We start from the raw sequence: 57671 nt of genomic DNA, 5'->3' as shown, positions 1-57671 counted from the left end.
CGCCGGGTCCCGTGACGGGCCCGGGCCCGCGACCGACCGGAGCGGCCGCCGGGCAGGACAGTCACCACGACCGCGCCGGGCCCCGGTGGTCCGCCAGACCTCGACCCGGGCCCCGCGGCCGACCGGAGTGGCCGCCGGCAGGCGCCGGACGGGAGGGACTCGGACGGGAGGGGTCCGACCGGGTGGGGCCAGCATGCTCAGGGCGTCATGGCCGCGTCGCGGGCCTCGCCGCCGATGATGCCCAGGCGGTGGGCCAGGGCGGCGGCCTCACCGCGGCCCGAGACCGCCAGCTTGGCCAGGATGTTCGACACGTGCACGCTCGCCGTCTTCGGCGAGATGAACAGCTCCTCCGCGATCTGCCGGTTCGACCGCCCCGCCGCCACCAACGCCAACACGTCCCGCTCCCGCGGCGTCAACCCGAACGTGTCCCGCGGACCGCCGCCCGCGCCGGCGTCCGGTTCGTGCTCGGCGCCCAGCGCCAGCCGGGCCCGCTGCGCCAGCCGCTCGATCTCCGCGAGCAGCGGTCCCGCGCCCAGCGCCTCGGCCGCCGCGTGCGCCTGGCCGAGCAGCTCGGCCGCCCGGCGGCGGTCCCCCTCGGCTATCAGGGTCTCCGCCCAGCGCGCCCGGATCCGGGCCAGCTCGAAGGGCCGCACCTCGGCCTCGAAGGCGGTGGCCGCCGCGGCCCAGTCCGCCGCGGTCGCCGTGCCCTCGGCGCGCCGCAACTCGGCCTCGACCAGCGCCGCGTACCCGGCCCACACGCCGTACCAGCGGGGCAGCGACGCGGCGTGCTCACGGATCCGGGCGATCGCCTCGGCGCTGCCCGGCTCCGCCGCGGGCACGCCGCGGGCCCCCGACTCGGCGAGCGCGGCCGCGTCCAGCATCGGCCAGGTGTACCGGCCGGCGCCGGGCGGGAAGCCCTGCGCGATGACCTCGGCCAGCAGCGCGCGGGCGTCCAGGATGCGGCCCTGGAGCGTGGCCAGGCCGATCCGCCACTGCGCGGCGGGATGCGCGTGCTGCGCCGACTCGTCGTACCTGTCGTAGTGCTCGCGCATCCGCCCGATCTCGGTCTCGGCGCGCGCCACGTCTCCCCTGGCCAGCGCCAGCCTGGCCAGGGAGGCGGCGGCCAGCGCCCGGCTCACCGGCGTCTGCGCGGCCCGCCGGGCCTCCCGCGAGGACTCCTCGGCCTCCGCCCAACGGCCCAGCGAGAAAAGCGCGTCGGCGCGGTTCACCTGGATCCAGGCGATGCAGTCGCGCAGCCCGAACCGCTCGGCGAGATCCAGTCCCTCCTCGCTCGCCTCGACCGCCTCCGCGGAGCGGCCGAGCGTCTCGAGCACCGAGGGCAGATTCACGTGGCTGCGGGTGAAGACGCCGACCAGCTGGCAGCGCAGCACCGGCTCCCGCACGGCGCGCAGGTCGCGCAGCGCGGACTCGGCGTCGCCCGTCTCGGCGAACAGGCCGCCCCGGCTGATCAGCGCGTGCAGCTCCGCGTCCTCGTCCCCCACCTGCCGGGCCAGCTCCACCGCCCGCTCGGCGATGGCCAGGCTGTCGGGGCCCGGATCGAAGATCGAGCCCCAGCCGGCCGCCTCGGTGAGCACCCGGGCGTGCACCGGGGACGGGGGGAAGGTGCTCAGCAGCTCCTGGGCCGTGCCCAGCTCCGGCCAGCCGTTCCCCCGGGCCAACTGGCGTACGAGCCGGGCCTTCTGCGCCCAGAACCACGCGGCCCTGACCGGGTGCCCCAGCCCGTCCAGCGCCCGCAGGGCGCGGTTCACCACGGACAGACCGCGCTCCGGCTCGCCCGCGTACCGGGCGGCGAGCACCATCTCGGCCAGCAGGTCGAGATAGGTCAGCTCCTCGTCGCCGCAGTCGCACAGCGGATACGACTCGGCGTCCTGGGCCGGCCGCAGCCCGATCCTGACGTCCACCGGGGCGTCGTCCCACAGCTCGAGCGCCCGCTCCAGCAGCTGAAACTGCTCGGCGTACGCGTACCGGCCGCGGGCCTCGCCGGAGGCCGCGAGCACCGCGGGCAGCGCCTTGGCGGCGTCCCTGGCGTGGTACCAGTAACTGGCCAGCCGGGCGGGGCGCTCCTCGGCCCGGCGCACCAACGCGGGCTCGGCCTCCAGCGCCTCCGCGAACCTGCGGCTGATCCGGGCCCGCTCGCCGGGCAGCAGGTCGTCGTCCACGGCCTCGCGCACCAGCGCGTGCCGGAAGCGGTAGGCGTCGTCCTCCTCGGCCTGCAGGATGTTGGCGCCCACCCCGGCGCGCAGTGCCTCGATCAACGCGTCCTCGTCCAGCCCGGCGACGGCGCGCAGCAACTCGTGCTCCACTCGGGTGCCGCCCTCGGCGAGGATCCGCACCACCCGCTGGGCGGCCTCGGGCAGCGCCTCGACGCGCACCAGCAGCAGGTCCCGCACGGACTCGCTGATCATCGCGGGAGGGCTGCCGTCGCTCATCCGGCAGGCCAGCTCCTCGACGAAGAACGCGTTCCCGTCGGAGCGTTGGAAGACCTCGTCGACCAGCGGCTCGGCCGGCTCGGCGCCGAGGATCCCGGCCACCTGGTCGCGCACCTCGTCCCGGGTGAACCGGGGCAGCTCCAGGCGGCGCACGGCGCGCAGCCGGTCCAGCTCGGCGAGGAAGGGGCGCAGCGGGTGGCGGCGGTGGATGTCGTCCGAGCGGAAGGTGCTGACCAGCAGCACCCGGCCGCGCTGGAGCGACCGGAAGAGGTACCCCAGCAGCTCCCGGGTGGAGCGGTCCGACCAGTGCAGGTCCTCGATCGCGATGACCAGCCGGCGCTCCGCGGTCAGCGACTCCAGGAGGCGCGCGGTCAGCTCGAACAGCCGGCCGCGGTCCTGCTCGTGCGCCGAGGGCGCCGCGACCGCGTCGGCCGTCCCGAGCTCCGGCAGCAGCCGGGTCAGCTCGCCGGCGAAGCCGGCGGCGGCCCGGGTCAGCTCGTCCCCGAGCTGGCGGTGCAGCGCCCGCAGCACGGTGGAGATCGGCGCGAACGGCAGTCCGTCGGCGCCGATCTCGACGCAGGCGCCGACGGCCGTCAGCGCGCCGGCCGCCCGGGCCTGGCTCAGGAACTCCGCCACCAGCCGGCTCTTGCCCACCCCCGCCTCGCCGCCGACCAGCAGCGCCTGCGGATGGCCGTCCGCCGCCCGGGACAACGCCTCGGCGAGCGCGGCACGCTCGGGCGCGCGGCCGACGAAGACGGGGCTGACGGTCCTGGACTGCATGGTGCGCAGCATGACATATCCCTCTGACACCGGGACGCCCGATCTCACCGGAGCGGCCCGGTGGTCAGGCCGCGGTTCCCCAGTGCGGCGACCGGCGACCGGACGCCGTGCCCGACGCCGGGGCGCCGCCGCGGGCCGCCCGCCTCGCCTCGCGGGCGTTCGCCCTGCGGGCCCGGCGCAGCTGCCGGACGAGCCGCTCCTCCTCGGCCTCGCGGCGCAGCGCGTCGATACGGTCCTGGACGAGGGCGTCGTGGAACGTGTTCATCTCCTGCTCCCTTCCTCTCCTGGCTCCCTGTTCGCTTCCCGTCGGCGCGGTTCCCGCCGACTGCCCCAACGCTCGTCCCCCAGGTGGCCGCGGCGCATCGGGCGGCCTCCCGAACCTGCCGCGCCGCGGGGTCCTTAGCAGCCGCGCGGGCCCTCCTTAGCGCGGGGCGTCCCGGCACGGGGTCTCCCTCAACGCGGAACCTGGCGGGGTGGCCGGACGTTCACCCAGTCGACCGGCGCTCCGGCGCGGAGCCGGCGACCGGCGGGTTCACGGGCGGGCGACGGAAGGGAGCGGCCGTGCTCAATCCGTTCAGCCTCATCGAGGCCCTCTTCCATCCCTCGGCGGAGCACCGGGAGGAGGAGCGGCGGCGCCTGGAGCACGGCCGGGTGGACGACGACTCGCAGGATCCCGGCTCGGGTCCCGTGGACCTGGACTCCGGCCGGGTGGTGATCCTGGTCAGCTCTCCTTCGCCACCGGAACGAGCCTGAGCCGGTGGGCCAGGGCGGCGGCCTCGCCGCGGCCCGAGACCGCCAGCTTGGCCAGGATGTTCGACACGTGCACGCTCGCCGTCTTCGGCGAGATGAACAGCTCCTCCGCGATCTGCCGGTTCGACCGCCCCGCCGCCACCAACGCCAGCACGTCCCGCTCCCGCGGCGTCAATCCGAAGCGGTCGGTGGGCTCCGGCTTCGGCTCGGGCGGGGCCGGCGCGAGGTCCACTCCGGCCCGGGTGACGAGCCGGTCGATCCGCTCGCGCAGCGGTCCGGCGCCCAGCTCCTCGGCGGTGGCGCGGGCCGGCCTGAGCAGCCCGGCGGCCCGCTCCCGTTGGCCGGCGCCGCCGCGGGCCAGCAGCGACTCGGCCCAGCGGTGCCGGGACCAGGCCAGGTGGTGGCGCAGGCCCAGGGGTTCGAGCGCGGCCGTCGCGGCCGCCCAGTCGTCCGGGGCGTCCCGCTCCTCGGCGTGCGCCAGCTCGGCGCGCACCAGGCGCTCCATCGCGGCCCAGACCGGCAGCACGGCGGGCACCGAGCCCATCGCCTCCCGGATGCCCGCCACCGCCTCCGCCCGGCCCCGGTCCGACTCCGGCAGGCCCCGGGACTCCGACTCGGCCACCGCTGCGGAGAGGAGCAACTCCCAGGCGTTCGAGGTGACGAAGGAGGGCAGCGCGCCGAGGCCGACCGCCCGGAACGCCCGCCTGGCATCGGCGATTCGGCCCTCGGCGTGGGCCAGCTGGACCTCGATGCGGGCCAGGGCGATGGCGTGGGCCGTGGCGCGCGCGTCCCAGTGCGCCACCGCCTCCCGGCCGGCGAGCAGCTCGGCACGCACCGCGTCGAGGTCCCCGCGGAGCGCCGCCAGATGACCCGCGGCCAGTCCCGCGGCCACCCGCGGCTGGACGGACCTGGCCTGCCGCAGGGCCGTCGCCAGGGCGGCGTCCGCCTCGTCCCAGCGGCCCAGCGCCGTGAGGGTGACGGCGTCGTTCCCCGCCAGCCAGGCCTTGGTGTCCTCCAGGCCGAAGCGGTGCGCGAGCTCCATGCTCCTGGCCGTGGTGCTGACCGCCAGCTCCAGCTCCCCCACCTCGGCCAGCGTGGCGGCGGAGTTCACCAGGCAGCGGCCCAGCAGGCTGATCTCCCCGCGGGCCAGCACCCGGTCGGTCAGGGCCATCATCTCGGGCACCCCGGCGGCGACGTCGCCCGCGCCGACCCGCAGGCAGGCCAGGGTGAACCGGGCGTACAGCTCGGTGCTCTCGGCGCCCACCGCCCGGGCCAGACTGACCGCCCGTTCGGCGATCTCGAAGGCGACGGGCCCCGGCTCCATGGTCCGCAACGCCGCGACCTGGGCGAGCACCTGGGCGTGCACGACGGAGGGCGGCAGGCCGCGCACCAGCTCCTGGGCCCTGGCCAGCTCCGCCTCGCCGGCCGCCGGGCCGCGGTTCAGCCGGTCCACCGCCCGGCCGAGCTGCATCCAGAACCAGGCCGCGCGCAGCGGCTCGCGCACCTCGTCGAGCACCCGCAGGGCCCGCCGGCTGATCGCCGCCGCCCGGTCCGGCTGCTCGGACAGCGCGCCGGCCAGCGTCGCCTCGGCGAGCAGGTCCACCTCGTCGAGCTGGCCGTCCTCCCGTGCCGGATAGGCCCATATCTCGTCCACCCGCCGCAGCCGCGTCCGGGCCTCCTCCGGCACCAGCTCCCACACCTCCAGCGCGCGTTCCAGCAGCCTCAGCTGCTCGGCGTACGCGTACCGGCGGCGGGCGTGCACGGCGGCGTCCAGCAGTGCGGGCAGGGCCCGGGCCGCGTCGGCCGCCCGGGACCAGTAGCTGGCCAGGCGGGCGGCGCGCTGGTCGTCGGGCACCAGGGTCGGCCGGCGCTCCAGCGCCTCGGCGTACCGGCGGTTGAGCCGCACCCGCTCGCCGGGCAGCACGTCGTCGGCGACGGCCTCACAGACCAGGGCGTGCCGGAACCGGTATCCGTCGCCCTCCTCGGTCGGGACCACCAGCTTGGCGCCGACGGCCGTGCGCAGCGCCGCGAGCAGCTCGGCCTCGGTGCCGCCGACCACCTCGGCCAGGAGTCCGTGCTCCACCACGGAACCGCCCTCCGCGAGGATCCGCAACACCTCCTGGGCGTGCTCCGGCAGCGTCTCCACCCGGACCAGCAGGAGATCGCGGAGCGACGCGGTGAGGCCCCGGTCGGGACAGCCGTCGGCGGTCAGCTCCTCGACGAAGAACGGGTTCCCCTCGGAGCGTTCGAACACCGAGCGCGCCTGCTCCGGGTCGGGCGCGGCGCCGAGGATGCCGGCGATCTGGGCGGTCACCTCGGCCCGGTCGAGCCGCTCGAGCTCCAGGCGGCGCACCGCGCGCAGCCGGTCCAGCTCGGCGAGGAAGGGGCGCACCGGGTGGCGCCGGTGGATGTCGTCCGAGCGGTAGCTGGTGAGCAGGAGCAGCCGGGCGCTCTGGAGCGAGCGGAAGAGGTACCCCAGCAGCTCCCGGGTGGAACGGTCCGACCAGTGCAGGTCCTCGACCACGATGACCAGCGGCCGCTCGGCCGCCAGCCGCTCCAGCAGCCGGGTCGTCAGCTCGAACAGCCGGACCCGGTCCAACTCGCCGTCCGCGGGGACGGTGCGGCTGGTCTCACCCAGCTCAGGGAGCAGCCGGGCCAGCTCGCCCTCCTGGCCGGCCACCGCCTCGGCCATCTCGGGCCCGAGCTGCCGGTGCAGCGAGCGCAACACCGCGGCGAGGGGCGCGAAGGGAAGGCCGTCCGCCCCCAGCTCGACGCAGCCGCCGACGGCGGTGACGGCGCCGGCGGCCCGCGCGGTCGTGAGGAACTCGTCCAGCAGCCGGCTCTTGCCGATGCCCGCCTCGCCGCCGACGACCACCGCCTGGGGCTGTCCCCCGCGGGCCCGGTCCAACGCGGCGACCAGCGCGCCGAGCTCCCGGTCGCGGCCGACGAAGACGGGGCTGAGGCAGTGGTTCTCCACGTCGTCGAGCATCGCATGGGACGCCGACAGCGCGACGAGCTCGGCCGCGACCGGCCTCCGGCGACGAACCGGCAGGCCCGACCTCATGCCGCGGTGGTCCAGCGGCGCCGCCGGTCGTCCGGACCCGCGGGGTCGTCGGCGTCGGCCCGGGCGGCGCGGGCCGCGCGGCCGGAACGGGCCCGTCGGGCCCGCCGGTAGTCGGCGGCCTGACGCTGGAGTTCGGCGGCGCGGTCCCGGTGCAGCGTGTACTCGAACATGGCGGTCTCCTCCTGGTGACGGTCCGGTGGTCGGTCCAGCCGGTCTGGATCCACCGTCCGCCGCCAGGCGGGGTCGCGGCATCGGGCGACTGCCCAGTCTTTCCCGGTGCCGACGCTTATTCGCTTCCCGCGGCCCGAGCCACGGGGCGCCGCGGTGCGCCGCGGGAGCGCCCGTGACCCGCGCGGCCGGGCTTGCCGCCCGCCCCCGGCACCGGGCCGGGGCCTTAGCCTCGCGTCGGGAGGGCCTTAGCCGGCCCGGGGGCCTTAGGCCCTGTCCGGCGGCGAACCGTGCGTACGCGGCCGGCCCTCCGCCCGGTGACGGGCCTCCCCCGGGCCCGCGCGCGACGCGTCGTCCTCGGCGGGCGCCGCGCCCGGGAACGCGAGGGGCGCGCCGGCAACCCGCCGGCGCGCCCCTCGCGTTCCGCCCGTCGATCAGGAGGCGTCGGCGGCGCCCAGGCGTTCCAGGATCAGCTCGCGGGCCCGGGCCGCGTCGGCCTGGCCGCGGGTCGCCTTCATCACCGCGCCGACCAGGGCGCCGGCCGCGGCCACCTTGCCTGCCCGCACCTTGTCGGCGACGGCGGGGTTGCCGGCGATGGCCTCGTCCACGGCTGTGCCCAGCGCGCCCTCGTCGGACACGATGCGCAGCCCGCGCTTCTCGACGACCTCGTCGGGGGAGCCCTCGCCGGCCAGCACGCCGTCGATGACCTGCCGGGCCAGCTTGTCGTTGAGCGCGCCCTCCGCGACCAGCGCGGCGATCCGGGCGACCTGCTCGGGGGCGACGGGCAGCGCGCCGAGGTCGACACCCTGCTCGTTGGCCCGCCGGGCCAGCTCACCCATCCACCACTTGCGCGCGGCCCCGGCGTCCGCGCCCGCCTCGACCGTGGCCACGATGAGGTCGACCGCCCCGGCGTTGAGCACGGACTGCATCTCGTGGGCGCTGATGTCCCACTCCCCGCGCAGCCGGTTGCGGCGGGCCAGCGGCATCTCCGGCAGCTCGGCGCGCAGCCGCTCCACCCACTCCAGGGCCGGGGCCACGGGGACCAGGTCGGGCTCGGGGAAGTAGCGGTAGTCCTCCGCCTCCTCCTTGATCCGGCCCGAGGTGGTGGTGCCGTTCTCCTCGTGGAAGTGCCGGGTCTCCTGGACGATCTTCTCGCCGGCGTCCAGCACGGCCGCGTGCCGCTGGATCTCGAAACGGACCGCGCGCTCGACGCTGCGCAGCGAGTTGACGTTCTTCGTCTCGCTGCGGGTGCCGAACGTCTCCCGGCCGTGCGGGCGCAGGCTGAGGTTGACGTCGCAGCGCAGCTGGCCCATCTCCATCCGCGCCTCGGAGACGCCGAGCGAACGGATCACCTCGCGCAGCTCGGCGACGTAGGCGCGGGCCACCTCGGGGGCGCGCGCGCCGGCACCGGTGATCGGCTTGGTGACGATCTCGATCAGCGGGATGCCGGCCCGGTTGTAGTCGAGCAGCGAGTGCGAGGCGCCGTGGATGCGGCCGGTCGCACCCCCGACGTGGGTGGACTTGCCGGTGTCCTCCTCCATGTGAGCGCGCTCGATGCCGATCCGGAAGACCTCGCCGTCGGCCAGCTGGACGTCCAGGTGGCCGTCGTGGGCGATGGGCTCGTCGTACTGCGAGGTCTGGAAGTTCTTCGGCATGTCCGGATAGAAGTAGTTCTTCCGGGCGAACCGGCACCACTCGGCGATGTCGCAGTTCAGGGCGAGGCCGATGCGGAGCGCGGAGGCCACGCCGTCGGCGTTGACCACCGGCAGCGCCCCGGGCAGGCCGAGGCAGGTGGGGCAGGTCTGCGAGTTCGGCTCGGCGCCCAGCGTGGTGGCGCAGCCGCAGAACATCTTCGTCCTGGTGCCGAGTTCGACGTGGACCTCAAGGCCCATCACGGGGTCGTAGGACGCCAGCGCGTCGTCGTACGACACCAGCTCGGTGACGGTCACGGTGGGAACCTCTCAGTGCGTCAGCGTCGGGGCGCGTCAGATGGCGTCGGAGATCTTGTCGCCCAGCGATTCCTCCTCGGACATCCGCCGCAGCTCACGGGTGAGCAGCGCGACGCCGGTGACGATCGCGGCGGCGGACACGAGGGCGTCGACGAACCGCAGCGTGTCGTCGTCGTGCCGGGCCTCCTTGAGCTGCCGGGCGACCTTGACGGCGCCGAACAGCGTGGTGCCGATGGACAGGTAGGTACCGGCCTTGGACTTCGGCTTCTTGCTCATAGCGCGGGTGCCTCCTCCAGCAGTGGGTGTCCCCAGCGTGCCTGGAACGCCGCCTCCACGGTCGCACCGACGCGGTAGAGCCGGTCGTCGGCCAGGGCGGGGGCGATGATCTGCAGCCCCACCGGCAGCCCGTCCTCCGGGGCCAGTCCGCAGGGCACGGACATCGCCGCGTTGCCCGCCAGGGGAGACGGGATCGTACACAGGTCGGCCACGTACATCGCCATCGGGTCGTCCACCCGCTCGCCGATCGGGAAGGCGGTGGTCGGGGTGGTCGGGGAGACCAGCACGTCCACCTGCCCGAAGGCCCGCTCGAAGTCGCGGGTGATGAGGGTGCGCACCTTCTGGGCGCTGCCGTAGTACGCGTCGTAGTACCCGGCGGACAGGGCGTAGGTGCCCAGCATGATGCGGCGCTTGACCTCGGCGCCGAAGCCGGCCTCGCGGGTGAGGGCGGTGACCTCCTCGGCGGACCTGGTGCCGTCGTCGCCGACCCGCAGGCCGTACCGCATGGCGTCGAAACGGGCGAGGTTGGAGGAGCATTCGGCGGGGGCGATGAGGTAGTACGCCGCCAGCGCCTTGTCGAAGGACGGGCAGGAGACCTCCACGACCTCGGCGCCGAGGTCGGTGAGCAGCCGCACGGCCTCGTCGAAGCGGCGCATCACGCCGTCCTGGAAGCCCTCGCCGCCGAACTCGCCGACCACGCCGACCCGCACGCCGGCGAGCGAGCCCTCGCGGGCGCCGATCCTGGCCGCCTCGACCAGCGCGGGGACCGGGGCGTCGACGGAGGTGGAGTCCAACGGGTCGTGCCCGGCGATCGCCTCGTGCAGCAGCGCCGCGTCCAGCACCGTGCGGGCGCACGGGCCGCCCTGGTCCAGCGAGGACGAGAACGCGATCATGCCGTACCGGGAGACGCCGCCGTACGTCGGCTTGACGCCGACGGTGCCGGTGACGGCGGCGGGCTGCCGGATGGAGCCGCCGGTGTCGGTGCCGACCGCGAGCGGCACCTGGTAGGAGGCCACGGAGGCGGCGGAGCCGCCGCCGGAGCCGCCGGGGATGCGGGTCAGGTCCCAGGGGTTCCCGGTGGGGCCGTAGGCGCTGTTCTCGGTGGAGGAGCCCATCGCGAACTCGTCCATGTTGGTCTTCCCGACGAGGACCATGTCGGCGGCCCTCAGGCGCCGCGTCACGGTGGCGTCGTAGGGCGGGATCCAGCCCTCCAGGATCTTCGAACCGCAGGTGGTGGGGACGCCGCGGGTGGTGAAGAGGTCCTTCAGCGCCACGGGCACCCCGGCCAGCGGGCCGAGCCGCTCCCCCGCGGCGCGCTTCTCGTCCACCCGCCGCGCCTGGGCCAGCGCGCCCTCGCGGTCCACGTGCAGGAAGGCGTGCACCTTCTCGTCGACGGCCTCGACCCGGCCCAGATGGGCCTGGGTGGCCTCGACGGCGCTGACCGTGCCGTCGGCGATGCGGGCCGCCAGCTCGGCGGCCGTGAGACGGGTGAGATCTGCCATGCCGGTCACTCCTGTCACGCCTCCTCTCCCAGAATCCGCGGCACCTTGAACCGCTGCTGCTCCGCCGCTGGCGCCCCGCCGAGCGCGTCCTCGGGGGTGAGGCTGGGCCGCACCTCGTCGGGGCGCATGACGTTGGTGAGCGGCAGCGGGTGGGAGGTCGGCGGCACGTCCTCGCCGGCGACATCGGAGACGCGGGCGACCGCGCCGATGATGTCGTCGAGCTGCCCGGCGAAGTGGTCGAGCTCCTCCGCCGTCAGCTCCAGACGCGCCAGCCGGGCGAGGTGGGCGACCTCCTCGCGGGTGATGCCTGGCATCGACGATCCTCTTGGTTCGTTGAAGGTGGGTGAAGGCTGTCAGTGCGCCGCCGCGTCGCGACACCTTCGGTCGCCTCGCGCGCGTTCCGTACGCAAGCTTTCACCGTGTACTCAGCCCCATCCTATGAGGCCCGCTCCTGTGCCCGCGCACGGTTTCCGGCTTGGCCCCGCCGGTCCGGGGCGTCCGTTCCGGGACGTCCGGGTCTCGTTGAGCGGGGTCAGCGGACGGGGGCGCGGTCGGCGGACTGCTCCTCCGGGTCGGCCACGGCCGCGGGCAGCTCCGCGGGGGGCTCGCCCGACGCGCCGTCCGCGGGGGCGCTCTCCCTGGCCCGCAGCCAGGCCGTGGTCTCGGCGGCGGGCATCGCCGCGGCGACCAGCCAGCCCTGGACGGCGTCGCAGCCCAGATCGCGCAGCCGCTCCCAGGTCTCGTCGTCCTCCACGCCCTCGGCCACCACCACCAGGCCGAGCGAATGCGCCAGCTCCACGGTGCAGCGGACGATCTCCGCGTCCTCGCTGTCCACCGAGAGCCGGGCGACGAAGGAGCGGTCGATCTTCAGCTCGCTGACCGGCAGCCGCCGCAGGTGCACCAGCGAGGAGTACCCGGTGCCGAAGTCGTCCAGCGACATCCGCACCCCGTGGCCGGTGAGTCCGGCCAGGGTGTCGGCGGCCTGCTGCGGGTCCTCCAGCATCACGTGCTCGGTGATCTCCAGCTGGAGCGAGCCGGCCGGCACCCCGTGGCGGGCCAGCCGGGCGGCGACCGCGCCGGCGAAGCCCGGCGTGAAGACGTCGCGCGGCGAGACGTTGACCGCGACCGGGACGGTGAGACCCGCCGCGCGCCAGCGGGCGACCTGCCCCAACGCCGCCTCCATCACGTACTCGGTCAGCCGCGGCATCAGGCCCGAGGTCTCGGCGATGGTGATGAAGTCGTCCGGGGGGATCCGGCCGCGGTCCGGGTGCTCCCAGCGGACCAGGGCCTCCAGGCCGGCCACCGCGCCGTCGAACCTGACCTTGGGTTGGTAGTGCAGCTCCACCTGCCCGGTGTCCAGGGCGCGGCGGAGGTCGCCGAGCAGCGCCAGCCGGTCCGGGGTGTTCACGTCGCGGCTGGCCTCGTAGACCTCGACGCCGCTGCGGTCGCGCTTGGCCGCGTACATCGCCACGTCGGCCCGGCGCAGCAGGCCCTCGCCCTCCGGGGCGTGGTCGGGGTAGACCGCCACGCCGGCGCTGGCCTCGACCACGAGGGACAGCCCGTCCAGGTCCAGCGGGGCGCCCAGCGATCCGAGCAGCGCCCGGGCCGCCTGCTGGGCGCTGGTCGCCGAGTCCACCCGGGGCAGCAGCACGGCGAACTCGTCACCGCCCAGCCGGGCGGCGGCCGCGTCCCGCGGCAGCACCCCCCGGAGGGCGGGCGGTATCTCCTCCGGGTCCGGGGCCTGGACGGCCCGCTGGATCCGGTCGGACACCTGGAGCAGCAGCCGGTCCCCGGTGAGGTGGCCGAGGGTGTCGTTGACCGCGCGGAAGCTGTCCAGGTCGATGAGGATGAGCGCGCAGCGGCCCTCGGCCCGCTCCGCGTCCAGGATCGCGGCCCGGGTGCGCTCCAGCAGCCACTCCCGGTTCGGCAGGCCGGTGAGCGGGTCGAGCAGCTGGTCCTCCGCCCGGGCCCTGGCCATCCAGAGGGTGGAGTCCAGCGCCATCAGCGGCACCGCGAAGAGCGGCAGGACCAGCGGGGTGGCGACCGCCACCACGACGATCAACGGGGCGATGCACAGCAGGGCCACGGCGACCAGGCCCTGGCGCAGCAGCGCCGTGCCGGCGCGGGACGGCAGGCCGCCGGGCGGGGGCACGCACAGCCACAGCAGCGTCCGGGAGATCAGCAGGTAGGCGAGGGCGCCGAGGAGCAGCTGCGGCAGGGTGGCGAGCTGCCAGTCGCCGGGCTCCCACGGGTGCTCGACGCTCGGCCGCTTGCCCCAGGCGGCCAGGGCCAGGGCGGCGGCGCCGACGCCCAGCACGTCGACCGCGCCCTGGAGCACGGCCAGCGACCAGCGGGCCCGGCGGGCGGTGCCCACCACGGTGACGACGGAGAGGCTGACCAGCACGGCGGGCACCCAGCCGTACAGCAGCAGGGTGGCCAGGGCCAGGGCGGCGCCCGAGCCGCTCGTGCCCCACCAGCGGTCCCGGCCGAGCGCCACGGCGTGGGTGACCACCAGGCCCGTGAGCACGGCGAGCCCCCACCCGGCCCGTCCGCCGGGGAAGAGCGCGTGTCCGCCCGCGAGCACCCGGACCACGCCGATCAGCAGCGCGATGCCGGCGCCGACGAGCACCGCTCCCCTGACGAACCGGAACTGCCAGGCGTGACCGCGCTGGGGGGTGGTGCTCCCCCGGGGGGATGAGTGCATGCGGGTCCCTCTCACGGCCGACGTCGCCCGCACCTGACGCAGGCACACAGTCCCACACTAGGCCGCGAGTTGCCGCCAAGGCAGGGAACGTGGGCGCTTCCGGGAAAGCACCCCGACTGGTCCTATTCCCCTGGTATATACCGCACGACACAACCGGATTCGCACGCCTGCTCAGTCGGTGCCCTCCTGCGGGGCCTCGGACGCGATCGGCTCGGCGGCCTCCCGGGCCGCGTCGGGGCCCTGCTCCAGCAGCACCCGGAAGGCCGGCTCCCGGAGCACGGGCACCTTCAGCTGGACGGCTTTGTCGTACTTCGACCCGGGGCTGTCGCCCACCACGACGAAGTCGGTCTTCTTGGAGACGGAGCCCGTCACCTTGGCCCCGCGGCGCTGCAGGTCCTCCTTGGCCCCGTCCCTGGTGAACTCCTCCAGGGTGCCGGTGACCACGACGGTGATCCCCTGGAGCGGGCGGGGTCCGGTCTCCGCGCCGGCCTCCTCCGCCAGCCGGACCCCGGCCGCGCGCCACTTCTCCACGATGTCCCGGTGCCAGTCGACCGCGAACCACTCCTTCACGGAGGCGGCGATCGTCGGCCCGACGCCCTCGGTCGCGGCGAGCTCCTCCTCGTCGGCCTCGGCGATGCGGTCCAGCGAGCGGAACTCCCGGGCCAGCGCCTCCGCCGCGACCGGCCCCACGTGCCGGATGGACAGCCCCGTCAGGATCCGCGCCAGCGGGCGCTGCCGGGCGGCCTGGATGCCCTCCAGCATGGCCAGGGCGTTCTTCTTGGGCTCGCCCTGCTGGTTGGCGAAGAAGGAGACGACCTTCGGCTCGCCGGTCTCCGGATCCCGTTTGGGCAGGCCGGTGTCCTGGTCGAGCACGTACGACCTGATGGGCAGCAGCTCCTCGATGCTCAGACCGAACAGGTCGCCCTCGTCCTTCAGCGGTGGCTCCGCGGGCTCCAGCGGCTGGGTCAGCGCGGCGGCCGCGACGTACCCGAAGTGGTCGATGTCCAGGCACTTCCGGCCGACCAGGTAGAAGATCCGCTCGCGCAACTGCGCCGGGCAGGAGCGCGCGTTGGGGCAGCGGAGGTCGATGTCACCCTCCTTCATCGGCCGCAGCTCGGTGTCGCACTCCGGGCACCGCTCCGGCATGACGAACTCCCGCTCGCTGCCGTCCCGCAGGTCCACGACGGGGCCGAGGATCTCCGGGATCACGTCCCCCGCCTTGCGCAGCGCCACCGTGTCGCCGAGGAGCACACCCTTGGCCTTGACCACCTGCTGGTTGTGCAGGGTGGCGAACTCGACCTCGGAGCCGGCGACAGTGACCGGCTCGACCACCGCGTACGGCGTGACCCGGCCGGTGCGGCCCACGCCGACCCGGATGTCGACGAGCCTGGTGTTCACCTCCTCGGGCGGGAACTTCCAGGCGATGGCCCAGCGCGGCGCCCGCGAGGTGCTGCCGAGCCGCCCCTGCAACGGGATCTCGTCCAGCTTCACCACCACGCCGTCGATCTCGTGCTCGACGGCGTGCCGGTGCTCCGCGTAGTACTCGACGAACCCGCGGACGCCGTCCAGGTCGGAGACGACCTTGCTGGCCCGCGCGGTGGGCAGGCCCCACTCCTCGAACAGCTCGTACGCCTGGGAGAGCCGGTCGAGGCGCAGGCCCTCGCGGGCGCCGATGCCGTGCACCACCATCTGCAGCGGCCGGCTGGCGGTGATCTTGGGATCCTTCTGCCGGAGCGATCCCGCCGCCGCGTTCCGCGGGTTGGCGAAGGGCCGGTCGCCCGCCTCCACCAGCCGGGCGTTCAGCTCCTCGAAGCGCTCCATCGGGAAGAACACCTCGCCGCGGATCTCCACCAGGTCGGGGACCTTGGGGCCGCGCAGCCGCTGCGGGACCTCGCCGATGGTCCGCACGTTGGGCGTGATGTCCTCGCCGGTGCGGCCGTCCCCGCGGGTCGCGGCGCGGGTCAGCCGGCCGTGCTCGTACGTCAGGTTGACCGCGAGGCCGTCGACCTTGAGCTCGCACAGGAAGTGGTACGGGATGCCGCGCAGCTCCTCGGCGATCCGGTCCGCCCAGCTGTCCAGCTCCGCGTCGTCGAAGGCGTTGTCCAGGGAGAGCATGCGCTCCCGGTGGCTGACGGAGGTGAACTCCGTCTCGTACGCCCCGGCGACCTTCTGGGTCGGCGAGTCCGGGGTGCGCAGCGAGGGGTGCTCCTCCTCCAGCCGCTCCAGCCCCCGCAACAGCGCGTCGAACTCGCCGTCGCTGATGACCGGGCTGGTGACGTAGTACCGGAAACGGTGCTCCTCCACCTGCTCGGCGAGCCGCATGTGTCGCTCCCGCGCCTCGGCGGGCACCGACCGATCCGACGACTGGTCCGACATCGTCCCGTCTCCCGTCCTGTGGTCACTCAGGGTTGTCCGCAAGGGATCTGGCCGCCCGGACGCAGTGGGCGAGGGCGGCCCGCGCGTACGCCGGGGAGGCGCCCGCGAGTCCGCAGGCCGGGGTGACCGTCACCGACTCGGCGAGGAGTCCCGGAGACAGCCCCAGCCTGCGCCAAAGCGTCCTGACACCACTGACAGTACCGGCCGGGTCTGACAACGCGCCCTCGGTCGCGCCGACCGTGGGGAGCACACCGGCGAAGAGCCCGGTGCCGCCCTCGACCGCCTCGCCGATCGCCTCGTCGTCACGTTCGGTGATCCGCGCGGCGTCGAAGGAGATCGCCGTCGCGCCCGCCCGGCGCAGCAGCCCGAACGGCACACCTGAGGCGCAACAGTGCACCACCACGGGGTCGCCGTCGGCCACGGCGACCAGGCCGCGCAGCGTCTCCTCGACGACCACCCGGTCGACGGCGCGATACGTGCGGTACCCGCTGGCGGTGGCGACCCGGCCGAGCAACACGGCGGGCAGCGAGGGCTCGTCCAGCTGCAGCACCAGCCGCGCCGCGGGCACCCGGCGGCGCACGTCGGCCAGCTGCCCGCGCAGCCCCTCGGCCAGCGACCCGGCCAGGTCCCGGCAGGCGCCGGGATCGCCCAGCATCGCCTCGCCGTTGCGCCGCTCCAGCGCCGCCGCCAGGGTCCACGGACCGACCGCCGAGACCTTCACCGCGCCCGCGAAGCCCTGGGTGAACTCCTCGAACGCGTCCAGGTCCTCGCGCAACCAGCCCCGCGCCCGCCGGGTGTCGCGGCCCGGCCGGTCGCTGATCCGCCAGCCGCTGGGCTCGACGTGCGCGTACAGCTCGGCCAGCATCCCCGCGGTGCGGCCGATCATGTCGGCGCCCGGGCCGCGGGCCGGCAACTCGGGCAGGAACGGCAGCGCGTCCAGCGTTCCGGTGACGATCCGGGCGGCCTCCCGGGCGTCCTCGCCCGGCATCGAGCCGATCCCGGTCGCGGCGGCCGGGCCCCACGGGAAGGCCCCCGCGTCCCGCGCGGCGCCGCCCACCTCCGCGGCGTCGCCGTGCCGCCCGCCGCCCGCACGGCCGTTGGCCCCGTCGCGCCCCCGGTCACTCACCGTCTCACTCACCCTGTCGGTCACCCTCGCAGGGTACGGGGCGCGGCGCCGCCGGCCGGCCGGCGGCCGGGTCCGGATCAGCCGGTGGGCCGCACCGAGAGGTCGGTGATCTCCGCGGAGCGCGGCAGGTCGAGCGCGGTGAGCACCGTGGTGGCCACCGACTCGGCGGTCATCCAGCGCTCCGGGTCGTACTCCCGGCCCTCCTGCCGGTGCACCTTCTCCTGCATCGGGGTGTCGGTGCGCCCGGGGAAGACCGTCGTGACCCGGAGGCCGTTGCGCGTCTCCTCGCCGCGCAGCGCGTCGGCCAGCGCCCGCAGCCCGTGCTTGCTGGCGGCGTACGCGCCCCACCGCGGGCTGGCGTGCAGGCCCGCGCCGGAGTTGACGAAGACGACGTGGCCGCGGGCCGCGCGCAGTTGCGGCAGCAGCAGCCGGGTCAGTTCGGCCGGGGCCACCAGGTTGGCGGCGAGGGTGGCCTGCCAGACCTTCGGCGTCAGCTCGCCCACCCCGCCGAGTTCGACCACGCCGGCGATGTGCAGCAGGGAGTCGACGCGGTCCGGCGGCGACTGGTGGCCCAGCGCCCAGGACAGCCGCTCGGGCTCGTCGAGGTCGCCGACCAGGGTGCGGGCGCCGGGGAAACGCTCGCGGAGCTGCCCCGCCCGTCCGGCGTCGCGGGCCCACAGCCACAGCTCGTCGCCGCGCTCGGCCAGCCGCTCGGCCACCGCCGTGCCGATACCGGAGCCGGCTCCGGTGATCACGTGTACCGCCATGGGGACATCCTCTCCCGGCCCGCCGGCCCGCGGACACCTGGCCCCCGGCCGGGCGGGTGTGAGCTGCGATACTCCCCCGTGCCCGGGTCGCGCGGGTACCGGGCGGGCGCCCGGGGCATGGGGAGGACGCGGGCCGATCGGCCGGCCACCGTAGACGAGTAGGAGCGAACATGCGGATCGCGGTCAGTCAGCTGGTCTCCGGCACCGTGCCGGAGGAGAACCTGGCGACGATCGTCGCGCAGACCGAACGGGCGGCGGCGGACGGTGCCGACGTCGTCGTGTTCCCCGAGGCCGCGATGGCGCGCTTCGGGATCCCGCTCGGGCCGGTCGCCGAGCCGCTGGACGGGCCCTGGGCGAGCGGGGTGCGGGAGGCTGCGGCGCGCGCCGGGGTGCTGGTGGTGGCCGGCATGTTCACCCCGGCGGACGACGGCCGGGTCCGCAACACCCTGCTGATCACCGGGCGCGGCGTGGACACGCACTACGACAAGCTGCACCTGTTCGACGCGTTCGGCTTCGCGGAGTCGGACACGGTGGCGCCGGGCGGCGACACGGTCACGGTGGACCTGGACGGCGTCGGGCTGGGCTTCGCCACCTGCTACGACGTGCGGTTCCCCGAGCTCTTCACGCGGCTCGCGGAGGGCGGCGCGCGGGTGATCCTGCTGCCGGCGTCCTGGGGCTCCGGCCCCGGTAAGCCGGAGCAGTGGGAACTGCTGGTCCGCGCCCGGGCGTTGGACTCGACCTGCTGGGTGGTGGCGTGCGGTCAGGCGGACCCGGCGTCGGTCGGCGACCCACCGCGGACCACCGCGCCGACCGGCATCGGCCACAGCATGGTGGTCTCCCCGCTCGGCGAGGTCAGGGCCCGCCTGGGCACGGGTCCTGGTCTGCTGGTCGCGGAGGTGGACGCGGCCGAGACGAAGCGCGCCCGCGAGCTGGTCCCGGTCCTCGCCAACCGCCGGCCCGACGTCCTGTAACGAGCCGCGCCGTGACGAGGCGTGACGAGCCGGATCAGGCCGTGGTGGGCTGGCGGCTGGTGGCGGAGATGGTCGCCGAGCCAACGACGCGGGTGCCGTCGTAGAGCACGATCGCCTGGCCCGGGGCGACGCCGCGCACCGGCTGGTCGAAGCGGACCCGGAGCTCGCCGTCGTCGGCCTCGGCCGTCACCGGGGTCTCCCCGCCGTGCGCCCGCAACTGCGCGGTGTACCGCCCGGGCCCGGTGGGCGCGGCGCCGCACCAGCGCGGCCGGATGGCGGTCAGCGCCGTGACGTCCAGCGCCTCGGCGGGGCCGACCGTGACCGTGTTGTTCACCGGCGAGATGTCCAGCACGTACCGCGGCCTGCCGTCCGGCGCGGGGTGGCCGATGCGCAGGCCGCGGCGCTGGCCGATGGTGAAGCCGTGCGTGCCCTCGTGGGTGCCGACCTTCCGCCCGTCCTCGTCCAGGATGTCGCCCTCGGCGGTGCCCAGCTGCCCGGCCAGGAAGCCGCGGGTGTCGCCGTCGGCGATGAAGCAGATGTCGTGGCTGTCGGGCTTGCGGGCGACCGCCAGCCCGCGCCGCTCCGCCTCGGCGCGGATCTCCGCCTTGGTGTTGCGGCTGTCGCCCAGCGGGAACATCGCGTGGGCCAACTGCCGGTCGTCCAGCACCCCGAGCACGTAGCTCTGGTCCTTGGCCTGGTCCGCGGCCCGGTGCAGCTCGCGGCGGCCGTCGGGGCCGCTGGTCACGGTGGCGTAGTGGCCGGTGCAGACCGCGTCGAAGCCGAGCGCGAGCGCCCTGTCGAGCAGCGCCGCGAACTTGATCTTCTCGTTGCAGCGCAGGCACGGGTTCGGGGTGCGGCCGGCCTGGTACTCGGCGACGAAGTCGGCGACCACGTCCTCGCGGAACCGCTCGGCGAGGTCCCACACGTAGAACGGGATGCCGATGACGTCGGCCGCCCGGCGCGCGTCCCTGGAGTCCTCCAACGTGCAACAGCCGCGGGCTCCGGTGCGGAACGACTGCGGGTTGGCGGACAGGGCCAGGTGGACGCCGGTCACGTCGTGCCCCGCCTCCGCGGCGCGGGCGGCGGCGACGGCGGAGTCCACGCCGCCGGACATCGCCGCCAGCACGCGCAGCCGGCCGGGGCGACGGGTGTAGTCAGTCATAGCCACACCAGCGTACGGGCTCCGCCGGGCGGGCCGTCAGCTGAGACCGGCGGCCCTGGCCCGGGCGACGGCGGGGCCGATCGCGCCGGCCAGGACCTCGACGTCCTCGCGGGTCGAGGTGGAGCCCAGCGAGAAGCGCAACGTGCCGCGGGCCAGCTCGGGCTCGGCGCCGGTGGCCAGCAGCACGTGGCTGGGCTGGGCCACCCCCGCGGTGCAGGCGGAGCCGGTGGAGCACTCGATGCCCTGCGCGTCGAGCAGCAGCAGCAGCGAGTCGCCCTCGCAGCCCGGGAACGCGAAGTGGGCGTTGGCCGGCAGCCGCCCCGCCGGATCGGGGTCGCCGCCCAGCACGGCGTCCGGCACGGCCGCGGTCACCGCCCGGATCAGCTCGTCGCGCAGCGCGCCGATGCGCCGGGCGAAGTCCGGACGCCGCTCCACGGCCCGGGTGGCGGCCGCGGCGAAGCCGGCGATGGCGGGCACGTCCAGGGTGCCGGACCGCACCGAGCGCTCCTGGCCGCCGCCGTGCAGCACCGGCGTCGGGGCCCACTCCCGGCCGAGCAGCAGCGCGCCGACGCCGTAGGGACCGCCGATCTTGTGTCCCGACACGGTCAGCGCGGCCGCCCCCGAGGCGGCGAAGTCCACCGGCAGCTGGCCCACCGCCTGCACCGCGTCGGTGTGCAACGGCACCCCGTGCTCGGCGGCGACCGCGGCCAGCTCGGCGATCGGCAGCACGGTGCCGATCTCGTTGTTCGCCCACATCACGGTGGCCAGCGCCACGTCGTCGGGGTCCCGCTCGATGGCGGCGCGCAGCGCGTCCGGCGCGACCCGGCCGTGGCGGTCCACCGGGAGCCACTCGACGGCGGCGCCCTCGTGGTCGCCGAGCCAGTGCACCACGTCCAGCACGGCGTGATGCTCGACGGGGCTCGCGAGCACCCGGACCCGGCGCGGGTCGGCGGCCCGGCGGGCCCAGTACAGGCCCTTGACGGCGAGGTTGTCGGCCTCGGTACCGCCCGAGGTGAAGACCACCTCGCTGGGCCGGGCGCCGAGCGCCGCGGCGAGCGCCTCGCGGCCCTCCTCGACGGCGCGGCGGGCGCGCCGCCCGGCGGCGTGCAGGGCCGACGCGTTGCCGGTGACGGCCAGCTGCGCCGTCATCGCCTCCCTGGCCTCCGGCAGCATGGGCGTGGTGGCGGCGTGATCGAAGTACGGCATGGCAGGGCCGATTGTACGAGTCGGAACGGAACACCCCGCGGGCCGTGGGCGTTGTTTCAGCCGTAGCGAGAAACGGGGCGTCGGGGAGGGATCACGATGGGTGAGCACTCGGGGGGCCGCGGCCGGCCGGGCGGTCCGGGCCGGCGCGCGGTGGTCCTGGGCGGCGCGGCCGCGGCGTTGGGCGTCGGCGGCCTGCTGTCCCGGGAGACCCTGGAGCGCTGGTGGTGGCAGCACTCCGGCGCCGAGGTGGAGCGGGTCGAGGGTGAGGTGGATCACCCGGGCGCCGAGTGGGTGCCGGCCTCGACGGCCAACTACCGGCGGGCCAACCGCCCCCGGGACTACGCGATCGACCGGGTCGTGGTGCACATGCCGGAGGCGACGTACGCGATCACCCTGCAGGTCTTCCAGGACCCGTCCCACGGGGCGTCCACGCACTACGTGGTGCGCTCGGCCGACGGCCATGTCGCGCAGCTGGCCCGCGAGCTGGACGTCGCGTACCACGCGGGGAACTTCGCGTTCAACGAGCGCAGCATCGGCATCGAGCACGAGGGCTGGGCCGACGACCCGGCCTACCTGACCGACGCGATGTACGAGTCCTCGGCCCGGCTGGTGGCCGGGATCTGCGCGCGGTACGAGATACCGATCGACCGGGAGCACATACTCGGCCACAACGAGGTCCCCGACGTGGTCCGGATCTGTCCGGGACCGCACTGGGACTGGGACCGGTACCTCGACCTGGTCCGCCGGGAGGCGGACCGAGGCCGCTGACCGGCCACCAGAACGTCGCGCGCCCCGCCCGGCGCTACTCCCCGCCGTCGTCGGCGCCCATCCGCCCGTCGTCGATGGGCACAAGCTCACAGGGCCTCGCCTCGCCCTCGACGAACTGGTACTGGACGTACTCGTCCACCCGCCGGTAGCTGGTGTTCTCGATGACGAGGGTGTCTCCGGGCAGCATGGTGAACGAGGGCAGTGAGTCCGGGTGCCCGCTGGCCTCGACCACGGAGCGGATGGCGGTCATCTCCTCCACCAGGTCCCCGTTCCCGTCCTCCACCCTCAGGGGCTGCATCGCGGCGGTGCTGACGTGTTCCCCGAGGGGCGCGCAGACGAGCCCGCTCGGGTGGTTCTCGATGCCCACGGTGATGCCCGCGTCCCGCAGTTCGTCCGCCAGGCTCTGCTGCTCGTCCTGGTCCATCGTCAGGTCGCGCAGGGTCACGACGACCTTCCCGTCCGGACGGTACTCCACCGCGTACGCGGAGCTGGTGCCGGCGCCGGGCAACGCCACCATGGTGGCGGCGGTCGCCGCACAGGCGACGCCGGCGGCAAGGCCGACGCGCGGGACGGTGAGCAGGCGACTGCGCGCGGGCACGGGAGCGTCCGGCGCCACGCGCCCGACCTCCTCGCGCAGCTCGGTCAGCAGTCGGTCCTCGAACGTCGTGGTCATGCTTCTCCCCTTGAGTGCGTGAGCCGCGGCGCCCCGTGGCTCGGCTGGCTGGTGGTGGTCGTGGCGCGGGCGGGCGCGGTGGCGGGCACGTCCGGCGGGGCCGGCGCCCCGCGGTCCGGAGCGGCCGCCCCGCGCAGCGCCTTGCGGGCGCGGTGCAGCCGGACCCGGGCCGTGACCTGGCGGATGCCGAGCGCCTTCGCGGCCTCGGAGACGGACAGCTGGTCCACGACGACCAGCTCCAGCACCGCGCGCTCTCCCTCGGGCAGCCGCGCCAGGGCCGCGAGGGCACGCCGGCCCGGGCTCTCCGCGTCGAGCTTGTCCTCCAGCCGCGCGATGTCGTCCGGCTCCAGCAGGCGCCGGCCGGCGACCCGGCCCGTGAGCTCCGCCTCGCGGGCGGCGCGCCGGCGCTCGCCCGAGACGACGTTCCGCGCGACGCCGTAGAGCCAGGCCGTCTCGCTGCCCCGGCCGGGACGGTAGGTGTGCGCCGAGTGGATGACCGCGAGGAAGACCTCGGCGGTGAGGTCGGCGGCGGTGTGCGGGTCGTCGACGCGGCGGGCCACGAAACGGGTCACCGCGTCGACGTGCCGCCGGTAGAACTCCTCGAAGGCGTCCGGATCTCGCGCCGCGTCGGGCAGCCCGCCGCGGCCTCCGGTCTTTTTCGTCACAGGGCGTCTCCTGTCGTCGTCTGCCCCTTCACCCCTACTTGGGCAGACGACGGGAGAGCGTTACACGCGTCGGTCGGGGATCAGCTGGGCCAGTAGAGGGACTCCGCGCGGGCCCACTCCACGATCACCGGCTCCTCGCCGCTGTGCCAGACCTCGGGGCGGACCCGGCCCTCGCCGCCGGAGGAGATGAAGCCGGTCCAGGTGTAGACGAAGTGGCCGTCCCCGCCGTCGTGCACCGGGGAGTGGGTGGGCATGGCGGTGGAGCGCTCGAAGCCGTCGCCCTCGTCCCGGTAGTTGGCCAGCCGGATCTGGAACTCCTGTCCCCTGCTCAGGCCCGTCACCCGCACGCCGACCGAGGCCGAGTAGTAGCAGGAGCCGTACAGGATGCTCGAGGTGGCGTTCTCCAGGTTGACCCAGTCGTCCTCGCCGTAGCGCTGGTTGAAGGTGAGCGTGGTCCAGGTGTCGGGCTCGATGGTGCGCCGGTAGTCGTCGCTCGTGCCGTACAGGGACCGCTGGGGCATGTCGTCCTCCTCGTTGCCTTCCGGGCTCCAGCTCGGGGGGTGGTCGAGCCGCTCGGTGACGCGCTCGCGGATGTCGCCCATGGAAACGCCGGGGCCGCGCGGGTCGATCTTGCCCGGCTGCCACTCCAGGTGGCCGATCACCGAGGTGGGGCCGTCGTTGCCCCAGCCGTGCGCGCGGCAGAGCGCGGCCGAGGCACGCACGACGGCCTCGACCTGCTCGGGCGGCCAGGGGTCCTGGCCGTCGCCGAGGTTGACGCACTCGAAGCCGTAGAAGTGGATGTTGCCGTCGGTGTCCGTCTCGTTGTCCGCGGGGAGCGAGGACTCGGCGATCACCGCGTCCAGCACGTCGCCGTCGCCGCTGCCCGCGTGGTTCGCCCGGCCGTGGCCGACCAGATAGCAGGTGCCGTCCTTGGCGATGACGCCGTGGCACAGCGGGCCCGGGAGGTCGGAGCGGCCGTCGTAACACAGGTCGACGGTCGACTGCGTGCCGGTGGTGACGGTGTGATGGATCATCACCCCGTGCACCGGGCCCCAGGCGCCGACGTGGTTCCGGTTGTGCGTACGCCAGGACTTGTACTCGACGACCTTCACGCCCTCGTCCCGCAGCGCACTGAGCACGCGGTCGGCGCTGAGTGGAGTGGCCATGTCGAAACCCCCGTTCGGATAGCACACGGCTCACTACGATGTGTACGTCGTTGAGCGGCCGCGACGCAAGACGGCGTGGGCGATACGTGTGGCGCGTGGGGCGTACGCCAAGCGCTCGCGGCATTCCACAGGCTAGTCACTGCGTGGCGGCAGGGGCTACCGTCGCCGCACGACACAGGGTTGGGAGGGGTGGCGGCATGGCAGACCCGGCCGACGAGTGCCCGGGGCCGCACCGGCAGTGCCGAGCCTGCGCCGGGCAGCGGGTGGAGTTCCGCGAGACGCTCTACGTGCCGGCCTCCGGACACGCGCACGGCGTCGCCGGGGCGCACCACTGCTGGCACTGCAAGGGCCGCGGCCACTACTGCCGTTCCTTCATCCGCTGCACCCCGCCGCACGACTGAACGGCGGCCGGCCGCCGTTCACAGGCCGCGGGTCTCCTCCCGGAACTCCGCCGCGGACGCGCAGCCGCCGTACCGACCGAACTCGCCCCGCAGCGCGTGCAGCCACTCCCGGATGCGCTGGCTCTGCACCCGGTCGCAGACCGCCAGCACCTGCCGCGCCTCCGCCGCCGCCCCCTCCACCTCGCCGCCGCACACCAGCGCCCTGGCGTGCTGGGCGCGGTAGATGGCCCGGTTCCGCTCGAACTGCGGCTCGATCAGCTCCAGGGCGGCGCCGGTCGCGCCCGCGGCCCTGCCGTGCTGTCCCAGCGCGTGGTAGACCGCGCCGGCCATGCCGCTCAACTCGGCCGCGGTGAAGAAGAACAGCCAGGCCTCCGGCTCGCCGCGGTCCCGGTCGAACGCCGACTCCGCGCGGCCCAGGGCCCGTTCGGCGAGCGACCGCTGGCCGGTACGGGCGTAGCCGAGGGCGAGGCGGGCGTGCAGCAGCGCGGCCAGCCGGGCGTTGCCCCTGGCCTGCCGGGTCTCCACGGTGGCCCGGGCGATCCGCAGCGCCTCCTGTTCGTGGCGGCGGGTCCACGCCTGCATCGTCAGATGGCTCCAGACCCGCGCCTGGAGCGAGCCGTCCCGGCCGAGGATCGCCGCCTGCAGCGCCTCCCGGTACAGCGCGGTGGCGTCCCGCTGCCGGCCGGCGTCGAAGGCGAACCAGCCGGCCGAGACCGCCAGATCGCCGGCCGCCGCGTACAACTGCCGCCCGATCGAGTCCCCGTAGGTGCAGTGGGTCAGCACGTGCCGCACCCGGCCCAGCGCGTCGCCGGCGACCGTGTGCAGCGCGCCACCGCCCAGCGTCTGGTCCTGCCGCCGCAGGGCGGCGGTGATGCCGCGGATGGTGTCCAGATCGGCGGTGCCCAGCCGCCCGCGCAGCGGGATGCCGTCGAGGCCGAGGGTCGCGGCCAGACCCGTGGTGATGAAGTCTCGGCGGCGCACGGGCGGCTCCCTGGTCGGCATGGGGCGCGGCGGGCACGCCGGAATCCGCGACGACGCGCCGCGCGGCACGAAGCCCAGCTCCTCGGGCCCCCGGCCGAATATCTCCTGCAACGGCACCAGGTACCGGGTCCACGGCCAGCGCACCTCGCCGGAGACCCAGCGGCGCACGTGCCGGTCGGTGCAGTGCGGGGGCGTGCCCAGCAGGGCCTCACCCACCCGGTTGACCTGGTCCGCGAGCTCCTCGTGGGTGAAGCCGTACTCGCGGAGCAGTCCTTCGAGCAGGGTGTTCCGCCGCCTTGCCATGCGATCACCCCCAGTAGGAGAACGTGCTCCGAGCGTAGTCCCCCGACGTCCGCGCCGAGCAAAAGTGTCCGGTCGGCCGAACGCAGCCGGCGTCGTTCAGTCCTGTCCTGGCGCGGCGGGGGCGGCTTTCCTGGAGTCATGGCGACCCCAGCCCTCCCGACGGCACCACCGGTCGAGGCCCCGACCGGCCCGTGTCGCCGCCTGCCGGCCGATCTGGCCGCGGCACGGTTCCGGCCGCATGGCCGGTGGTCCGACGCAGTGCGCGCGTGGCCGACCGGGAGGGCTCGGGCGAAGGGTCGCCAGCGGGAGCGATCGGGTCCGGTGACCGCGGACCCGGCCTCCGCTGTCATGTCCCGGCCGGTGCTGCGGGGAGCCACGCGGGTCCTGGCACCGCCCGGCGCCGGCCTTCCCGGCGCCGGTCGGGACGTGACGGTGCCGCGCGCGGGGCGTCCCACGGTGGATCGTGCGGGGGCCCGGCGTCGTGCCTGAGCCGATCGACTGGCCGCCGGGCACCCCGGACCATATCCGCGTGCCCGTGCCCCGCCGCGACTTCTGCGACTGCGGGCTGCTGCTCAGCGAGGCGGAGCGGATCCGCCACCCCTGTCCCGCGCCCCGGCCGTTCCCGACACCGGTGCCGGAGGCACCGCTGGCGCCGGACGCCACGCCGCCCGAGCCGGCCGCAACGGGCGGCGGCCCCGGCCCGTCGCCGAAGCGGTGGGCCGGGGCCACTGCCGACGCCGTGCGTCCGTCGGGCCCGCCGGGTACGGTGCGGGGCGACACTCCCGGATGTGCGGGCCGACGCGACGGGGTCAGCCGACGTTCTCGGCCTGGAACATCCAGTGGTGCTTCTCAAGGTCCTTGGTGAGCTGGATCAGCACGTCCTGGCTCACCGCGTCGACCTCGCCCACCGCCGTGAGCCGGTCGCGCATCCGGACGATGATGACGCCCAGCGCGTCGACCATGGTGCGGACCGCGTCGGTGTCCTGCTGCCAGCCCTCGGGAACCGTGCTGATGCCGCTGCCCGCGGCGACCGTGGCGGCCCGGCCGTCCGGGGAGATGCCCAGGGCAGCGGCCCGTTCCGCGACGATGTCGGAGTGCGCGCGCGCCGTGCTGACCACGTCGTCGAGCTGGAGGTGCACGGAGCGGAACCTGGGCCCGAGGATGTTCCAGTGGGTCTGCTTCGCGACCAGCGAGAGGTCGACCAGGTCCATCAGCGCGCCCTGCAGCGCCTCGCCCACGATCTTCAGCGTCGCGTCGGGCAGCGTGCTCTTGACGACGTACATGAAGCGCCCCTTTCGATACGTTTCAGCGCCATTGATCCTTTCCTAGCATCGGAGTACCCACGTCACGGCATCCGACGCGGATCGACGGGGTGCCGCTTGTCGGGACGACGACCGGGCGCGCCACCGAGCGTGGCCGGGCCCGCGTGCCGTGTCACGACTTCGCTCCAGGCCGTCCGACACCGCACCCCTTTTACCCCTCCATACCGCGACAGAGCATGATTGCTCCTCTGCTAGCTTCCGACCGTGGCGCCGGCACACGGGGGATCGCGTCCGAAGGTCCGAAGGGTCCGAAGGGTCCGAAAGGGAGGCCATGGGAACGGAAGGCGAGTCGACGGAGACGCCGGCCACGCTGCGGGTGCGGGCCGAGGGACTGCGCGAGTGCGCCCGGCAGGCGCGGGAGCTGGTCTCGTCGCTGGGACCGCGCCGGGTGGACCGCCGGCCGGCCGAACCGCCCGCGGCCTGGTGGGGTCGGGAGCCGGAGCAGCCGGTCCCCCTGCTCGGCGACCCACCGTCCGTGCTCGACCTGATGGCCGGCACGCTGCTGAGCGACGCCGGGCGCTGGGAGGCCGAGGCGAGCGCGCTGGACCTGCGGGCGGGCGGCGCCGAGCACCGCGGCTGAGCGCACGCCCGCGCGACGGGCTCGTCGGCACCGGCCCGTGGCCACTCGTACGGCTGGTATGGCCGGTACGGCTAGTACGGCTAGTACGGCTAGTACGGCCGCGGGTAGCCGTAGCCGTGTTGGCGCAGGCTGGCCGGATCCTGGGCGGGCGGGGCCGGCGCCTCGCGGTCGTAGAACGGGCGGGTGTTGGCCCGCAGCCACATCGCGACCGGGTCGTAGGCGTCGGCCATCGCGACGGTGCCGACCGCCAGGCCGTCCGGGACCGCGGTGATGGCCTGGCGCATCATCTCGCGCACCGCCTCCGCGGTCCGCTCGCCGGGATCGTCCACCTCCAGGCCGATCACCAGGTACGCGGCGCCGACCGCGGGCTGCACCCAGGCGCGCCGCAGGGTGCGGAGCACCGGCGTGCTCCGGGCGCCGAGCGTCAGCCGCTCGTAGAACGCGTCGACCCTGATGCTCGGCTCGCTGATCCGCAGCGGGCCGGCCGGCAGCCGGTCGAGACCGCCCGCGATGCGGCGCAGGTCGAGCCACGGGATGCCGAAGCCGCCGCCCGGGGCATGCGGGTTGAGCCACAGGCCCCAGTGGTCCGGGTAGAGCGCGGCCGCGATGTCCCGGCCGCCCACCACCTCGTGCGCGCGGGTCCAGCCGCTGGCGGTGAGCTCGCGCTCGGAGGTGACGCAGGGGGCGTAGCCGTGCCCGGCCACCTCGACGCTGCCGTACTGGGCGTCCGGGTCGCCGGGACGTCCGTGCCACAGCAGCATCCACACCTCACCGTCGGCGAGCGCGGCCAGCAGCGCCTCGTAGGTGTCGACGCGGTCGGCTCGGACCCGTGGCAGCAGCTCTTCGACCCCTCTCCCCGCGCTCACCTGGGACGGTCCTCCTCGCTTACTCGACGTCTACTGGGCGTCCGGACATCTCACCAGCTTAGGAGCCATGGGCGACAGGGAGCCTGCGTTCGGGGGACGGTCAGCCCGCTCGCGTGTAGAACGGCTGCACGCAGTGGCGCAGCCAGTCGACCACGGGGTCCTCGGCGGCGTCGAGGAGCACCATCTGCACCGGCCAGGCGACGGGATGCCCGGCGACCGCCTGCTCCAGCACCCGGTGTACGGCGCCGCGGCTGTCCTCGTCCAGCACGTCGAGCTCCAGGCCCACGAAGAGCGAGGGGGCGGCGCCCTCGGCGCTCGCCAGGCCGCGACGCGCCGACCGGACGAACCACAGCTCGGCCAGCTCGCGGGTCACCGCGGCCAGCAGATCCACGGGCTCCTCCTGCCAGTTGGGCTGGAAGAGGCGCATCCGGGCGCCGGACGGCAGGCCGGGAACGCGTTGGCCGGGGGTGGCGCGGCACAGCTCGGCGACGGCCGCGGGCGGCACCGGGACGCCGACCGTGCCGCCGGGGTTGACCGCGATGCCGAGCTGGGGCGGCAGGCCGCGGGCGAACTCCTGGGCCGGCGCCACGGCGAACGACAGATGCGAGGCGCCGCCGAGGTGGAACTGTTCGGCGGAGCTGAACACTGGCACGAACGCGCCGCCGTTGATCTCCAGGGTGGGCAGGCGCAGGCTCCTGCTGGCCGGCCCGCCCCCCTCGGGCAGCGGCACCCACAGCGCGCTGCGGGCCAGCGCCCGCAGCAGCCGCGGGGCCGCCTCCGGCTGGCCGACGGAGGCGGAGAGCGCCTCCTCCAGCGCGTTCGCCGGCCAACCGCCGCCGTATCCGGGGGCTTGCGGCCCACCGCCCTGCGCGCCCCGCGCGCCCTGCCACGGAACGCTCATCGGTCTCCCACCGCCACCGCTCCACTCCACCGGTCTGTAAGTCGGTAAGTACCCTAATCCCCACCACGGCGACGCGCCCCCGCCGTCCGCACAGTCCCTCGGTCGGGGTGCGCGGGCCCGTGCGATGATGCGCGTAGCTCGCCGAGTCCCAGGAGTTCAGCAGATGGATAGGACCCCGTCCCCGCGGGCCACGGCGCTGGACGCGGTACACCGCGCCCTGGGCGCCACGATGACGGACTTCGCCGGCTGGTCGATGCCGTTGCGCTACGGCAGCGAGCGCGCCGAACACCAGGCGGTGCGGGAGGCGGCCGGGCTGTTCGACCTCTCCCACATGGGCGAGATCACCGTCACCGGACCGCAGGCCGGCGAGCTGCTGGACCACGCCCTGGTGGGCCACCTCTCCGCGCTGCGGGTGGGCCGAGCCAGGTACACCATGATCTGCGACGCGGACGGCGGCATCCTCGACGACCTGATCGTCTACCGGCTGGCCGAGCAGGAGTACCTGGTGGTCGCCAACGCCGCCAACGCCCAGGTGGTGCTGGACGCCCTGGCCGGGCGCCAGGCCGGCTTCGACGCGGCGCTGCGCGACGACCGTACGGGGTACGCGCTGATCGCCGTGCAGGGCCCGGCCTCCCCCGGCATCCTGGCCGGGCTGACCGACGCCGACCTGGCGGGACTGCGGTACTACGCGGGCCTGCCCGGCACCGTCGCGGGCCGCCGGGCGCTGATCGCCCGCACCGGGTACACGGGCGAGGACGGGTTCGAGCTCTTCTGCGCCCCGGAGGACGCCGAGCCGCTGTGGCAGGCGCTGACCGACGCCGGACGGCCCGTCGGCCTGGTGCCGTGCGGGCTGGCCTGCCGGGACACGCTGCGCCTCGAGGCCGGCATGCCGCTCTACGGGAACGAACTGACGACCGCGACCACGCCGTTCGACGCCGGGCTCGGGCGGGTGGTGCGGTTCGACAAGCCGGGCGACTTCGTGGGCAGGGAGCCGCTGCGGGCCGCCGCGGAACGCGCCGCCGAACGGCCGCCGCGGGTGCTCACCGGCCTGGTCGCCCGGGGGCGGCGGGTGCCGCGCGCCGGCTACGCCGTGGTGGACGCGGAGGGCCGCGCGATCGGCGAGGTCACCTCGGGCGCGCCCTCCCCCACGCTGGGCCGACCGATCGCCATGGCCTACGTCGACGCGGCGCACGCCGCACCGGGCACCGAGGGCGTCGGCGTGGACATCCGGGGCACCCGGGAGCCGTACGACGTCGTGGCCCTCCCCTTCTACAAGCGGCGCACCTGATCCGGCCGCAGGCCACCCGACACCCAGGAGAAGCACATCTCATGAGCAACCCCGACCAGCTGCGGTACAGCAAGGAGCACGAGTGGGTGACCGCCGCCGAGGGCGGTCTGGCGACGGTGGGCATCACGAAGTACGCGGCCGACTCCCTCGGCGACGTGGTCTTCGTGCAGCTCCCCCAGGTCGGTGAGTCGATCGCCGCCGGCGAGACCTGCGGCGAGCTGGAGTCGACCAAGTCGGTCAGCGACCTGTACTCCCCGGTCTCCGGCGAGGTCATCGAGGTCAACCAGCAGGTGGTGGACGACCCCGCGCTGGTCAACTCCTCCCCGTTCGAGGACGGCTGGCTCTTCCGCGTCCAGGTCGCCGACGACGCCTCCGACGCCGGCCCCGCCAACCTGATGTCCGCCGAGGAGTACGCCGAGTTCACCAAGGAGTGACCGGTGGTCCCCGGACCGGCGCTCGGTCCTCTCAGTCCCGCGGGTCGGCGAGGAGCAGGAGGACCGAGCGGGGCGGGGCGGTGATCCGGGTGCCGGCGGGGTGCCGGGTGGCGGGGGGTGCCGCGGGGTCGTCGCGTGCGGTGTCGACCAGCAGGCGGTAGCCGTCGGCCCAGGGCGGCCCCGGCAGCGGGAAGTCCAGCGGTTCGGCGCCGGCGTGCAGCAGCACCAGGAAGCTGTCGTCGGTGACCGGCCGGCCCCTGGCGTCACGCTGCCGAAGCTCCCGTCCCGAGAGGAACATGCCGAGCGTGCGGCTCGGGGCGTACCAGTCCCGTTCGGCCATCTCGCGGCCGGTGGCGGTGAACCAGCCGAGGTCCCGCAGGCCCTCGGGGCCGTGCCGGCGGCCGGAGAAGAAGGCCCGGCGGCGCAGCACCGGATGGTCGCGGCGCATCCGGATCAGCCGGCTGGTGAAGGCGAGCAGCTCCCGCCAGCCGGGATCCTCCAGCAGCGTCCAGTCGAGCCAGCCGATGTCGTTGTCCTGGCAGTAGGCGTTGTTGTTGCCGCCCTGGGTGCGGCCCATCTCGTCGCCGGCCAGCAGCATCGGCACTCCGGTGGAGAGCAGCAGCGTGGTGAGCACGTTGCGCACCTGGCGGCGGCGCAACGCGGCGATGTCGGGGGCGTCCGTCTCGCCCTCGACGCCGCAGTTCCAGGAGCGGTTGTCGTCGGAGCCGTCGTGGTTGTCCTCGCCGTTGGCCTCGTTGTGCTTCCGCTCGTAGGTGACGAGGTCGCGCAGGGTGAACCCGTCGTGCGCGGTGACGAAGTTGACGGAGGCATACGGGCGGCGCCCGCCCCAGGCGTAGAGGTCGCTGGAGCCGGAGAGCCGGTAGCCGAGGTCGCGCACGTCGGGCAGCGCGCCGCGCCAGTAGTCGCGGACGGTGTCGCGGTAGCGGTCGTTCCACTCGGTCCACAGCGGCGGGAACGCGCCCACCTGGTAGCCGCCGGTGCCGACGTCCCAGGGCTCGGCGATCAGCTTCACGCGGCGCAGCACCGGGTCCTGGGCGATGACCGCGAGGAACGGGGAGAGCATGTCCACGTCGTGCATGGCGCGGGCGAGCGCGGAGGCAAGGTCGAACCGGAAGCCGTCCACGGCCATCTCCTGCACCCAGTAGCGCAGCGAGTCGGTGATCAGCCGCAGCACCTGGGGCCGCACCACGTGCAGGGTGTTCCCGCAGCCGCTGTAGTCGGTGTAGTGGCGGGGGTCCTCGGCGAGCCGGTAGTAGCCGGCGTTGTCGATGCCGCGCAACGAGAGGGTGGGGCCGAGGGCGCCGCCCTCGGCGGTGTGGTTGTAGACGACGTCGAGGATCACCTCGATGCCGGCGCGGTGCAGGGCGCGGACCATGCCCTTGAACTCGCCCACCTGCTGGCCCCGGGTGCCGGAGGCGCTGTAGGCGCCGTGCGGGGCGAAGTAGCCGATGGAGTTGTAGCCCCAGTAGTTGCGCAGGCCGCGCCTGAGCAGCTGGTCGTCGTGGACGAACTGGTGCACCGGCAGCAGCTCGACCGCGGTCACGCCGAGGCCGGTCAGGTGCTCGACCGCCGCCGGGTGGCCGAGCCCGGCGTAGCTGCCGCGGAGTTCGGGCGGGATGCCGGGATGACGCATGGTGAAGCCGCGCACGTGCAGCTCGTAGATGACGGAGTCGGCCCACGAGGTGTCGGGGCGGCGGTCGTCCGACCAGGTGTCATGGTCGTGCACCACCACCCCCTTGGGCATGAACGGGGCGGAGTCGCGGTCGTCCCGCACGGTGTCGGCGAGCTCCTGTTCGGACCAGTCGCGGACGTGGCCGTACAGCTCGGCGGGCAGCTCGCCGCCCGCGGCCGGCCGGCCGGGCTCGCCGTCCACGGCGCGGGCGTAGGGGTCGAGAAGCAGCTTGGCCGGGTTCCACCGGGCGCCGGTCCGCGGGTCCCAGCGGCCGTGCACCCGGTATCCGTAGCGCTGTCCCGGGCGGACGCCCGGCAGGAAGCCGTGCCAGATCTCGTGGGTGAGTTCGGCGAGCGGGCGGCGGGTCTCCCGGCCGGTCTCGTCGAAGAGGCACAGCTCGACGGCCTCGGCGCCGCCGGCCCACAGCGCGAAGTTGGTGCCCTCGACGCCGTCGGGGTCGATCAGGAAGCGGGCGCCCAGGGGCTGCGGCTGCCCGGGCCACGCGTCGACGTCCGCGCCGTGCTCTGGTCCCTGGGGCACGTTCGCCTCCTCACGCTCGGCCGTCACGCGGTGCGGTCAACGGGCCGGATCCTCGCCGCCCAAGGAGGTGATACGGGCGGTATAGGGCATTTTGCCATGGCCAAGGCTGCGCCGGCTGAGGCGCCAGGGGCGAACTGCGACCCAAGCGTGACAATCGATCGGTCGCATCGTCAGCACGATGTGATTACCTGGCCGTTACCGGGGCATTGACGGGACTGGGACCTGCCCGGGTTCACACTGGTGCGTGGCGTGAAGGGGGAGCCGACGTGACGACGCGCCCAAGGGGTCGAGGCTGGTCAGGCGTCGTGGCCGCGCTGCTCGGCGGCCTGCTGCTGGTGACGGGATGTTCGGGTAGTGGGGAGGCGGAGGAGCCGAACGACGACCCCGGCGCGTCGTCCTCGCCGAAGCCCGCCGCGGTGGAGATACGCATAGCCCCGGAGGACGGGGCCAACGGGGTGGCGACCTCGGGCGAGCTCGCGGTGACCGCGGAGGGCGGCACGCTGACGGAGGTCACCGTCTCCGACGCGGACGGCCGCGCGGTGCCGGGCGAACTCGCCGAGGACGGCGGCAGTTGGGAGCCGAACGAACATCTGGCCAACGCCGCCCGCTACACGGTGGAGGCCGTCGGCGAGAACCCCGAGGGCCAGGAGCGGACCCGGAGCTCCAGCTTCCGCACGGTGGCCGCCGACGCCACCTTCGGCACCAACTGGAACATTCCCGACGGCTCGGAGGTCGGCGTCGGGATGATCCTGTCCCTGACCTTCGACACCCCGATCGAGAACACCGCGGCGGTGCGCGACGCGGTCGAGATCACCACCGAGCCCGCGGTGGAGGTGGCGGGGCACTGGTTCGGCAACCAACGGCTGGACTTCCGTCCTGAGGAGTACTGGGAGCCCGGCACCGAGGTCGAGGTGAGCCTCCGACTGCGCGGCGTGGAGGGCGCCGACGACGTCTACGGCACGCTGCGGGAGAACGTGAGCTTCACCGTGGGCCGCAGCCAGATCAGCACCGTGGACGCGGCGGACATGTCCATGAAGGTGGTGCGCGACGGCGAGCGGGTGCGCACCATACCGGTCACCACCGGCGCCCCGGGCTACGAGACGTGGAACGGCCGGATGGTCATCACCGAACAGCTCGTGGAGACCCGGATGGACGGCGCCACCGTCGGATACGAGGGCGAGTACGACATCCCCGACGTGCCGCACGCGATGCGGCTCAGCGACAGCGGAACGTTCATCCACGGCAACTACTGGGCCGGCCAGTCCACCTTCGGCAGCGCGAACGTCAGCCACGGCTGCATCGGCCTCTACGACGTGCAGGGCGCGTACGACGACTCCACCCCCGCCGCCTGGTTCTTCGAGCACTCGCTGATCGGCGACGTGGTCGAGGTGGTGAACTCCAACGACGACGTGATCGCCCCGGACAACGGCCTCGGCGGCTGGAACATGGACTGGAGCCAGTGGGGCGCCGGCCAGTAGCCAACGACATGTGTGGCGGGGACTACCATCCGGCTCCTCGTCCCTCACACGGGGCTGTTCCCCGGGAACCGGGCACGCCGGGGGCCCCGGGGCAGCATGATGGGGGGTATGGCAGGCGTGGTGGGAATCCCGACTCGCGACGCGGTGGGAGTCACGCCGTCCGGGAAGGGTGTTGAACTGACCCGTGACCCGGGAGTGGGCGAGGTGCGCCTGCTCTCCCGACCCGAGTCGGCCGGCGCGGCCAGGCGGCTGACCCGGCACCAGCTGCTGCACCGCTGGATGCTCCCGCCGCCGCTCACCGAGGAGGCCGTGCTGCTGGTCTCCGAGCTGGTCGGCAACGCCGTGCAGCACGCCGGCGCGCACGTGTTCGGCCTGCGGATCCGCCGCCGGCGCGGCTGGGTCCGGGTGGAGGTGCGCGACCCCTCCCGGGCGCTGCCCTGCCATCTGCCGGTGCGCGACCTGGACGTGAGTGGACGCGGCCTGTGGCTGGTGGACAAGCTGGCCGACCGGTGGGGCGTGGACCTGCTGCCCTACGGCAAGTGCACCTGGTTCGAGCTGCGACTGCCCGGCCGCTAGGGCCGGACGGCGGGCGCCGGACGGGCCCACGGCTCGCCCAGGCGGCAGGCGGCAGACGGTGGTTGCTTGAGGACCCCGTGGTCCGAGGTCCGCTCAGCGTATGGCCATGCCGCCGCGCCGCGCCGTGGCCCGGCGCCGCCGGTCGTTGCACAGCAGGCACCTGCCCCAGCCGGGCGGCAGCGGATCGTCCTTGTCCCCGTAGAGCGGGTCGATCGCGCCGCGCGGGTGCTCGCGGCAGCCCGTGGTGCCTGGCCCGTCGGCGAACGCCTGCGCCGCGGCCAGCGCCCGGCGCAGCGCGTCCACCAGCACCTCGGCCTGCTCGCCCTCGGGGGTCTGCACGTCGAAGGCGATGTCGGAGGCGGTCCGCAGCGCCGTCTGCAACTCCCGCAGCTCCGTGCGCTGACCCTGCTGGTTCTGCTGACGTGGACTCATGCCGGCCAGCGTAGGCGCACTCACTGACAGGGACCATGCGGGCGACCCGCCCCCCGGCCGCGGGCGCCGCTCCCGCAGCCGCCCGCGACAGGTCCCTCGCCGCCGCGCGCACCGCGTCCCGGCCCCGATCCTGCGCCCGGTGGGCGCCCGGACCCCGACATCCGGCCACGGTCCTACGCCGAAAAACCCGCTGGGCAGTGTCGGAGCCGAACCGTAGTCTCGAAGACGATGTCTGCCTCAGCCGAAGCCCCAGCCTCCCCGTCCCGAAAACGTTCCGCCAAACGATCCGTCGTCCGTTCCCTCCTTCGGCTGTGGCCCTACGTCCGCCCCGTGCGGGGCCGGGTCTTCGGCGCGGCGGCGGTGGCCATCGTGGCCGCGTCCATGGGCCTGGTCATGCCGCTCGTGCTCAAGTGGATCGTCGACGGCCCGGTGGCCGACGGCGACACCGCCGGCATCTGGTTCGGCGGCGGGGTGCTGCTGGCCGTCGGGCTGCTCGAGACGCTGCTGTTCGGGCTCAGGCGCTGGATGGTGGCCCGCCCGCTGGCCGGCGTCGAGGCCGCGATGCGCGCCTCGCTCTACCGCCACCTGCAGCGGCTTCCGGTCGCCTTCCACGACCGCTGGGCCACCGGCCAGCTGCTCTCCCGCGGCACCGGCGACCTGCAGCTGCTGCGCATGTTCCTGGCCTTCGGCCTCACCTTCCTGATAGTCAACAGCGCGACCATCGTCATCGGCTGCGGGGTGCTGATCGCCCAGGACTGGACGCTCGGGCTGGTTCTGATCGCGCCGGTGCTGCCGCTGATCGTGACCTGTGTGGTGTTCGAGGCGAAGTTCTCGGTGGCCGCCCGCCGGGCGCAGGACCAGATGGGTGACCTGACCACCGTGGTGGAGGAGTCCATCCTCGGCATCCGGGTCATCAAGGGCTTCGGCCGGCACCGCAGCCAGGCGCGGGCGTTCCACGACCTGTCCCGGCGGCTGCTGGACACCGAGGTGCGGAAGGCGAAGCTGCTGGCCTCCATCTGGATGGTCATCCTCTGCCTGCCCGAGCTCTTCCTCGGCGTGGCGCTGATGCTCGGGGTCGCCCAGGTGGCGGACGGCGACCTCACCGCCGGCACGCTCGTCGCCTTCATGACCACCGCGATGGTGCTGCGCTGGCCCGTGGAGTCCATCGGCTTCCTGCTGGCCCTGAGCAACGAGGCGGCCACCGCGACCAACCGCTTCTTCGAGGTGATGGACGCCGAGGTGCCCCCCGAGCCGACGGCGCGCCCCGCGGCGCCCGAGAGGCGGGGCGGGCCCGACGGGCCCCGCGAGCAGAACGGCGCGCGGGTCGGCGGGCTCCGGTTCGACGACGTGGTCTTCCGTTATCCGGACGCCGCGCCGGGCACGCCGCCGGTGCTCGACGGCGTCGACCTGCACGTCCGGCCGGGCGAGACCATGGCCCTGGTGGGCGGCACCGGCAGCGGGAAGACCACGCTGCTCGGCCTGGTCCCCCGGCTGTACGAGCTGACCTCGGGCCGGATCACCCTGGACGGCGTGGACATCGCCGCGCTGCCCAGGCACCGGGTGCGGGAGCGGGTCGCCACGGCCTTCGAGGAGCCGACGCTCTTCTCCGCGACCGTGCGGGAGAACGTGCTGATGGGTGCCGAGACCGTGGGCGACGAGGCGCTGGAGCGGGCGTTGCGGGTCAGCCAGGCGTACGACTTCGTGCACGCGCTGCCCGAAGGACCGCTGACCGAGGTGGGCGAGCAGGGCCTGAGCCTGTCCGGCGGACAGCGGCAGCGGCTGGCGCTGGCCCGGGCGGTGGTGGGCCGCCCGCCGTTCCTGGTGCTCGACGACCCGCTGTCCGCGCTCGACGTGCACACCGAGGCGCGCGTCGAGGCGGCGCTCCGCGAGGTGTTGGCCGACACGACCGCGCTGGTCGTCGCCCACCGCCCGTCCACGGTCCAGCTGGCCGACCGGGTGGCGCTGCTGTCCGGCGGCCGGATCGTCGCCGTGGGCACCCACGTCGAACTGCTGCACGGCAACGCCGAGTACCGGCATCTGATGACGGGTGAGCGGGCCGACGAGCCCGCGCCCGACGTCCCGCCCGACGGGCCCGACGCGCCCGACCGCCGCCGCACCACCGAGGTCACCGCACGATGACCAGCGCAGGAACGAGCCCCGGCTCCCCGTCCACCGCGGATCCCGACCGACTTCGCGATCCGGACCGACTCCCCGACCACCACCGACTCTCCCCGCACGACCGGCTCCCCGACCCCGCTCCGCGCCCCGGCGACGAGCGGCCGGCCGAGCGCCCGGCCGGCCGCCCCGCGGAACCCCCGGCGGAACCGCCGGAGGAGCCCGGTGTCTTCGACGCCTTCGACCAGGACCAGCTGCCCGCCCCGCGGGGCGCCTCCCGGCGGCTGCTCGGCTCGTTGATCCGACCGCACCGCTCCCGGGTGGCGCTCGCGGCGATGCTGCTGCTCCTGCAGCAGGCCGCGGTGCAGGCGGTCCCGCTGCTGGTGGCGTACGCCATCGACCGCGGCGTGCCCGCCCTGCGGAACGACGACCACGGGCCGCTGATCACCGTGGCCGTCGTGTACCTGGTCTGCGCGCTCTCCGGAGGCTCGCTGCAGTACCTCTTCGTCCGGCTCTCGGCCCGGATCAACCAGAGCATCCTGCTCGACCTGCGGGGCCGGATCTACCGGCACGCGCAGGCGCTGAGCCTGGACTTCCACGACAGGTACACGTCGGGCCGGCTGATCTCCCGGTCCACCAGCGACGTGCTGTCGCTCCGCGAACTGCTCGACGAGGGCCTGCAGGACCTGCTGATGATGCTGGTCTCCGTGGTCTACATCGGCGGCCTGCTGTGGTACCTCGACCCGGGGATCGGCGGCGCCGCGATGCTGTCGTTCATCCCGCTGGCCCTGCTGGTGCGCAACTACCGGCGCCGCTCCGCCGAGCGGTTCAGCAAGCGGTCCACCGCCATGGCCCGGGTCATCGTGAAGTTCTCCGAGACGCTCGGCGGCATCCGCCCCGTGCAGGCGTTCCGCCGGGAGCAGGCCAACGACACCGCGTTCGAGGAGCTGAACCGGCGGCACGAGCGGCTCAACGGCGACACCATCCTGGAGCTGGCCCGCTTCGTGGTGATCTCCCGGGCGATCGCCTCCGTCACGGTGGCCGGCATCGTGCTGTGGGGTGCGCACCGGGTGACCTCGGGCGATCTGGAGCTCGGCGCGCTGGCCGCCGGGGCGCTGTACATCAAGCGGCTGTACGACCCGCTGGACCGGTTCGCGATGATCCTGAACGGGTACCAGTCGGCCTCGGCGTCGCTGGAGAAGATCGCGGGCCTGCTGGCCCAGCACCCCGACGTGCCCGAGCCGGAGCGTCCCGAGGCGCTGCCGGCCCGGCCGGGCGGGCTGCCGGGCCGCGAGGTCAGGTTCGACGACGTGCGGTTCTCCTACCGGACCGGCGGCGAGGTGCTGCCCCGGCTGCGGCTGACGCTGCCGGCCGGCCAGACCACGGCGCTGGTCGGCGCCACCGGGGCGGGCAAGTCGACGCTGGCCAAGCTGCTGGCCAGGTTCTACGACCCGACCGAGGGGCGGGTGCTGCTGGACGGGACGGACCTGCGCCGGCTGGACACCGCCGAGCTGCGGCGCGGCGTGGTGATGGTGACCCAGGAGGCGTTCCTGTTCTCCGGGACCATCGCGGAGAACATCGCGATCGGCCGTCCCGACGCGACCCCGGAGGAGATCGAGGGGGCCGCCCGGGCGATCGGGGCGCACGACTTCATCGCCTCGCTGCCCGACGGGTACGGCACCGACGTGCGCAAGCGCGGCAGCCGCATCTCGGCGGGACAGCGGCAGTTGGTGGCGTTCGCCCGGGTGCTGCTCGCCGACCCGGCGGTGGTGATCCTCGACGAGGCCACCTCGTCGCTGGACATCCCCGGCGAGAAGGCCGTGCAGAACGCGATGGTGACGGTGCTGCGGGACCGCACCGCGGTGGTGATCGCGCACCGGCTCTCCACGGTGGAGATCGCCGACCGGGTGCTGGTCATGGACCAGGGCCGCCTCGTGGAGGACGGCCCGCCGGCGGAGCTGATCGCCGGCACCGGCCGCTTCGCCACGCTGCACCAGGCGTGGCGCGAGAGCCTGGCCTGACGCGGCCCGTACCGCACGGCTGTGCCGCCCCCGCCCTCGGGCCGGGGCGGCCCAGCCGGTTCAGGCCGGTTCAGGCCGGATCCGTGGCGGCGGTGGCGGCCGGCAGGGCCAGCAGGCCGAGCTCGGCGCGGTGGGCGAGCAGCGGGTGCGCCGGCAGCACCCGGACCGTGTAGCCGCACGAACCCGGCCGGTGCAGCGTGAGCTCGCCCTCGAAGTTCCACCGGCCGGTCAGGTCGGGGCCGCCCCGCGCCTTCAGCGGCGCGTACCCCGGCTCGACCAGCGTGTCGTCGCCGTCCAGCCGGCCGGCGACGGCCTGCACCTCGACCGCCGTCGGGTCCAGGTCGCCCAGCGTGACCCGGGCGCGCAGCGACAGCGTGCCGCCGAGGGTGGCCGGTTCGGGCCCCGGCTCCACCTCGTCCACCACCACCCGGTCCCACTCCCGGCTCACCCGGGCCGCGAACTCCGCGAGCTCGCCGGCCGACTCGGCGGTCAGCGCGCGATGCGCGGCGGCGGCCGGGGCGTAGAAGCCGGTGATGTACTCCCGCAGCATCCGGTCGGCCAGCACCCGCGGCCCGAGCCGGTCCAGGGTGGCCCTGACCATCTCCAACCAGCGCGCGGGCAGTCCTGGCCCGCCGCCCTGACCGCCGGTCCCGGCGCCGGTCCGCTGGTAGAAGCAGGGCACCACCTGCTCCTCCAGGACCGAGTAGAGCGCGGACGCCTCGATCTCGTCCCGGCGCTCCGGATCGCCGGCCGCCGTGCCCTCCGCGGTCGGGATCTCCCAGCCGAAGTCCGGGTCGAACCACTCCTCCCACCAGCCGTCGCGCACCGAGAGGTTGAGGCAGCCGTTGAGCGCGGCCTTCATGCCCGAGGTGCCGCACGCCTCCAGCGGGCGGAGCGGGTTGTTGAGCCAGACGTCGCAGCCGGCGTACAGGGCGCGGGCCATCTCCATGCCGTAGTCGGGCAGGAAGACGATGCGGTGCCGCACCGCGGGGTCGTCGGCGAACCTGACGAGCTCCTGGATCAGCAGCTTGCCGCTCTCGTCCGCCGGGTGTGCCTTGCCGGCCACCACGAGCTGCACCGGGCGCTCGGGGTGCAGCAGCAGCCGGGTGAGCCGCTCCCGGTCCCGCAGCATCAGCGTCAGCCGCTTGTAGGAGGGGACCCGCCGGGCGAAGCCGAGGGTCAGCACCTCGGGGTCCAGGACGTCGCCGATCCAGCCCAGTTCGGCCCGGCCCGCGCCGCGTTGCCGCCAGGCGGCGCGCAGCCGGTCGCGGACGTCGAGCACCAGCCGTTCCCGCAGGACGCGGCGCAGCTCCCACAGCTCCGGGTCGGTCAGCGGCCGGTCGGCGGACCGGGCCCGCCGCACCTCGTCGGCGGTCCAGGTCGGGGCGTGCACGCCGTTGGTGACGGCGCCGATCGGCACCTCCTCGGCGTCGAACCCCGGCCACAGCACGGCGAACATCTCGCGGCTCACCTGGCCGTGCAGCTGGGAGACGCCGTTGGCGCGCTGCGCGGTGCGCAGCCCGAGCACCGCCATGTTGAACTGCGGCTCGCCGTCCTGCGTGCCGCCGGCCGGCCCCAGCGCGCCGTCCGTGCCCTCCGGTTCCCGGCCCAGCGCGAGCAGCTCCGCCACGTCGAGCCGGTCGAGCTCGCCGCCGGGGCCGAAGTACCGGGCGACCAGTTCCTCGGGGAACCGGTCGATGCCGGCGGGCACCGGCGTGTGGGTGGTGAAGACGGTGCCACCGCGCACCGCGCGGAGCGCCGCGTCGAAGCCGACGCCCTGTTCGCCGAGCTCCCGGATCCGCTCGGGGCCGAGGAAGCCCGCGTGGCCCTCGTTCATGTGGAAGACCTCGGGGTGCGGATGCCCGGTGAGCCGGCAGAACGCCCGGACGGCGCGGACGCCGCCGATGCCGAGCAGCATCTCCTGCGCCAGCCGGTGCTCGCTGCCGCCGCCGTAGAGCCGGTCGGTGACCTCGCGGGCGGCCGCGTCGTTCTCGCCGAGCGCGGAGTCCAGCAGGAGCAGCGGCACGCGGCCCACCATGGCCTGCCAGACCTGGGCGGCGAGGGTGCGGCCCTCGGGCAGCGTCAGCCGGACCCGGACCGGTGAGCCGTCCGGCTCGCTGAGCTGGGTCACCGGCAGTTCCTGCGGCACCACCACCGGATAGTGCTCCAGCTGCCAGCCGGCGGCGTCCAGGCTCTGCCGGAAGTAGCCGTGGCGGTACAGCAGGCCGACGCCGATCAGCGGCACGCCGAGGTCGCTGCCGGCCTTCAGATGGTCGCCGGCCAGGATGCCGAGGCCGCCGGAGTACTGCGGCAGGGTGGCGGTGATGCCGAACTCGGGCGAGAGGTACGCGACGGCGCGCGGCAGCTCGCCGCCGGCCTGGGCGTCGGCCCGCTGGTACCACCGGGGCTCGGTCAGGTAGTCGCGGAGGTCCTCCACGGCGACGCCGAGCCGGCGCAGGAAGCCCCGGTCGGCGGCCAGCTCGGCGAGCCGGGCCGCCGGGACCAGGCCGAGCTGGCGCACCGGATCGGCGCCCGCGGCGTACCAGCTCTCGGGGTCGACGGACCTGAGGAGGTCGCGGGTGTCGGAGTGCCAGGACCAGCGCAGGTTCAGCGCCAGCTCCTGGAGCGGGAGCAGTGGGTCGGGAAGGACGGGACGAACGGAGATGCGACGAATGGCCTTCACGATCCGACCGTAACCGCGCGAACCAGCCATGATCGGGATATCCGGCGGATTTCAGGCAGGGTGTCAGGCGGGACGCCCCCGCGCGCCGGGGTCGCGCCCGGCGGACGCCGGTCGCGGCCCCGGACGGCGGGTCACGGGTCGTGGGTCGCGGGTCGTGGGTCACGGGTCGTGACGGGTGGTGGGTCACGGGTGGTGGATCAGGGGGTGACCGGAACCTCCCGGTCCTTGTCCACCGTCCCGCCGTCCTCGCCCGAGCCGCCGGCCTCGGCCAGCAGCTGCGGGGCCAACTCGCTGGTCGGGCGGATCGTGCCGTCGGCGATCCCCTCCGCGTAGTGGCACGCCACCTTGTGACCGTCCGCCAACTCCCGCAGCGCCGGGCGCTCGGTGTCGCAACGCTCCTGCTGCCGCCACGGGCAGCGGGTGTGGAAGCGGCAGCCGGCCGGCGGGTTGGCCGGGGACGGCAGGTCGCCGGTGAGCAGGATCCGCTCCCGGTGGTCCTCGACCTCGGGGTCGGGCACCGGGACGGCCGACATCAGCGCCCTGGTGTACGGATGCCGCGGCGTCGCGTACAGCTCGTCGCTCGGCGCCTCCTCGACCAGCGAGCCGAGGTACATCACGCCGATGACGTCCGAGATGTGCCGCACCACGGCCAGGTCGTGGGCGATGACCAGGTAGGTCAGGCCCATCGAGTCCTGGAGCTCCTCCAGCAGGTTGAGCACCTGGGCCTGGATCGAGACGTCCAGGGCCGAGACCGGCTCGTCGCAGATGATCACGTCGGGTTCCAGCACCAGCGCGCGGGCGATGCCGATGCGCTGCCGCTGCCCGCCCGAGAACTCGTGCGGATAGCGGCTGAGCGCGTCCGTCGGCAGCCCCACCCGCTCCAGGATCTCCTTGATCTTCGCGCGGCGCTCGGCGCGGTCCGCGCCGATCCCGTGCGCGGCCATGCCCTCGGACAGGATGGACTCGATGTTCTGCCGCGGGTTCAGGCTGCCCAGCGGGTCCTGGAAGACCATCTGCAGCCGGCGGCGGGAGCGGCGCATCTGCTCGGGCGGCAGCCCGGCCAGGTCCGTGCCGTCGAAGACGACGTGGCCGCTGGTGATGTCCACCAGGCGCAGGACCGCCCGGCCGAGCGTGGTCTTGCCGCAGCCCGACTCGCCGACCAGGCCGTAGGTCTGGCCGGCTTCGACGGACAGCGAGACGCCGTCCACGGCGTAGACGTGGCCGACGGTGCGGTCGAAGACGATGCCGCGCTTGACGGGGAAGTGGACCTTCACCTCGTCCAGTTCCAGCAGGCTCATGCGGGGGCCTCCGTCTCCTGGTTCGCCTCGGGTGCGTCACCCGCGTCGTCGCCCGCGTCGTCCACCGGCAGCACCGGATTCACGCAGCGGACCCGGTGGTCGGGGTCCGGCAGCGCGGCCTGGCCCTCCAGCGGGGGCGTGCCCTGGAGGCACTCCATGGTGTAGAAGTCGCAGCGCGGCGCGAACGCGCAGCCGTCGGACCAGGCGATGGTGTCGTTGATGGAACCGCGCACCGGGTTCAGCCGCTCGCCCCGCGGCGCGTCCAGCCGGGGGATGGAGCCGAGCAACCCGTGCGCGTACGGATGCGCCGGGGTGGCGAACAGCGGTCGGCGCTCGGCCGCCTCCACCACCTTGCCGGCGTAGAGCACGTTGACCGAATCGCACAGTCCCGCGACCACGCCCAGATCGTGCGTGATCATCAGCAGTGCGGTGCCCTGCTGCTCGACCAGCTCCTTCAGGAGCTCCAGGATCTGCGCCTGGATCGTGACGTCGAGGGCGGTGGTCGGCTCGTCGGCGATCAGCAGGCGAGGCGCGCACGCCACCGCCATGGCGATCAGCGCGCGCTGGCGCATCCCGCCGGAGAGCTGGTGCGGGTACTCCCTCAGCCGGCGGGTCGGATCCGGGATGCCGACCCGGTCGAGCAGCGACGCGGCCTCCTTCCGGGCCGCCGAGCCGCGCATGCCGCGGTGCCGGCTGAGGATCTCGGTCACCTGGACGCCGATGGGGACCACCGGGTTCAGCGAGGACAGCGGGTCCTGGAAGATCATCGCCAACTGGGTGCCGCGCAGCCCGCGCATCGCGTTCCGGCTGAGCGTCAGCAGGTCGGTGCCGTCGTACTCGACCCGGCCGCCGACCCGTACGCCCTTTCTGGGCAGCAGGCCCATCAGCGCCAGGGAGGTGACGCTCTTGCCGCAGCCGGACTCGCCGACCAGGCCCACCACCTCCCCCTGGTCGACGGTGAAGGAGACGCCCTCCACGGCCGGCACCTCGCGGGTGCCGCGGCCTCCGCCACCGGTGAAGGTGACGGTCAGTTCGTCCACGGACAGCAAGGTCATGGTCATCGGCTCCGCAGTCGTGGGTCGAGCGCCTCGCGCATCGCCTCGCCCAGCAGGGTGAAGCCGAGCGCGGTGATGATGATGCCGAGGGCGGGATAGGCGGAGAGGAACGCCGCCTGCTCGAAGTCCTCCTGCGCCTGGGCCAGCATCACGCCCCATTCCGGCTGTGAGGCGTCCGGATTGCCCAGGCCCAGATAGGACAGGGCCGCAGCCTCGATGATGGCAGTGGCCAGCGCGAGCGTCGACTGGACGATGACCGGCCCCAACGAGTTGGGCAGCACGTGTGCGAGCACGATGCGCCGGCGGCGCACACCCAGCGACCGCGCGGCCAGCACGTAGTCGGAGTTGGCCTGGGCCAGCATGGAGCCGCGCAGCAGCCGGGCGAAGATCGGGATCTGCACCACGCCCACCGCGATCATGACCGTGGTGAGGCTCTGCCCCATCACGGCGGCGATGCTGACCGCGAGCAGCAGCGAGGGCAGGGCCAGGCTGATGTCGATGAAGCGCATCAGCACCGCGTCGACCCGCCGGCCGGCCGCCCCGCCGAAGGCCAGTGCGGCGCCGGACACGCCGCCGATCAGGGTGCCGACGGCGAACCCGAGCAGGGTGGCGACGATGCCGACCAGCAGGGTCTGCCGGGCGCCCTCCAGCATCCGGGAGAGCTCGTCCCGGCCCAGATGGTCGAGGCCCAGCAGGTTCTCGCCGCGCGGGCCGACGAACTCGCCCCGGTTGGGGAAGACCTCGTCGCGCCAGAGCTGGGCGGTGGGGTCGTGCGGGGCGACCCACGGGCCGACGACGGCCACCACGACGAAGACCGCGATGATGGCGCCGCCGATGAGGGCCATCTTGCTGTCGCGCAGGCGGCGCAGCGTCTCCACCCACAGGCTGGCGCCCGAGGCGCCCTCGCGGCGGGCGGTGAGTTCCGCGAGCCGGTCGATCTTGGCGGACTTCTTTTCGAGAAATCCGGTGTTGGCGGTCATCAGTTCACCCGCACCCTCGGGTCGATGATGCTGTAGGCGATGTCCACCAGCAGGTTGATCAGCACGTAGGTGATCGCGATGAACAGGATGAAGCCCATCAGCACCGGATAGTCACGGGCGTCGATGGCGCCTCTGATGAAGTCGCCGATGCCGCCGAACGCGAACACCGACTCGGTGAGCACGGCGCCGGACAGCAGGCTGCCGGTGAGCAGGCCGATGGTGGTGACGATCGGCAGCAGCGCGTTCCGCAGGACGTGCCGGAGGCGCACCACGCTCTGCTTCAACCCCTTGGCCTCGGCGGTGCGCACGTAGTCCTCGCCGAGCACCTCGAGCACGCTGGCCCGGGTCATCCGGACGATCACCGCGAGCGGGATCGACGCCAGCGCCACGCCGGGCAGCACCAGATGCTGGATGGCGTCCCAGGAGGCGTCGAACTCCCTGGTCAGCAGCCCGTCGAGCACGTAGAAGCCGGTGACCTCGGTGGCGTCGAGGCCGGTCGTCTGTCTGCCGAAGCTGGGCAACCAGCCGAGTTCGACGGCGAAGATCTGCTTGAGGATGAACGCCAGGAAGAAGACGGGGATGCAGATGCCCACCAGCGAGCCGGAGACCGCGGTCAGGTCCAGCCAGCTGCCGCGCCGGCGCGCGGCGAAGTAGCCGAGCGGGATGCCCACGGCGATGGCGATGAGCATCGCGGCGAGGGAGAGCTCGACGGTGGCGGGATAGCGCAGCGTGAACTCCTCCCATACCGGCTGGCCCGTCTGGGTGGAGACGCCCAGGTCGAGGGAGACCAGCTCGCGCACGTAGTTCACGTACTGCGTCCACAGCGGTTCGTCGAGCCCGAGCGCCGCCTCGATCTGTCGGCGGTCGGCGTCGGTGGCGTGCTCGCCGAGCATGGCGGCCACCGGGCCGCCGGGCAGCTGGTGCACCCAGAGGAAGAGAAGCACCGACAGGCCGACCAGCGTGGGTATCAGCTGCAACAGCCTGCGGATGATGAGACGCAACACCTTGGCGGGTCGCCCCTTTCTTGTCGTGCTCGCGGATCGCGTGAGCGTGGCGCGCCGGTCAGGAGTCCGCCCGGCCACGGGGTGCCGTGGCCGGGCGGACCTGGGGCCAGACTGCGCGGTGCCCTACTTGAAGGAGGTCTCCGCGAAGTTCTCCTGCGTGAGCGGGGAGACCGTCGGCGGGTTGACGTCCGCCGCGAAGGCGATGGACGGCGGGGAGCTGGACACCGGCACGCCGGGCAGCAGCTCCATGACCAGCTCGTTGACCTGCTCGTACAGGCCGACGCGGGTCTCCAGGTCGGGCTCCGTCTCCGCCTCGTGCATCAGGTCGAAGAGCTCCTGGTTCTCGAAGCCCCACTCCGCGGAGCGTTCGGCGAACCAGGTGCCGAGGAAGTTGTAACCGTCGTTGAAGTCGCCGGTCCACCCCATCAGGCGCAGGTCGCAACCGCCGTTCTCCACCGTGTCGAGGTAGTCGGGGTTCCACTTCATCGGCCGCGGCTCGACGGTGATGCCCACCTCCTCGAGGTCGGCCCGCATCAGCTCGAACATGTCGGCGGGGGCCGGCATGTACGGGCGGGTGACCTCGGTCGGGTAGCAGAAGTCCACCGACAGGTTCTCCTCGCCGGCGGCGGCGAGCAGGTCACGGGCCTCGCCCGGATCGTAGGCGTAGGTGGCGACGTCCTCGGAGTATCCGTCCACCGTGTCCGGCATGAACTGGGTGGCCACCACGCCGCCCTCCGGCAGCTGGGTGTTCACCAGCGTCTCCCGGTCCAGCGCGTGCGCGATGGCCTGGCGCACCTCGAGGCTCTCGAGCGCCGGATTGCGGTCCTGGGTCATGCCGAGGTAGAAGATGTTGAACACGTCGCGGACCGGCACCTGGAAGCCCTCGTCGAGCAGCGTCTGCACGTCGCCCGGCGCGACCAGGTCGTATCCGTCGATGTTCCCGGCCTGGAGAGCCTGCCGTCTGGCGTCCTCCTCGGAGATGGTGCGGAACACCAGCTCGCCCACGCCGGCCTTCTCACCCCAGTAGTCGTCGAAGCGCTCCAGGGTGACCTCGCCGTTCCCCTTGTTCCATCCGGTGATCTCGAACGGGCCGGTGCCGGCGACCGTGCCGGCCTCCTGGCTGTACTCGGGGTAGTTGATGTTCTCGCCGTCGTCCGTGGAGGCCGCCTGCTGCTCGTACGCCGCGATGGCGTCGGGCGAGTGGATGCCGAAGGCCTGGAGCGAGAATCCGCCGGGCAGGTTGGCGGAGGCGTGCTCCACCTCGATGACGGCGGTCAGCTCGTCGGGGGCCTCGCAGCCGACGTAGTTCGGCTCGGGGATGTCCTCGTTCTCGTTCTCGGCGAATCCGCCGAAGACCGTCTGCCAGTAATACGAGAGGGCGCTGTTCTGGTAGGTGCCGGTCCAGTTGTACCAGTGGTCGTAGTTCTGGCAGATGACCTCACCGGTCAGATCCGCGCCGTCGTGGAACTTCACGCCATCCCGCAGGTGGAATGTCCACTCGGTGCCGGCCTCGTTGCTCTCCCAGGACTCGGCGAGGCCACCGACCAGCTCGGTGCCGCCGGTCTCGTGCTCCAGCAGCGCCTCGAAGGCCTGACGGGTGACCCGGAAGGTCTCACCGTCGCTGGCCAGCGCGGGGTCCAGGGACGCGGGGTCGCCGGGGGCGCCGAACACGAAGGTGTCGGAGCCGTTCGAGGAGTCGTCGTCGTCGCGCTCGCTCTCGGCGCAACCGGTGACGACGACACCGATCGCTAGGACGGCGGCGAGCGTCCGCGCGGCCTTGGGTCTTGCTATGGACATCGTCCACCTCAGATGGTCGGCGGTGGTATGGCGTTTCGGTGAAGGCACATTACTGCGCGCGTAGATTGCTGTGAACCGCGGGCTGAACGGCGATACCGAGCTGAGACTCACGGCATGGCGCGGACGGTCGTGAGCGGCCCTCCGGATCGCGCGGGGAAACCGGACAAGACGTGTGGTACCAGGTCCACTCACGACGTTTCCCAGGAATCCCGCGAATACGCCCCGGGCCGCGGGCGCATTCGCGGAACCCGGCAACCCCACGCGCCCCCGGCGGCAACCTCCCCGTGACATTCCCCCCACGACCCCAGGAGGATCGCGTGCGATCCCTGCATCGTAAGAGAGACGTCAGGCGAGGGCGGGTGCTGCTGGCCGCCGGACTCGTCGGAGTCATGGCGACGGGCGGGCTGACCGCGCTGTCCCACGCCGCCGACGAGGGCGGCGCCGCCCCGGCGGCCGCGGCGGAGCAGGACGCCGGCGCCTACCAGATGGACGATCTCGGTCGCGGACTGGTGAGCGTGGGGTCCGCCGACGGCAACCTGGTGAGCTGGCGACTGCTGGCCACCGACCCGGACGACGTGGCCTTCAACGTCTACCGCGACGGCACGAGGATCAACGACGAGCCGCTCACCGGGGCCACCAACTTCCTGGACGAGGGCGCGCCCGCCGACGCGGAGTACACGGTCAGCAGCGTCGTGGACGGCGCCGAGACCATGGACGCCGCCACCGCCCTGTACCTGCCGAACGCCTCCACCGACATCCCGATCGACTCGCCCGGCGGTGACTACGTCGCCAACGACGCCTCCGTGGGGGACCTGAACGGGGACGGCGAGCTGGAGATCGTCCTCAAGTGGGACCCCACCAACGCCAAGGACAACTCGCAGTCCGGCGTCACCGGCAACGTATACATCGACGCCTACACGCTGACCGGCGACCAGCTGTGGCGCATCGATCTGGGCCGCAACATCAGGGCCGGGGCGCACTACACCCAGTTCCAGGTCTTCGACTACGACGGCGACGGCTCCGCCGAGGTCGCCATGAAGACCGCCGACGCCACCGTGGACGGTGCGGGCACCGTCATCGGCGACGCGAACGCCGACTACCGCAACGACGGCGGGTACATCCTGGACGGCCCCGAGTACCTCACCATCTTCGAGGGCGCGACGGGCGCGGCCATCGACACCGTCGACTACGTGCCGGGACGCGGCAACGTGGCCGACTGGGGCGACGACTACGGCAACCGCGTCGACCGTTTCCTGGCCGCCACCGCGTACCTGGACGGGTCGAGCCCGTCGCTGATCATGTGCCGCGGCTACTACACCCGCTCCGTCATCGCCGCCTGGGACTTCGACGGCAGCAACCTGACCCAGCGCTGGGTCTTCGACAGCGACGAGGCGGGCGGCCAGTACGCCGGCCAGGGCAACCACAACCTGTCGGTCGGCGACCTGGACGGCGACGGCCGCGACGAGATCGCGTACGGCTCGCTCGCCGTGGACGACGACGGCGGCGTGCTCTGGTCCACCGGCTACGGCCACGGCGACGCGCAGCACCTCGGCGACTTCGACCCGAACAACGAGGGCCTGGAGTTCTACAAGGTCGACGAGGACGGCAGCAAGCCAGGATCCTGGCTCGCCGACGCCGACACCGGCGACGTCCTGTGGGAGACCGAACCGGCCGGCGACAACGGCCGCGGCATGGCGGACGACATCTGGGCCGACAACCCGGGCGCGGAGTTCTGGTCGTCGGCGGACGGCGGCCTGCGCAACCTGGACGGCGACGAGGTCGGCGACAAGCCGTCGAGCATCAACTTCGCGGTGTGGTGGGACGGCGACCTGACCCGGGAGCTGCTGGACGACACGCACATCGACAAGTACACGGGCGACGGCGAGACCCGGCTGCTCACCGGCGAGGGCGTGGCGTCGAACAACGGCACCAAGGCCACCCCGGCGCTGTCCGCCGACATCCTCGGCGACTGGCGCGAGGAGGTCATCTGGCGCACCAGTGACAACAGCGCGCTGCGGATCTACTCGACCGACGACCCGACGGACACCTCGATCCCGGCGCTGATGCAGGACCGCCAGTACCGCACCTCCATCGCCTGGCAGAACACCGCCTACAACCAGCCGCCGCACCCGAGCTTCTACATCGGCCCCGACATGGCGCAGATCACGCCGTCGATGCTGAACGGCGTCCCGGCGGGCGCCGGCGAGTAGCCGACCAGACCTCCGCCGCGGCCACGGCCGCGGCGGGACAAGCCCCAGCGCACCACCCACACCCCCACACAGAGAACAGCAAGGAGAGACCATGGAATCCCCCCACCGCAAGACCCGAAGGCGGGGCCGGCTGCTGCTGGCCGCCGCGTTCGCCGGCGTCCTGACGGCAGGCGGTGTGACGGCGCTGGCCAACGCCGCCCCCGCCGACCAGCCGGCGGCCGCCTCCGAGGCGGCCCGGACGGGCAGCGTCGTCGAGATCCCCACCGCCACCGCCGACGAGGTGGTGGAGGAGACCATCGAGATCACCGAGGACTTCGACGGCGGCGGCACCCGCTACATCCCCGGTGACGGCCTCGGCGGCGGCGACCAGGGCGAGGACCAGGAAGCGGTCTTCGAGGTGAGCGACGGCGCCACGCTCAGCAACGTCATCATCGGCTCGCCGGGTGCCGACGGCATCCACTGCGAGGGTGACTGCACGCTGGAGAACGTGTACTGGGAGGACGTCGGCGAGGACGCCGCCACCTTCCGGAACGGCTCGACGTACAACGTCGTCGGCGGCGGCGCCGTCGGCGCGGAGGACAAGGTGCTGCAGTTCAACGGCGGTGGCACGCTGAACATCTCCGGCTTCGCGGCCGAGGACTTCGGCACCATGGTCCGCTCCTGCGGCAACTGCGACGAGATGCCGCAGCGGAACATCGTCCTGGACGGCGTCACGGTGACCGCCCCCGGCAACACCATCGCCGGGATCAACGAGAACTACGGCGACACGGCGACGTTCAACAACATCACCATCGTCGGGGACGACGAGATGACCGTGTGCCAGCGGTACATCGGCAACGACAGCGGTGACGAGCCGGAGGAGTCGGGCTCCGGCCCCGACGGCACCCACTGCCTGTACGACGAGTCGGACATCAGCTACCAGTAACCCGCGGAAGTCCGTAGATCGGTAAGCCGGCGTCGGCCCCCGCACCCGCCGGGGTGGGGGGGCCGACGCATGCCCGCCCGTCCCGTCCCGCGGCACACCGCACCCGCCCAGCCGAGTGAACGCGCCCCGGAGCGGCCCGACCCCCAACCCATCAGATACCAGACAAACAGTACAAAGGACACCCCTGCCCTCAACTCCCCCAGGTGATCCTCTTATGATCGGTCGCATCCCCGTCCTCGACGTCCAGCCACGCATCGACTGCGGCCGCCGCCCGGTCAAGGCGGTGCCCGGCGAGACATTCCAGGTCAGTGCCACCGTCTTCCGCGAGGGCGCCGAGGCGGTGGGCGCCAACGTGGTGCTGCGCGACGCGTCCGGGCGCAGCGCCCGCTGGCTGCCGATGCACGAGCTCTCTCCCGGCACCGACCGCTGGGGCGCCGACGTCACCCCCGACGCCGAGGGGCGCTGGAGCTACCACGTCGAGGCGTGGGCGGACCCGGTGCGGACCTGGCGCCGGAACGCCCGGATCAAGGTCGAGGCCGACACCGACGTCGAGCTGACCCTGATCGAGGGCGCCCGCCTGTTCGCCCGCGCCGCCGCCGAGGTGACGAAGGCGGAGGGCCGGCAGACGCTGCTGCGGGCCGCCGGGGCGCTGACCGACGAGGCGCTGCCGCCGGCCGACCGGCTGGCCGCCGCGCTGGCCCCCGAGGTGACCGCGATCCTCGCCCGGCATCCGCTGCGCGAACTCGTCACCTCCTCCCGGCCGCTGCCGCTCCTGGTGGAACGGGAACGCGCGCTGGTCGGCGCCTGGTACGAGATGTTCCCGCGCTCCGAGGGCGCCGTGCTCCACCCCGACGCGCCGCCCGTGTCCGGCACCCTGCGCACCGCCGCGGAACGGCTCCCGGGGATCGCCGCGATGGGCTTCGACGTCGTCTACCTGCCGCCGGTGCACCCCGTCGGCGACTCCTTCAGGAAGGGCCCCGGCGGTTCGCTCGCCGCGGGCCCCGACGACGTCGGCTGCCCGTGGGCCATCGGCTCGGCCGACGGCGGCCACGACGCGATCCACCCGGACCTGGGCACCCTGGAGGACTTCGACGCCTTCGTGGCGGCGGCCGGCGCCCACGGCCTGGAGGTCGCGCTGGACTTCGCACTCCAGTGCAGTCCCGACCATCCGTGGGTCAAGGAGCACCCCGAGTGGTTCCACAAGCGGGCCGACGGCTCCATCGCGTACGCCGAGAACCCACCCAAGAAGTACCAGGACATCTATCCGATCTCCTTCGAGAACGATTTCAACGGCCTGGTCGCCGAGACGTTGCGCCTGCTCCGTTTCTGGATGGCCCGCGGGGTCCGGGTGTTCCGCGTCGACAATCCGCACACCAAGCCGGTGGTGTTCTGGGAGAAGGTCATCGCCGAGATCAACCGCGCGGACCCGGACGTCGTGTTCCTCGCCGAGGCGTTCACCCGCCCGGCGATGATGCACACGCTGGCGCAGATCGGCTTCCAGCAGTCGTACACGTACTTCACCTGGCGCACGGGCAAGGACGAGCTCACCGAATATCTCACCGAGCTCAGCGGTCCGGCGGCGGCGTACATGCGTCCCAACCTCTTCGTGAACACTCCGGATATCCTGCACGCCTATCTGCAGGACGGGGGCCGCGCGGCATTCGAGATCCGCGCGGTGCTGGCCGCCACCCTCTCCCCGAGCTGGGGAATGTATGCCGGATACGAGCTGTGCGAATCCACCGCGGCCGAACCGGGCAGCGAGGAGTACGCCGACTCGGAGAAGTACCAGCTGCGCCCGCGCGACTGGGCCGCGGCCGAGCGCTCGGGCCGGAGCATCGTCCCGCTCGTCACCGCGCTGAACGACCTGCGTCGCCGGCACCCCGCCCTTCGCCGGCTGCGCAACCTGCGCTTCCACCGCACCAACAACGAGCACATCCTGGCGTACTCCAAGCGCGTTACGACACCTCAAGCCGACTGCGTTCTCATGGTTGTCAACATCGATCCGCACCACACCCACGAAGCCACGGTCTCGTTGAATCTGGCGGAACTCGAAGGGTGCGGCCTGTCCCCTGCTCAGGAAAGCGGCGCCGAGCCCTTCCCGGTGCGCGACGAGCTCACCGGCGAGACCTACTACTGGGGCAGGGACAACTATGTGCGGCTTGAGCCGGGCCGTGTGGACGCAGGTGCCCCCTCAGCGCACATCCTGGCCCTGCGACCGTCCTCACAGACCGGAGGGTCACCCAACGATGAGCGTCAATGAGCCGGTCCCCGACAAGTTCGAGGACACGCCTGCCCGCGAGCGAGATCCCGAGTGGTTCAAGCGCGCGGTGTTCTACGAGGTCCTGGTCCGCTCCTTCCAGGACAGCAACGGCGACGGAATCGGGGATCTGAAAGGGCTCACCGCCAAGCTTGACTATCTGCAGTGGCTCGGCATCGACTGCCTGTGGCTGCCGCCGTTCTTCAAGTCGCCGCTGCGAGACGGCGGCTACGACGTGTCGGACTACGTCGACGTCATGCCCGAGGTCGGCGACCTCGCGGACTTCGTGGAGTTCGTGGACGCCGCGCACCAGCGCGGCATGCGGGTCATCATCGACTTCGTCATGAACCACACCAGCGACCAGCACCGGTGGTTCCAGGAGTCGCGCCGGGACCCGGAGGGCCCCTACGGCGACTACTACGTCTGGGCCGACGACGACAAGCAGTTCGCGGACGCGCGAGTGATCTTCGTCGACACGGAGGCCTCCAACTGGGCCTTCGACCCGGTCCGCCGGCAGTACTACTTCCATCGGTTCTTCTCGCACCAGCCGGACCTGAACTACCAGAACCCGACCGTCCAGGAGGAGATCCTCTCGGCCCTGCGCTTCTGGCTGGACCTCGGCATCGACGGCTTCCGGCTGGACGCCGTCCCGTACCTGTACGCCGAGGAGGGCACCAGCTGCGAAAACCTTCCTGCGTCGCACGCCTTCCTGCGCCGGGTGCGCGCCGAGATCGACGCGCACTACCCCGACACCGTGCTGCTCGCCGAGGCCAACCAGTGGCCCGAGGACGTCGTCGACTACTTCGGCAGCTTCGAAAGCGGCGGCGACGAGTGCCACATGGCGTTCCACTTCCCGGTGATGCCCCGCATCTTCATGGCGGTGCGCCGCGAGTCCCGCTACCCGGTCTCGGAGATCCTGGCCAAGACCCCGGCCATCCCCTCCGGCTGCCAGTGGGGCGTCTTCCTGCGCAACCACGACGAGCTGACCCTGGAGATGGTCACCGACGAGGAGCGCGACTACATGTACGCGGAGTACGCCAAGGACCCCCGGATGCGCGCCAACATCGGCATCCGGCGCCGGCTGGCCCCGCTGCTGGACAACGACCGCAACCAGATCGAGCTCTTCACCGCGCTGCTGCTGTCGCTGCCGGGATCGCCGATCCTGTACTACGGCGACGAGATCGGCATGGGGGACAACATCTGGCTCGGCGACCGGGACGCGGTGCGCACCCCGATGCAGTGGGCGCCCGACCGCAACGCCGGCTTCTCCACCTGCGACCCGGGGCGGCTGTTCCTGCCGACCATCATGGACCCGATCTACGGGTACCAGGTCACCAACGTCGAGGCGGCGATGAGCTCGCCGTCCTCGCTGCTGCACTGGACCAAACGGATGGTGGAGATCCGCAAGCAGAACCGCGCGTTCGGCCTCGGCAGCTACGCCGAGCTGCCCTCCTCCAACCCGGCGGTCCTCGCCTTCCTCCGCGAACACGACGACGACCTCGTCATGTGCGTGCACAACTTCTCCCGCTTCTCCCAGCCGACCGAGCTGGACCTGCGGGCCTGGGCCGGCCGCATCCCCGTCGAGCTGATCGGCGGCGTGCGCTTCCCGCCCGTCAGCGAACCGCCGTACCTGCTCACACTCGCGGGACACGGCTTCTACTGGTTCCGGCTGTGCAGGGCTCCCGAGAGCTAGGCCGCCGGCGCGGCGCACCGGCGAGACGGCGCGCCTGACACAGGGAAGGGCTTGCCCCAGATCACGGGGTGAGCGGGGTAAGCCTCTCCCTTCGCTCCGACCGGACGCAGCGCTGCCCAAAGCCCTCCATCTGCGTGACTGGCCTCACCCGCACGGTCGTTCCTTCACGACACGTCCCGCGCCGCCGGACAAGCGTCGCCACCATCCGGAACACTTCGTCACATAATTCGTGTGCCCGGGGAAAGGACGCCATGCCGGACAGCTCCTCGCCCCGTACCGCCCCCGCGCCATCCGCGCGGCACCCGGCCGCCCCGCATGCCGGGTCCCTGCTCCCCTCCCTCACCGGGCTGCTCGCCCGTTGGCTGCCGCAGCAGCGCTGGTTCGCCGGCAAGGGGCGCCCGCTCGGCGGGCTCGCCCTGGTCGCCGCCACCGAGCTGCTGCCGTGCGCCGGGAGCGGCCAGGTCCCCGGCCTGCTGCACCTGCTGGTCCGCACCCGGCCGACCGGGTACGCCCGCCGGCCCGCCGCCGAACGCGACGCCGAAGGCGCGAGCCACCACGCGCCCGGCCGGGACGCTCCGCAGGGGTCGCCCGCCGGCGGCGACTGCTACCAGCTGCTGCTGGGCGTCCGCCCGGTGCTGCCGCCGGTGCTCGCCCCGGCGCTCGTCGGCCGACCGACCGACGGACCACTGCGCGGGCGCGCCGTGTACGACGCGCTGCACGACCCGCGCCTGTCCGGCCTGCTGCTGGAGCGGCTGCGCGCCCCCGGCCGGCTCGGCGCGCTCCGCTTCGGCCGCGCCCCGGGCACCGCGATCCCCTCCGCGCTGTCGCCCCGGGTGCTGACCGGCGAGCAGACCAACTCCTCCGTGGTCTACGGCGACAGCCACATCCTCAAGCTGTTCCGCCGGGTCAGCCCTGGCATCAACCCCGATCTGGAGCTGCCCCGCGCCCTGGCCGAGGCCGGCTGCACCCGGGTGCCCGCGCCCTCCGCCTGGTTCGAGGCCGCGCTCTTCCCCGACCGGCCGCCGGCCGCCGAACCCCTGACCCTCGGCGTGCTCCAGCCCTATCTGGCCGGCTCCCGGGACGGCTGGCAACTGGCGCTGCAGTCGCTCAGCCGGCGCGTCGACTTCAGCCCGGCCGCCCGCTCCCTGGGCCGGGCCACCGCCGAGGTGCACACCGCCCTGGCCACGGCGCTGCCCACGTCCGAGCTGCGCCGGGCCCAGCTGGAGCAGGCCGCCGTCGCCATGACCGAGCGGCTCGCCGAGGCCGCCGCCGCCGTCCCGGAGCTGCGCCCGTACCGCGTCGGGCTGCGCCGCGC

45 protein-coding genes (1 of these 45 only partly in view) are annotated in these 57671 nt (G+C 73.6%); 16 read left to right on the top strand and 29 right to left on the bottom strand.

Annotation, left to right across the window (positions count from 1 at the left end; all coding sequences use genetic code 11):
• Positions 1–197 precede the first annotated feature (197 nt).
• Both ABGB06_RS03825 and ABGB06_RS03820 read right to left on the bottom strand, forming a co-directional pair.
• Positions 198–3230 carry an AAA family ATPase gene (locus tag ABGB06_RS03825; RefSeq protein ID WP_347585225.1) on the bottom strand — a complete coding sequence of 1011 codons (3033 nt, stop codon included), beginning with the start codon at positions 3228–3230 and terminating at the stop codon, positions 198–200.
• A gap of 64 nt (positions 3231–3294) precedes the next feature.
• Positions 3295–3495, bottom strand: a complete 201-nt coding sequence (locus ABGB06_RS03820) for a hypothetical protein (protein ID WP_347585224.1) — start codon at positions 3493–3495, stop codon at positions 3295–3297.
• 296 nt (positions 3496–3791) lie between these two features.
• Here ABGB06_RS03820 and ABGB06_RS03815 point away from each other — a divergent pair, with 296 nt between their 5' ends.
• A complete protein-coding gene (locus tag ABGB06_RS03815; RefSeq protein WP_347585223.1) occupies positions 3792–3983 on the top strand; it encodes a DUF6191 domain-containing protein in 192 nt (63 codons plus the stop codon).
• Here ABGB06_RS03815 and ABGB06_RS03810 read toward each other — a convergent pair.
• From ABGB06_RS03810 to ABGB06_RS03765, 10 genes are all read right to left on the bottom strand, one after another.
• Positions 3952–7044 (bottom strand): AAA family ATPase, encoded by a 3093-nt coding sequence (locus ABGB06_RS03810; RefSeq protein WP_347585221.1) that lies wholly within the window; start codon positions 7042–7044, stop codon positions 3952–3954. The two genes, ABGB06_RS03815 and ABGB06_RS03810, sit on opposite strands and share 32 nt — an antisense overlap.
• The gene (locus ABGB06_RS03805) at positions 7041–7214 is read right to left on the bottom strand and encodes a hypothetical protein (RefSeq protein ID WP_347585220.1); all 174 of its coding nucleotides are present in this window, start codon (positions 7212–7214) and stop codon (positions 7041–7043) included. Before ABGB06_RS03805 ends, ABGB06_RS03810 begins: the two co-directional genes overlap by 4 nt.
• A gap of 432 nt (positions 7215–7646) precedes the next feature.
• The gene (gene gatB, locus ABGB06_RS03800; RefSeq protein ID WP_347585219.1) at positions 7647–9161 is read right to left on the bottom strand and encodes an Asp-tRNA(Asn)/Glu-tRNA(Gln) amidotransferase subunit GatB; all 1515 of its coding nucleotides are present in this window, start codon (positions 9159–9161) and stop codon (positions 7647–7649) included.
• 36 nt (positions 9162–9197) lie between these two features.
• Positions 9198–9437 carry a hypothetical protein gene (locus ABGB06_RS03795; RefSeq protein ID WP_347585217.1) on the bottom strand — a complete coding sequence of 80 codons (240 nt, stop codon included), beginning with the start codon at positions 9435–9437 and terminating at the stop codon, positions 9198–9200.
• Positions 9434–10948 carry an Asp-tRNA(Asn)/Glu-tRNA(Gln) amidotransferase subunit GatA gene (gatA, locus tag ABGB06_RS03790; protein WP_347585216.1) on the bottom strand — a complete coding sequence of 505 codons (1515 nt, stop codon included), beginning with the start codon at positions 10946–10948 and terminating at the stop codon, positions 9434–9436. The genes ABGB06_RS03795 and gatA overlap by 4 nt, the downstream gene beginning before the upstream one ends.
• Positions 10949–10953: 5 nt before the next feature.
• Entirely contained in the window at positions 10954–11253 is a 300-nt protein-coding gene (gene gatC / locus ABGB06_RS03785) for an Asp-tRNA(Asn)/Glu-tRNA(Gln) amidotransferase subunit GatC (protein WP_347585215.1), read from the bottom strand.
• A 218-nt stretch (positions 11254–11471) separates the two neighbouring features.
• Entirely contained in the window at positions 11472–13643 is a 2172-nt protein-coding gene (locus ABGB06_RS03780) for a bifunctional diguanylate cyclase/phosphodiesterase (protein ID WP_347585213.1), read from the bottom strand.
• 171 nt (positions 13644–13814) lie between these two features.
• The gene (gene ligA, locus ABGB06_RS03775) at positions 13815–16019 is read right to left on the bottom strand and encodes an NAD-dependent DNA ligase LigA (RefSeq protein ID WP_347585212.1); all 2205 of its coding nucleotides are present in this window, start codon (positions 16017–16019) and stop codon (positions 13815–13817) included.
• 22 nt (positions 16020–16041) lie between these two features.
• A complete protein-coding gene (locus ABGB06_RS03770) occupies positions 16042–17076 on the bottom strand; it encodes a methionine synthase (protein ID WP_347585457.1) in 1035 nt (344 codons plus the stop codon).
• Between the two features lie 146 nt (positions 17077–17222).
• Positions 17223–17912 (bottom strand): SDR family oxidoreductase, encoded by a 690-nt coding sequence (locus tag ABGB06_RS03765; protein WP_347585211.1) that lies wholly within the window; start codon positions 17910–17912, stop codon positions 17223–17225.
• Positions 17913–18082: 170 nt separating this feature from the next.
• On the opposite strand from ABGB06_RS03765, the gene ABGB06_RS03760 reads away from it, so the two are divergent.
• Positions 18083–18883 (top strand): carbon-nitrogen hydrolase family protein, encoded by an 801-nt coding sequence (locus tag ABGB06_RS03760; protein WP_347585210.1) that lies wholly within the window; start codon positions 18083–18085, stop codon positions 18881–18883.
• A 34-nt stretch (positions 18884–18917) separates the two neighbouring features.
• Here the strand turns inward: ABGB06_RS03760 and mnmA are convergent, their stop codons facing one another.
• Positions 18918–20045 (bottom strand): tRNA 2-thiouridine(34) synthase MnmA, encoded by a 1128-nt coding sequence (mnmA, locus tag ABGB06_RS03755; RefSeq protein ID WP_347585208.1) that lies wholly within the window; start codon positions 20043–20045, stop codon positions 18918–18920.
• A 36-nt stretch (positions 20046–20081) separates the two neighbouring features.
• Complete coding sequence (locus tag ABGB06_RS03750; RefSeq protein ID WP_347585207.1) at positions 20082–21251, bottom strand: cysteine desulfurase family protein; 1170 nt, start codon at positions 21249–21251, stop codon at positions 20082–20084.
• 96 nt (positions 21252–21347) lie between these two features.
• On the opposite strand from ABGB06_RS03750, the gene ABGB06_RS03745 reads away from it, so the two are divergent.
• A complete protein-coding gene (locus ABGB06_RS03745; protein WP_347585206.1) occupies positions 21348–22019 on the top strand; it encodes an N-acetylmuramoyl-L-alanine amidase in 672 nt (223 codons plus the stop codon).
• Between the two features lie 34 nt (positions 22020–22053).
• On the opposite strand, the gene ABGB06_RS03740 is transcribed toward ABGB06_RS03745, so the two are convergent.
• The 3 genes from ABGB06_RS03740 to ABGB06_RS03730 form a co-directional block, all read right to left on the bottom strand.
• On the bottom strand, positions 22054–22692 hold the full coding sequence (locus ABGB06_RS03740) for a hypothetical protein (protein WP_347585204.1): 639 nt from the start codon (positions 22690–22692) through the stop codon (positions 22054–22056).
• Positions 22689–23357 (bottom strand): RNA polymerase sigma factor, encoded by a 669-nt coding sequence (locus ABGB06_RS03735; protein WP_347585203.1) that lies wholly within the window; start codon positions 23355–23357, stop codon positions 22689–22691. The genes ABGB06_RS03740 and ABGB06_RS03735 overlap by 4 nt, the downstream gene beginning before the upstream one ends.
• Positions 23358–23437: 80 nt before the next feature.
• Positions 23438–24523, bottom strand: a complete 1086-nt coding sequence (locus tag ABGB06_RS03730; protein WP_347585202.1) for an N-acetylmuramoyl-L-alanine amidase — start codon at positions 24521–24523, stop codon at positions 23438–23440.
• A gap of 197 nt (positions 24524–24720) precedes the next feature.
• Here ABGB06_RS03730 and ABGB06_RS03725 point away from each other — a divergent pair, with 197 nt between their 5' ends.
• Positions 24721–24924: a hypothetical protein gene (locus ABGB06_RS03725; protein WP_347585201.1), complete on the top strand. Its 204-nt coding sequence runs from the start codon at positions 24721–24723 to the stop codon at positions 24922–24924.
• An 18-nt stretch (positions 24925–24942) separates the two neighbouring features.
• Here ABGB06_RS03725 and ABGB06_RS03720 read toward each other — a convergent pair whose 3' ends face one another.
• Both ABGB06_RS03720 and ABGB06_RS03715 read right to left on the bottom strand, forming a co-directional pair.
• On the bottom strand, positions 24943–26208 hold the full coding sequence (locus tag ABGB06_RS03720) for a hypothetical protein (RefSeq protein ID WP_347585199.1): 1266 nt from the start codon (positions 26206–26208) through the stop codon (positions 24943–24945).
• Between the two features lie 809 nt (positions 26209–27017).
• Positions 27018–27491, bottom strand: a complete 474-nt coding sequence (locus ABGB06_RS03715; protein ID WP_347585198.1) for a DNA starvation/stationary phase protection protein — start codon at positions 27489–27491, stop codon at positions 27018–27020.
• Positions 27492–27801: 310 nt separating this feature from the next.
• Here ABGB06_RS03715 and ABGB06_RS03710 point away from each other — a divergent pair, with 310 nt between their 5' ends.
• Complete coding sequence (locus ABGB06_RS03710) at positions 27802–28110, top strand: hypothetical protein (protein ID WP_347585197.1); 309 nt, start codon at positions 27802–27804, stop codon at positions 28108–28110.
• An 89-nt stretch (positions 28111–28199) separates the two neighbouring features.
• On the opposite strand, the gene ABGB06_RS03705 is transcribed toward ABGB06_RS03710, so the two are convergent.
• Together ABGB06_RS03705 and ABGB06_RS03700 are read right to left on the bottom strand one after the other, a co-directional pair.
• Positions 28200–28976 (bottom strand): enhanced serine sensitivity protein SseB C-terminal domain-containing protein, encoded by a 777-nt coding sequence (locus ABGB06_RS03705; protein WP_347585196.1) that lies wholly within the window; start codon positions 28974–28976, stop codon positions 28200–28202.
• A gap of 100 nt (positions 28977–29076) precedes the next feature.
• A complete protein-coding gene (locus ABGB06_RS03700; RefSeq protein ID WP_347585195.1) occupies positions 29077–29877 on the bottom strand; it encodes an enhanced serine sensitivity protein SseB in 801 nt (266 codons plus the stop codon).
• A 163-nt stretch (positions 29878–30040) separates the two neighbouring features.
• Here ABGB06_RS03700 and gcvT point away from each other — a divergent pair, with 163 nt between their 5' ends.
• The gene (gene gcvT / locus ABGB06_RS03695) at positions 30041–31165 is read left to right on the top strand and encodes a glycine cleavage system aminomethyltransferase GcvT (RefSeq protein ID WP_347585193.1); all 1125 of its coding nucleotides are present in this window, start codon (positions 30041–30043) and stop codon (positions 31163–31165) included.
• Positions 31166–31206: 41 nt separating this feature from the next.
• Complete coding sequence (gene gcvH / locus ABGB06_RS03690) at positions 31207–31599, top strand: glycine cleavage system protein GcvH (protein ID WP_347585192.1); 393 nt, start codon at positions 31207–31209, stop codon at positions 31597–31599.
• A gap of 31 nt (positions 31600–31630) precedes the next feature.
• Here the strand turns inward: gcvH and glgX are convergent, their stop codons facing one another.
• A complete protein-coding gene (gene glgX / locus ABGB06_RS03685) occupies positions 31631–33832 on the bottom strand; it encodes a glycogen debranching protein GlgX (protein WP_347585191.1) in 2202 nt (733 codons plus the stop codon).
• Between the two features lie 266 nt (positions 33833–34098).
• On the opposite strand from glgX, the gene ABGB06_RS03680 reads away from it, so the two are divergent.
• A complete protein-coding gene (locus ABGB06_RS03680) occupies positions 34099–35310 on the top strand; it encodes an Ig-like domain-containing protein (RefSeq protein WP_347585190.1) in 1212 nt (403 codons plus the stop codon).
• A 96-nt stretch (positions 35311–35406) separates the two neighbouring features.
• The gene (locus ABGB06_RS03675; protein WP_347585188.1) at positions 35407–35886 is read left to right on the top strand and encodes an ATP-binding protein; all 480 of its coding nucleotides are present in this window, start codon (positions 35407–35409) and stop codon (positions 35884–35886) included.
• A 93-nt stretch (positions 35887–35979) separates the two neighbouring features.
• Here the strand turns inward: ABGB06_RS03675 and ABGB06_RS03670 are convergent, their stop codons facing one another.
• On the bottom strand, positions 35980–36318 hold the full coding sequence (locus ABGB06_RS03670; RefSeq protein ID WP_347585187.1) for a hypothetical protein: 339 nt from the start codon (positions 36316–36318) through the stop codon (positions 35980–35982).
• Positions 36319–36546: 228 nt separating this feature from the next.
• On the opposite strand from ABGB06_RS03670, the gene ABGB06_RS03665 reads away from it, so the two are divergent.
• Both ABGB06_RS03665 and ABGB06_RS03660 read left to right on the top strand, forming a co-directional pair.
• Positions 36547–38457, top strand: a complete 1911-nt coding sequence (locus tag ABGB06_RS03665) for an ABC transporter ATP-binding protein (RefSeq protein WP_347585186.1) — start codon at positions 36547–36549, stop codon at positions 38455–38457.
• Positions 38454–40454: an ABC transporter ATP-binding protein gene (locus ABGB06_RS03660; protein WP_347585185.1), complete on the top strand. Its 2001-nt coding sequence runs from the start codon at positions 38454–38456 to the stop codon at positions 40452–40454. The genes ABGB06_RS03665 and ABGB06_RS03660 overlap by 4 nt, the downstream gene beginning before the upstream one ends.
• A gap of 70 nt (positions 40455–40524) precedes the next feature.
• Here the strand turns inward: ABGB06_RS03660 and glgP are convergent, their stop codons facing one another.
• From glgP to ABGB06_RS03630, 6 genes are all read right to left on the bottom strand, one after another.
• Entirely contained in the window at positions 40525–43137 is a 2613-nt protein-coding gene (gene glgP, locus ABGB06_RS03655; RefSeq protein ID WP_347585184.1) for an alpha-glucan family phosphorylase, read from the bottom strand.
• Positions 43138–43334: 197 nt separating this feature from the next.
• Entirely contained in the window at positions 43335–44435 is a 1101-nt protein-coding gene (locus ABGB06_RS03650) for an oligopeptide/dipeptide ABC transporter ATP-binding protein (RefSeq protein ID WP_347585183.1), read from the bottom strand.
• A complete protein-coding gene (locus tag ABGB06_RS03645) occupies positions 44432–45490 on the bottom strand; it encodes an ABC transporter ATP-binding protein (RefSeq protein WP_347585182.1) in 1059 nt (352 codons plus the stop codon). Before ABGB06_RS03645 ends, ABGB06_RS03650 begins: the two co-directional genes overlap by 4 nt.
• A 2-nt stretch (positions 45491–45492) precedes the next feature.
• Entirely contained in the window at positions 45493–46470 is a 978-nt protein-coding gene (locus ABGB06_RS03640) for an ABC transporter permease (protein WP_347585181.1), read from the bottom strand.
• On the bottom strand, positions 46470–47474 hold the full coding sequence (locus ABGB06_RS03635) for an ABC transporter permease (protein ID WP_347585180.1): 1005 nt from the start codon (positions 47472–47474) through the stop codon (positions 46470–46472). The genes ABGB06_RS03640 and ABGB06_RS03635 overlap by 1 nt, the downstream gene beginning before the upstream one ends.
• Before the next feature lie 123 nt (positions 47475–47597).
• Positions 47598–49271: an ABC transporter substrate-binding protein gene (locus ABGB06_RS03630; RefSeq protein ID WP_347585178.1), complete on the bottom strand. Its 1674-nt coding sequence runs from the start codon at positions 49269–49271 to the stop codon at positions 47598–47600.
• A gap of 389 nt (positions 49272–49660) precedes the next feature.
• On the opposite strand from ABGB06_RS03630, the gene ABGB06_RS03625 reads away from it, so the two are divergent.
• The 5 genes from ABGB06_RS03625 to ABGB06_RS03605 form a co-directional block, all read left to right on the top strand.
• Positions 49661–51481, top strand: coding sequence for a rhamnogalacturonan lyase (locus ABGB06_RS03625; protein WP_347585455.1), 1821 nt, complete (start codon positions 49661–49663; stop codon positions 51479–51481).
• Between the two features lie 91 nt (positions 51482–51572).
• Positions 51573–52406: a pectate lyase gene (locus ABGB06_RS03620; RefSeq protein WP_347585177.1), complete on the top strand. Its 834-nt coding sequence runs from the start codon at positions 51573–51575 to the stop codon at positions 52404–52406.
• A gap of 214 nt (positions 52407–52620) precedes the next feature.
• Positions 52621–54666, top strand: coding sequence for an alpha-1,4-glucan--maltose-1-phosphate maltosyltransferase (locus ABGB06_RS03615; protein ID WP_347585176.1), 2046 nt, complete (start codon positions 52621–52623; stop codon positions 54664–54666).
• The gene (gene treS / locus ABGB06_RS03610) at positions 54653–56356 is read left to right on the top strand and encodes a maltose alpha-D-glucosyltransferase (RefSeq protein ID WP_347585175.1); all 1704 of its coding nucleotides are present in this window, start codon (positions 54653–54655) and stop codon (positions 56354–56356) included. The genes ABGB06_RS03615 and treS overlap by 14 nt, the downstream gene beginning before the upstream one ends.
• Positions 56357–56607: 251 nt before the next feature.
• Positions 56608–57671 carry the 5' portion of a maltokinase gene (locus ABGB06_RS03605; RefSeq protein WP_347585174.1) on the top strand. Its footprint extends 469 nt past the window's final position, so 1064 of the gene's 1533 nt are visible here — the first part of the coding sequence; it begins with the start codon at positions 56608–56610; its stop codon lies beyond the right edge, outside the window.

The organism is Streptomyces sp. B6B3 (assembly GCF_039871525.1).
Classification (GTDB): Bacteria; Actinomycetota; Actinomycetes; order Streptomycetales; family Streptomycetaceae; genus Streptomyces.
Note: the sequence above shows the minus strand (reverse complement) of the source record. Positions and strands in the feature narration are given on the sequence as shown.

What these genes read in the sequence shown, in the direction of transcription:
- ABGB06_RS03825 (WP_347585225.1), bottom strand. Translation starts at nt 3,230, where the DNA reads ATGCAGTCCAGGACCGTCAGCCCCGTCTTCGTCGGCCGCGCGCCCGAG.
- ABGB06_RS03820 (WP_347585224.1), bottom strand. Translation starts at nt 3,495, where the DNA reads ATGAACACGTTCCACGACGCCCTCGTCCAGGACCGTATCGACGCGCTG.
- ABGB06_RS03810 (WP_347585221.1), bottom strand. Translation starts at nt 7,044, where the DNA reads ATGAGGTCGGGCCTGCCGGTTCGTCGCCGGAGGCCGGTCGCGGCCGAG.
- ABGB06_RS03805 (WP_347585220.1), bottom strand. Translation starts at nt 7,214, where the DNA reads ATGTTCGAGTACACGCTGCACCGGGACCGCGCCGCCGAACTCCAGCGT.
- ABGB06_RS03795 (WP_347585217.1), bottom strand. Translation starts at nt 9,437, where the DNA reads ATGAGCAAGAAGCCGAAGTCCAAGGCCGGTACCTACCTGTCCATCGGC.
- gatC (WP_347585215.1), bottom strand. Translation starts at nt 11,253, where the DNA reads ATGCCAGGCATCACCCGCGAGGAGGTCGCCCACCTCGCCCGGCTGGCG.
- ABGB06_RS03780 (WP_347585213.1), bottom strand. Translation starts at nt 13,643, where the DNA reads ATGCACTCATCCCCCCGGGGGAGCACCACCCCCCAGCGCGGTCACGCC.
- ligA (WP_347585212.1), bottom strand. Translation starts at nt 16,019, where the DNA reads ATGTCGGACCAGTCGTCGGATCGGTCGGTGCCCGCCGAGGCGCGGGAG.
- ABGB06_RS03765 (WP_347585211.1), bottom strand. Translation starts at nt 17,912, where the DNA reads ATGGCGGTACACGTGATCACCGGAGCCGGCTCCGGTATCGGCACGGCG.
- ABGB06_RS03760 (WP_347585210.1), top strand. Translation starts at nt 18,083, where the DNA reads ATGCGGATCGCGGTCAGTCAGCTGGTCTCCGGCACCGTGCCGGAGGAG.
- mnmA (WP_347585208.1), bottom strand. Translation starts at nt 20,045, where the DNA reads ATGACTGACTACACCCGTCGCCCCGGCCGGCTGCGCGTGCTGGCGGCG.
- ABGB06_RS03750 (WP_347585207.1), bottom strand. Translation starts at nt 21,251, where the DNA reads ATGCCGTACTTCGATCACGCCGCCACCACGCCCATGCTGCCGGAGGCC.
- ABGB06_RS03745 (WP_347585206.1), top strand. Translation starts at nt 21,348, where the DNA reads ATGGGTGAGCACTCGGGGGGCCGCGGCCGGCCGGGCGGTCCGGGCCGG.
- ABGB06_RS03740 (WP_347585204.1), bottom strand. Translation starts at nt 22,692, where the DNA reads ATGACCACGACGTTCGAGGACCGACTGCTGACCGAGCTGCGCGAGGAG.
- ABGB06_RS03730 (WP_347585202.1), bottom strand. Translation starts at nt 24,523, where the DNA reads ATGGCCACTCCACTCAGCGCCGACCGCGTGCTCAGTGCGCTGCGGGAC.
- ABGB06_RS03725 (WP_347585201.1), top strand. Translation starts at nt 24,721, where the DNA reads ATGGCAGACCCGGCCGACGAGTGCCCGGGGCCGCACCGGCAGTGCCGA.
- ABGB06_RS03720 (WP_347585199.1), bottom strand. Translation starts at nt 26,208, where the DNA reads ATGGCAAGGCGGCGGAACACCCTGCTCGAAGGACTGCTCCGCGAGTAC.
- ABGB06_RS03715 (WP_347585198.1), bottom strand. Translation starts at nt 27,491, where the DNA reads ATGTACGTCGTCAAGAGCACGCTGCCCGACGCGACGCTGAAGATCGTG.
- ABGB06_RS03710 (WP_347585197.1), top strand. Translation starts at nt 27,802, where the DNA reads ATGGGAACGGAAGGCGAGTCGACGGAGACGCCGGCCACGCTGCGGGTG.
- ABGB06_RS03700 (WP_347585195.1), bottom strand. Translation starts at nt 29,877, where the DNA reads ATGAGCGTTCCGTGGCAGGGCGCGCGGGGCGCGCAGGGCGGTGGGCCG.
- gcvT (WP_347585193.1), top strand. Translation starts at nt 30,041, where the DNA reads ATGGATAGGACCCCGTCCCCGCGGGCCACGGCGCTGGACGCGGTACAC.
- gcvH (WP_347585192.1), top strand. Translation starts at nt 31,207, where the DNA reads ATGAGCAACCCCGACCAGCTGCGGTACAGCAAGGAGCACGAGTGGGTG.
- ABGB06_RS03675 (WP_347585188.1), top strand. Translation starts at nt 35,407, where the DNA reads ATGATGGGGGGTATGGCAGGCGTGGTGGGAATCCCGACTCGCGACGCG.
- ABGB06_RS03670 (WP_347585187.1), bottom strand. Translation starts at nt 36,318, where the DNA reads ATGAGTCCACGTCAGCAGAACCAGCAGGGTCAGCGCACGGAGCTGCGG.
- ABGB06_RS03665 (WP_347585186.1), top strand. Translation starts at nt 36,547, where the DNA reads ATGTCTGCCTCAGCCGAAGCCCCAGCCTCCCCGTCCCGAAAACGTTCC.
- ABGB06_RS03660 (WP_347585185.1), top strand. Translation starts at nt 38,454, where the DNA reads ATGACCAGCGCAGGAACGAGCCCCGGCTCCCCGTCCACCGCGGATCCC.
- ABGB06_RS03650 (WP_347585183.1), bottom strand. Translation starts at nt 44,435, where the DNA reads ATGAGCCTGCTGGAACTGGACGAGGTGAAGGTCCACTTCCCCGTCAAG.
- ABGB06_RS03645 (WP_347585182.1), bottom strand. Translation starts at nt 45,490, where the DNA reads ATGACCTTGCTGTCCGTGGACGAACTGACCGTCACCTTCACCGGTGGC.
- ABGB06_RS03640 (WP_347585181.1), bottom strand. Translation starts at nt 46,470, where the DNA reads ATGACCGCCAACACCGGATTTCTCGAAAAGAAGTCCGCCAAGATCGAC.
- ABGB06_RS03630 (WP_347585178.1), bottom strand. Translation starts at nt 49,271, where the DNA reads ATGTCCATAGCAAGACCCAAGGCCGCGCGGACGCTCGCCGCCGTCCTA.
- ABGB06_RS03625 (WP_347585455.1), top strand. Translation starts at nt 49,661, where the DNA reads ATGGCGACGGGCGGGCTGACCGCGCTGTCCCACGCCGCCGACGAGGGC.
- ABGB06_RS03620 (WP_347585177.1), top strand. Translation starts at nt 51,573, where the DNA reads ATGGAATCCCCCCACCGCAAGACCCGAAGGCGGGGCCGGCTGCTGCTG.
- ABGB06_RS03615 (WP_347585176.1), top strand. Translation starts at nt 52,621, where the DNA reads ATGATCGGTCGCATCCCCGTCCTCGACGTCCAGCCACGCATCGACTGC.
- treS (WP_347585175.1), top strand. Translation starts at nt 54,653, where the DNA reads ATGAGCGTCAATGAGCCGGTCCCCGACAAGTTCGAGGACACGCCTGCC.